Origin of the sequence: Paenibacillus sp. FSL R5-0486 (genome assembly GCF_037975155.1) — a bacterium.
Taxonomy (GTDB): Bacteria; Bacillota; Bacilli; order Paenibacillales; family Paenibacillaceae; genus Paenibacillus; species Paenibacillus amylolyticus.
Genome location: NZ_CP150237.1, coordinates 4036996 through 4094666 on the forward strand (window position 1 = coordinate 4036996; position 57671 = coordinate 4094666).

Annotated in this window: 51 protein-coding genes and 2 riboswitches (2 of these 53 only partly in view); of the genes, 15 read left to right on the plus strand and 36 right to left on the minus strand. The window is 44.9% G+C overall.

The window, feature by feature from the left end; genetic code table 11:
* From MKY01_RS17905 to MKY01_RS17920, 4 genes are all read right to left on the minus strand, one after another.
* Positions 1–1002 carry the 5' portion of a hypothetical protein gene (locus tag MKY01_RS17905; protein WP_282321126.1) on the minus strand. 78 nt of this gene lie to the left of the window's left edge, so only the first 1002 of its 1080 coding nucleotides appear in the window; the start codon lies at positions 1000–1002; the stop codon falls past the left edge of the window.
* A gap of 260 nt (positions 1003–1262) precedes the next feature.
* Complete coding sequence (locus tag MKY01_RS17910) at positions 1263–2699, minus strand: amino acid permease (protein WP_282321125.1); 1437 nt, start codon at positions 2697–2699, stop codon at positions 1263–1265.
* A 520-nt stretch (positions 2700–3219) separates the two neighbouring features.
* Entirely contained in the window at positions 3220–4599 is a 1380-nt protein-coding gene (locus tag MKY01_RS17915) for an amidohydrolase family protein (RefSeq protein ID WP_339282919.1), read from the minus strand.
* A 111-nt stretch (positions 4600–4710) separates the two neighbouring features.
* Entirely contained in the window at positions 4711–5262 is a 552-nt protein-coding gene (locus MKY01_RS17920) for a CGNR zinc finger domain-containing protein (protein ID WP_282321123.1), read from the minus strand.
* Between the two features lie 143 nt (positions 5263–5405).
* On the opposite strand from MKY01_RS17920, the gene MKY01_RS17925 reads away from it, so the two are divergent.
* The 6 genes from MKY01_RS17925 (at position 5406) to MKY01_RS17950 (ending at position 11438) form a co-directional block, all read left to right on the plus strand.
* The gene (locus MKY01_RS17925) at positions 5406–5906 is read left to right on the plus strand and encodes a DinB family protein (RefSeq protein ID WP_036673799.1); all 501 of its coding nucleotides are present in this window, start codon (positions 5406–5408) and stop codon (positions 5904–5906) included.
* Positions 5907–5989: 83 nt separating this feature from the next.
* Positions 5990–6143: riboswitch (FMN riboswitch) on the plus strand.
* A gap of 143 nt (positions 6144–6286) precedes the next feature.
* Positions 6287–7267, plus strand: coding sequence for a DMT family transporter (locus MKY01_RS17930; protein ID WP_047843351.1), 981 nt, complete (start codon positions 6287–6289; stop codon positions 7265–7267).
* A gap of 321 nt (positions 7268–7588) precedes the next feature.
* Positions 7589–9085: an amidase gene (locus MKY01_RS17935; RefSeq protein ID WP_282321122.1), complete on the plus strand. Its 1497-nt coding sequence runs from the start codon at positions 7589–7591 to the stop codon at positions 9083–9085.
* A 134-nt stretch (positions 9086–9219) separates the two neighbouring features.
* Positions 9220–9828 carry an urea carboxylase-associated family protein gene (locus tag MKY01_RS17940; RefSeq protein WP_047843353.1) on the plus strand — a complete coding sequence of 203 codons (609 nt, stop codon included), beginning with the start codon at positions 9220–9222 and terminating at the stop codon, positions 9826–9828.
* Between the two features lie 139 nt (positions 9829–9967).
* A complete protein-coding gene (locus tag MKY01_RS17945) occupies positions 9968–10594 on the plus strand; it encodes a LysE family translocator (protein WP_282321121.1) in 627 nt (208 codons plus the stop codon).
* An 82-nt stretch (positions 10595–10676) separates the two neighbouring features.
* Positions 10677–11438 carry a YqcI/YcgG family protein gene (locus tag MKY01_RS17950; RefSeq protein ID WP_047843355.1) on the plus strand — a complete coding sequence of 254 codons (762 nt, stop codon included), beginning with the start codon at positions 10677–10679 and terminating at the stop codon, positions 11436–11438.
* 56 nt (positions 11439–11494) lie between these two features.
* Here the strand turns inward: MKY01_RS17950 and MKY01_RS17955 are convergent, their stop codons facing one another.
* From MKY01_RS17955 to MKY01_RS17970, 4 genes are all read right to left on the minus strand, one after another.
* Positions 11495–12841, minus strand: coding sequence for an amino acid permease (locus MKY01_RS17955; protein ID WP_076328551.1), 1347 nt, complete (start codon positions 12839–12841; stop codon positions 11495–11497).
* A 621-nt stretch (positions 12842–13462) separates the two neighbouring features.
* Positions 13463–14356, minus strand: coding sequence for an aldo/keto reductase (locus MKY01_RS17960; RefSeq protein WP_339282923.1), 894 nt, complete (start codon positions 14354–14356; stop codon positions 13463–13465).
* Positions 14357–14490: 134 nt separating this feature from the next.
* Positions 14491–15264 (minus strand): glucose 1-dehydrogenase, encoded by a 774-nt coding sequence (locus tag MKY01_RS17965; protein WP_339282924.1) that lies wholly within the window; start codon positions 15262–15264, stop codon positions 14491–14493.
* A 78-nt stretch (positions 15265–15342) separates the two neighbouring features.
* Complete coding sequence (locus tag MKY01_RS17970; RefSeq protein ID WP_036613700.1) at positions 15343–15831, minus strand: GNAT family N-acetyltransferase; 489 nt, start codon at positions 15829–15831, stop codon at positions 15343–15345.
* Positions 15832–16009: 178 nt separating this feature from the next.
* Here MKY01_RS17970 and xerS point away from each other — a divergent pair, with 178 nt between their 5' ends.
* Positions 16010–17116 carry a tyrosine recombinase XerS gene (gene xerS, locus MKY01_RS17975; protein WP_036613698.1) on the plus strand — a complete coding sequence of 369 codons (1107 nt, stop codon included), beginning with the start codon at positions 16010–16012 and terminating at the stop codon, positions 17114–17116.
* A gap of 227 nt (positions 17117–17343) precedes the next feature.
* Here xerS and mobB read toward each other — a convergent pair whose 3' ends face one another.
* Positions 17344–17895 (minus strand): molybdopterin-guanine dinucleotide biosynthesis protein B, encoded by a 552-nt coding sequence (gene mobB, locus MKY01_RS17980; RefSeq protein ID WP_339282925.1) that lies wholly within the window; start codon positions 17893–17895, stop codon positions 17344–17346.
* A 6-nt stretch (positions 17896–17901) separates the two neighbouring features.
* Positions 17902–19170 (minus strand): gephyrin-like molybdotransferase Glp, encoded by a 1269-nt coding sequence (gene glp / locus MKY01_RS17985; protein ID WP_339287204.1) that lies wholly within the window; start codon positions 19168–19170, stop codon positions 17902–17904.
* Positions 19171–19389: 219 nt separating this feature from the next.
* Between glp and MKY01_RS17990 the strand changes: the two genes are divergently transcribed.
* Positions 19390–19680: an HNH endonuclease gene (locus tag MKY01_RS17990; RefSeq protein ID WP_155985109.1), complete on the plus strand. Its 291-nt coding sequence runs from the start codon at positions 19390–19392 to the stop codon at positions 19678–19680.
* 114 nt (positions 19681–19794) lie between these two features.
* Here MKY01_RS17990 and MKY01_RS17995 read toward each other — a convergent pair whose 3' ends face one another.
* The 5 genes from MKY01_RS17995 to MKY01_RS18015 all read right to left on the minus strand — a co-directional run bounded on the left by MKY01_RS17995 (position 19795) and on the right by MKY01_RS18015 (position 22698).
* The gene (locus MKY01_RS17995) at positions 19795–20535 is read right to left on the minus strand and encodes a DUF4247 domain-containing protein (protein ID WP_339282926.1); all 741 of its coding nucleotides are present in this window, start codon (positions 20533–20535) and stop codon (positions 19795–19797) included.
* Positions 20536–20546: 11 nt separating this feature from the next.
* Positions 20547–21053, minus strand: a complete 507-nt coding sequence (locus MKY01_RS18000) for a DUF4178 domain-containing protein (RefSeq protein ID WP_076317633.1) — start codon at positions 21051–21053, stop codon at positions 20547–20549.
* Positions 21054–21076: 23 nt separating this feature from the next.
* Complete coding sequence (locus MKY01_RS18005) at positions 21077–21478, minus strand: DUF350 domain-containing protein (RefSeq protein ID WP_215077706.1); 402 nt, start codon at positions 21476–21478, stop codon at positions 21077–21079.
* Between the two features lie 95 nt (positions 21479–21573).
* Positions 21574–22245 (minus strand): PspA/IM30 family protein, encoded by a 672-nt coding sequence (locus MKY01_RS18010; RefSeq protein ID WP_076210133.1) that lies wholly within the window; start codon positions 22243–22245, stop codon positions 21574–21576.
* 111 nt (positions 22246–22356) lie between these two features.
* The gene (locus MKY01_RS18015; protein ID WP_051447323.1) at positions 22357–22698 is read right to left on the minus strand and encodes a hypothetical protein; all 342 of its coding nucleotides are present in this window, start codon (positions 22696–22698) and stop codon (positions 22357–22359) included.
* A 153-nt stretch (positions 22699–22851) separates the two neighbouring features.
* On the opposite strand from MKY01_RS18015, the gene MKY01_RS18020 reads away from it, so the two are divergent.
* The gene (locus tag MKY01_RS18020; protein WP_076328543.1) at positions 22852–23643 is read left to right on the plus strand and encodes a polysaccharide deacetylase family protein; all 792 of its coding nucleotides are present in this window, start codon (positions 22852–22854) and stop codon (positions 23641–23643) included.
* A gap of 107 nt (positions 23644–23750) precedes the next feature.
* On the opposite strand, the gene MKY01_RS18025 is transcribed toward MKY01_RS18020, so the two are convergent.
* From MKY01_RS18025 to MKY01_RS18035, 3 genes are all read right to left on the minus strand, one after another.
* Complete coding sequence (locus MKY01_RS18025) at positions 23751–24425, minus strand: 3D domain-containing protein (RefSeq protein ID WP_339282927.1); 675 nt, start codon at positions 24423–24425, stop codon at positions 23751–23753.
* A 2-nt stretch (positions 24426–24427) separates the two neighbouring features.
* Positions 24428–24623, minus strand: a riboswitch (cyclic di-AMP (ydaO/yuaA leader).
* A 218-nt stretch (positions 24624–24841) separates the two neighbouring features.
* Positions 24842–25564 (minus strand): amino acid ABC transporter ATP-binding protein, encoded by a 723-nt coding sequence (locus tag MKY01_RS18030; protein WP_076328542.1) that lies wholly within the window; start codon positions 25562–25564, stop codon positions 24842–24844.
* A complete protein-coding gene (locus MKY01_RS18035) occupies positions 25551–27014 on the minus strand; it encodes an ABC transporter permease subunit (protein ID WP_083677436.1) in 1464 nt (487 codons plus the stop codon). The genes MKY01_RS18030 and MKY01_RS18035 overlap by 14 nt, the downstream gene beginning before the upstream one ends.
* Positions 27015–27197: 183 nt before the next feature.
* Here MKY01_RS18035 and MKY01_RS18040 point away from each other — a divergent pair, with 183 nt between their 5' ends.
* Both MKY01_RS18040 and MKY01_RS18045 read left to right on the plus strand, forming a co-directional pair.
* Positions 27198–28373 carry a M20 family metallopeptidase gene (locus tag MKY01_RS18040; RefSeq protein ID WP_339282929.1) on the plus strand — a complete coding sequence of 392 codons (1176 nt, stop codon included), beginning with the start codon at positions 27198–27200 and terminating at the stop codon, positions 28371–28373.
* Positions 28374–28683: 310 nt separating this feature from the next.
* Positions 28684–30450 (plus strand): alpha-glycosidase, encoded by a 1767-nt coding sequence (locus MKY01_RS18045; protein WP_339282931.1) that lies wholly within the window; start codon positions 28684–28686, stop codon positions 30448–30450.
* Positions 30451–30592: 142 nt separating this feature from the next.
* Here MKY01_RS18045 and glgA read toward each other — a convergent pair whose 3' ends face one another.
* Complete coding sequence (gene glgA / locus MKY01_RS18050; RefSeq protein ID WP_339282932.1) at positions 30593–32035, minus strand: glycogen synthase GlgA; 1443 nt, start codon at positions 32033–32035, stop codon at positions 30593–30595.
* Positions 32032–34038: a 1,4-alpha-glucan branching protein GlgB gene (glgB, locus tag MKY01_RS18055; RefSeq protein WP_127547716.1), complete on the minus strand. Its 2007-nt coding sequence runs from the start codon at positions 34036–34038 to the stop codon at positions 32032–32034. Before glgB ends, glgA begins: the two co-directional genes overlap by 4 nt.
* A 193-nt stretch (positions 34039–34231) precedes the next feature.
* Here glgB and MKY01_RS18060 point away from each other — a divergent pair, with 193 nt between their 5' ends.
* Complete coding sequence (locus tag MKY01_RS18060; protein WP_282321110.1) at positions 34232–35458, plus strand: glucose-1-phosphate adenylyltransferase; 1227 nt, start codon at positions 34232–34234, stop codon at positions 35456–35458.
* Between the two features lie 124 nt (positions 35459–35582).
* Here MKY01_RS18060 and MKY01_RS18065 read toward each other — a convergent pair whose 3' ends face one another.
* The 5 genes from MKY01_RS18065 to MKY01_RS18085 form a co-directional block, all read right to left on the minus strand.
* Positions 35583–37091, minus strand: coding sequence for a HAMP domain-containing sensor histidine kinase (locus MKY01_RS18065; protein WP_282321109.1), 1509 nt, complete (start codon positions 37089–37091; stop codon positions 35583–35585).
* Complete coding sequence (locus MKY01_RS18070) at positions 37088–37786, minus strand: response regulator transcription factor (protein ID WP_017688086.1); 699 nt, start codon at positions 37784–37786, stop codon at positions 37088–37090. Before MKY01_RS18070 ends, MKY01_RS18065 begins: the two co-directional genes overlap by 4 nt.
* Positions 37779–39098: a hypothetical protein gene (locus MKY01_RS18075; RefSeq protein ID WP_127547710.1), complete on the minus strand. Its 1320-nt coding sequence runs from the start codon at positions 39096–39098 to the stop codon at positions 37779–37781. The genes MKY01_RS18070 and MKY01_RS18075 overlap by 8 nt, the downstream gene beginning before the upstream one ends.
* Before the next feature lie 22 nt (positions 39099–39120).
* Positions 39121–39846: an ATP-binding cassette domain-containing protein gene (locus MKY01_RS18080; RefSeq protein WP_036613671.1), complete on the minus strand. Its 726-nt coding sequence runs from the start codon at positions 39844–39846 to the stop codon at positions 39121–39123.
* A gap of 83 nt (positions 39847–39929) precedes the next feature.
* The gene (locus MKY01_RS18085) at positions 39930–41120 is read right to left on the minus strand and encodes an MFS transporter (RefSeq protein ID WP_315372849.1); all 1191 of its coding nucleotides are present in this window, start codon (positions 41118–41120) and stop codon (positions 39930–39932) included.
* A 380-nt stretch (positions 41121–41500) separates the two neighbouring features.
* On the opposite strand from MKY01_RS18085, the gene MKY01_RS18090 reads away from it, so the two are divergent.
* Positions 41501–42421, plus strand: a complete 921-nt coding sequence (locus tag MKY01_RS18090; protein WP_036613670.1) for a helix-turn-helix domain-containing protein — start codon at positions 41501–41503, stop codon at positions 42419–42421.
* Between the two features lie 49 nt (positions 42422–42470).
* Positions 42471–43235 carry an HAD family hydrolase gene (locus MKY01_RS18095; RefSeq protein ID WP_047843374.1) on the plus strand — a complete coding sequence of 255 codons (765 nt, stop codon included), beginning with the start codon at positions 42471–42473 and terminating at the stop codon, positions 43233–43235.
* A 35-nt stretch (positions 43236–43270) separates the two neighbouring features.
* Here MKY01_RS18095 and MKY01_RS18100 read toward each other — a convergent pair whose 3' ends face one another.
* The 9 genes from MKY01_RS18100 to pdhA all read right to left on the minus strand — a co-directional run bounded on the left by MKY01_RS18100 (position 43271) and on the right by pdhA (position 55433).
* Positions 43271–45610 (minus strand): DNA topoisomerase 3, encoded by a 2340-nt coding sequence (locus MKY01_RS18100; RefSeq protein WP_339282937.1) that lies wholly within the window; start codon positions 45608–45610, stop codon positions 43271–43273.
* Positions 45611–45735: 125 nt separating this feature from the next.
* Positions 45736–46227: a Fur family transcriptional regulator gene (locus tag MKY01_RS18105; RefSeq protein ID WP_036613667.1), complete on the minus strand. Its 492-nt coding sequence runs from the start codon at positions 46225–46227 to the stop codon at positions 45736–45738.
* A gap of 230 nt (positions 46228–46457) precedes the next feature.
* Entirely contained in the window at positions 46458–47945 is a 1488-nt protein-coding gene (locus MKY01_RS18110) for a glutamate synthase subunit beta (protein WP_036673826.1), read from the minus strand.
* A gap of 616 nt (positions 47946–48561) precedes the next feature.
* Positions 48562–49050 carry a dihydrofolate reductase gene (locus tag MKY01_RS18115; protein WP_047843376.1) on the minus strand — a complete coding sequence of 163 codons (489 nt, stop codon included), beginning with the start codon at positions 49048–49050 and terminating at the stop codon, positions 48562–48564.
* A gap of 50 nt (positions 49051–49100) precedes the next feature.
* Positions 49101–49895 carry a thymidylate synthase gene (gene thyA, locus MKY01_RS18120; protein WP_036613661.1) on the minus strand — a complete coding sequence of 265 codons (795 nt, stop codon included), beginning with the start codon at positions 49893–49895 and terminating at the stop codon, positions 49101–49103.
* A gap of 476 nt (positions 49896–50371) precedes the next feature.
* On the minus strand, positions 50372–51787 hold the full coding sequence (gene lpdA / locus MKY01_RS18125) for a dihydrolipoyl dehydrogenase (RefSeq protein ID WP_036613658.1): 1416 nt from the start codon (positions 51785–51787) through the stop codon (positions 50372–50374).
* A gap of 3 nt (positions 51788–51790) precedes the next feature.
* The gene (locus MKY01_RS18130) at positions 51791–53110 is read right to left on the minus strand and encodes a dihydrolipoamide acetyltransferase family protein (protein ID WP_339282941.1); all 1320 of its coding nucleotides are present in this window, start codon (positions 53108–53110) and stop codon (positions 51791–51793) included.
* A 176-nt stretch (positions 53111–53286) separates the two neighbouring features.
* A complete protein-coding gene (locus MKY01_RS18135; RefSeq protein WP_253509102.1) occupies positions 53287–54264 on the minus strand; it encodes an alpha-ketoacid dehydrogenase subunit beta in 978 nt (325 codons plus the stop codon).
* 101 nt (positions 54265–54365) lie between these two features.
* Positions 54366–55433 carry a pyruvate dehydrogenase (acetyl-transferring) E1 component subunit alpha gene (gene pdhA, locus MKY01_RS18140; RefSeq protein ID WP_017688072.1) on the minus strand — a complete coding sequence of 356 codons (1068 nt, stop codon included), beginning with the start codon at positions 55431–55433 and terminating at the stop codon, positions 54366–54368.
* 256 nt (positions 55434–55689) lie between these two features.
* Between pdhA and MKY01_RS18145 the strand changes: the two genes are divergently transcribed.
* The gene (locus MKY01_RS18145) at positions 55690–56424 is read left to right on the plus strand and encodes an alpha/beta hydrolase-fold protein (RefSeq protein ID WP_100527393.1); all 735 of its coding nucleotides are present in this window, start codon (positions 55690–55692) and stop codon (positions 56422–56424) included.
* Between the two features lie 165 nt (positions 56425–56589).
* Here MKY01_RS18145 and MKY01_RS18150 read toward each other — a convergent pair whose 3' ends face one another.
* Both MKY01_RS18150 and MKY01_RS18155 read right to left on the minus strand, forming a co-directional pair.
* Positions 56590–57060, minus strand: a complete 471-nt coding sequence (locus MKY01_RS18150) for a low molecular weight protein-tyrosine-phosphatase (RefSeq protein WP_339282943.1) — start codon at positions 57058–57060, stop codon at positions 56590–56592.
* A 1-nt stretch (position 57061) separates the two neighbouring features.
* Positions 57062–57671: the 3' portion of a trimeric intracellular cation channel family protein gene (locus MKY01_RS18155; RefSeq protein ID WP_036613646.1), read on the minus strand. 92 nt of this gene lie beyond the right edge of the window; only the last 610 of its 702 coding nucleotides appear in the window; its start codon lies beyond the right edge, outside the window; it ends in the stop codon at positions 57062–57064.

Here is a 57671-nt window from a genome sequence, read left to right on the forward strand (position 1 = left end):
CGATGGCAATGGATTCTCGTGCAGGCCATTCACGGATTCACAGATCTGAGTATATAAATCCATGTGCAACGTCTCGCCTTCACCTGCCACATCAATGACAGGCCAATCGTTCTGAACGCAGGCAGGCCAATAAGCCAGCTCATTCGCAGGTACGATACTTAATTGTTGAATGGACGGATCAATACGGTAGATCCCTTGCCGTTCAGGTTCGTCGCCCAGCTTGTCCACGGCAAGTATTCCAGCCGACTGCTCATCTGGTGCAGAATAGAGTGAATAACACCACGGAGTCACGCCCCAGGCGATCGCCATCATCCCCTCTTCCAGCAACGTATCCGACAGTTCGCCTTCCGCAAATTGTTCGATCAGATTATGGTTACCCGGTCCCATCAGTTCCCCTACACGTTCAGCGAGTCGAGGCAGGTCAGCGAGGATAAATCCTCCTCTGCCGTAGGAGTCAAACACATGATGGTTTCTGCTCCACACAGCTTGAGATGGTGAACTCAACGACGCTGCTTCTGCCGGGAAAAGCGATATATATACGGTGATAACTTGCGCATACTTAACCATTGCAAGTTGTTCAGGTTCGAGTGTACCTTCAGCAATACGAGGTGTTTTCATATGCAGGGAGATTCGAAGTTCGTATTCCCCCTCTGTAAATACTGCCCAACCAAGATTAACAGACTGTTCAACGCCTTCAATAGATGCAATGGAGATTGAGCTATCCGGTTTCAGGTTAACAGCATACTGCACGTATGCCAGCTCCTGACCATAGATGATATTGGCATCCTGACGATTGACCGGTGAATCCAACTGTTGTGCAATGACAGATACCTTACGTCCATCCTTCAGAAGGCGCTGCGGATCAATATCCAACTGCAATCCGTCTTCACGTCCTAATTGTGAAACAATTAATTGCGCCTCTGCAAGTACGGATGAGTCAGCTAGTGCAAATCCAAAAGCTGCTTTTTGATGATCTGAATTCGTATGTAATGGTGTGTTCATGATACATCCCCTCTCTTATGTCTGATGGCATGTCACATCCTCAAATATATTTCATATTTGGCTTAGCCGCAACCCCGCCCCCGTGATTAAGTTCGTCACGTCCCTTATTACTTACCCATATATGAAGAAAATCCCAACCTTCCCCTGCTGTTATCATCCTTTATCTTTCTATATAAAAAAAATCCCCATCCCGCTTCGCCTAAGCGATACGAAATGAGGAAAAATGAAGATATTCTCGGTTAAAGATGTTCTCGACTAATCTATTTATCCTTTGCTCTGAAAGCACTCGAGATCCGGCGTTTCGGATTCAGATGACTGTAATGCCTTCCATACGCAAAGTAGATAATTAATCCGATGATCAACCAAACAAAAAACGTAACCCATGTCAGCGCTGCAAGGCGTGTCATTAAGTATACACAACCCAATGCACTCAGAATCGGAATCAGTGGCACAAGTGGAACGCGAAATCCGCGTTTGAGATCAGGGTTATTTTTACGCAACACAATAATGCCCAGACTTACAACTGCAAAAGCAAACAACGTTCCGATGTTCGTAAGCTCCGCCAAATGTCCCAACGAGATGAACCCGGAGAACAGAGCCACGATAATGCCCGCAACCCATGTCCCTACCGCTGGTGTCTGACTCTTGCCACTAACTTTGGAGAAGACAGGTGACAGCAGGCCGTCACGAGACATGGAATAGAGCAGACGTGTCTGACCATACATCATGACCAGCAATACGGTCGTAATGCCGGCAATCGCTCCAAGAGATACAATCCAGGACAATCCCTTCAATTGAACAAATTCAAATGCAAACGCAACTGGATCACTTACATTCAACATGTTATAAGGCACAATCCCTGTGAGGATCAACGATACAACGATGTAGAGAACGGTACAGATTGCCAGTGACGCAATAATTCCAATCGGCAAATCTCGTTGTGGCTGCTTAACTTCTTCTGCCGCTGTGGAGACCGCATCAAATCCGATGTAAGCAAAAAATACGGTTGCTGCTCCAGCTGTTACACCTGAGATACCAAAAGGCAAAAATGGCTGCCAGTTAGTTGGCTCTACATAGAAAACACCTACACCAATGAAGATCAGCACCACGATAATTTTAATCGCTACCATGATGCCATTCGCACGAGCAGCTTCCTTCACCCCTCGGGTAAGCAGGAAAGTGATAATTAACGTAATGACCGCCGCCGTGATGTCAAAATAGGTTCCCTTTTCCGGGCTGAACGCACTCGTTAGCGCATGAGGTAACTCCAATCCAAATCCGGACAATAACGTCTGGAAATATCCAGACCATCCACTGGCTACCGCCGCACTTGCAAAACCATACTCCAATATCAAATCCCATCCCAGAATCCAGGCAATCACTTCGCCAAAAGCCGTATAGCTATACGTGTACGCACTACCCGATGCCGGTATGCTTGAGGCAAATTCCGAGTAACACAATGCAGCGAATGCACATATAATACCTGCCAGTAAAAATGACAGTACAAGTCCCGGGCCGGCATACGTTGCGGCAGCTACACCAGTCAACACAAAAATCCCTGTGCCGATAATGGCACCTACCCCAAGTGTGGTTAAGTCCAACGGACCGAGCGCCCTTTTCAATGCACTGCTGTTATCGCCCTCCGAGGCAATTGGTTTTTTGCGAAATAATGAAGATCGTTGTTTGTTCTCACGCATAGTCATGTTCCTCTCGTCATGAATCTTGAATGTGCTATGGATGTAGCAGCGATTGGATGGCTTCCCAACTGTTCTATGAAAAAGTCATTTGTTCTATCTTATCGATCACCTATAAAAACCTATCGAATTCTACACGTTATCGCGTTGCTTGGTTAAATTTATTTTTGAAGATCACTTATTTTGTTCTTTTTCCGCGAAATTTATCATGATCTGTTGCACGTGGTTGAATATGAAAATGGATTTAAAACAAAACTGCGTATAATTTATATTATGCGCAGTTTTTATGAGCCTATTTTTTAACGAAAAACATCTTATATCTCTTGTTATCTGAAGTTAAGAAAAAGAGAGCTCTTTTCGTCTTTTTTCGCTGTCCCTTCCTCCCTTATCCTGTCTAATTCCACGATATGAAGGCATGTAAAAGAGCCACATATCATTATGCGGCCCTTTATTTCTTACTATAGGTAGAAGTGTATATAAAAATACGAACTGACTTCATTTCAGGTTTTTATGAAAAAGTAAATTATGAGAACGCAATTCTCTCCGCGTCGGACATCCTGTATTGGGTTAACAAATAATCTTTGCTCTGCATCGCCGCATGACGAATCGCATCCAGATCAACATTCAACAGCTTACCCTCTCGCTTCACGAGTCTACCTGCCACAAAGACCGTATCCACGTTGGATGGATTGGCAAATTGCACAACAGCGCCGATTGGATCATGAACGGGGAACATATTCAGATCGGTGGTACGAATCATGATCAGATCCGCTTCCTTCCCTGGGGTCAACGTACCCACCTTCTGCTCCAATCCCAACGCTTGGGCACCAGCTGAAGTTGCAAATCTCAGCACTTGGCTGGACTGCAAGTTCAACTCACCAGGCATCTCACCCTGCTGTAAAAGTTGTTCATTGGCTCTGGATCGTTCAGCCTGAAGTGCAAACTTCATCTGCGAGAACATATCTCCGCCTGTAGACGTCACTACATCTACACCAAGTGTAGGTGTTCCCCCATGTTCAAGAAAATAGCCGGTGGCCGGATATCCATGACCCATCATCATTTCAACCTCAGGTGTGACCGACAAGGAAGCGCCGCTATCTGCCAGCATTTTGTATTCATCCATGCCCATGGTGTTACCATGAACGATATTCACCCGTGGACTTAACAGTCCCGCTTCGTACAAGTGACTGATCGAGCGATCCACAGATCCCCAACTGCCAAATCCGGCATGCATGGAACAGATCGCATCCAGTTCTTGTGCTAGCTCGATCTCTTTCACGGTTGTATCCCAATGACTGAACTCCGGACCACGAATGGCAAGCCCATAAGTAAGCAATTGATCCCGTGATGAAAAATAACGTTCTTTGACTCTTCTCACATCATTATTCGGATACGTGAGTTGACTATCCCGATTCCAGTAGTCCGTCTCACCAGGTACTCCGTGAGCAAATACCGCCCGAATGCCAGCATCCTGAAGTCCACGAATCAGTTCATCCGTATGGTCAGGGGAATATGGCATGCTCCAATCCATTACTGTCGTCACTCCTGCGTTAAGCGCTTCCAAGGAACCGAGCAGATTGGCAATATAACTATCTTGTGGGCGGAGCTTGCTTCCCATCGCACCATAATAGAGATTTTGCAAATAAACTGGTAACGACCAGTTGGTTCCCGCTGTTTTGACAAGTGATTCCCACATATGCCGATGTGTGTCCACCAGCCCAGGCATAATAATCATCGATGAAGCATCAATGATCTCCGCATCCGGAATATCCAGGTCGGGCTGAATAGCCATGATCAGTGAATCCTGAATCAGAACGTCCGCCCTCTTATACTGTCCAATTTTAGCATCCATCGACAACACACAGCCATTTTTCAACAGATAACTTGTCCGCACAAGAAACATCTCCCATCTATTTTGGTTTGAAAGACGATCACATCCTGCTTACGAATCCGTACTGCTTCTGACTATTTTTTCGCTAGTATATATACATTATATAGTTATTGTTAGTATTTATCAATTTTGGGATTTACGTTTTGCTCGAAATCTTCTGACCTTCATCAGATTTCCACACATCTTATCATCACAGTACTTCTGTGTTCTGCTTCGGGTATCATCATAGAACATCCAGCGACAATCCGAATTATCACAGATCCGGATCCTGCCGCCTTCTCCCTCTACCAAAGTCAAAGCAAAGTCAGCAGCTACCTCAGCCATAACCTGACTCCAATGTGCTTCTACAGCTACCAGTTGGAGTTTCAGTTCCTGATCAATTGTAGTCAATGTTCTTCTCACATGCCCTGCTTGCATAACGCCGTTCAACCATTGTTTTTCTATATCCGTTAATGATGCTCCAGAAGATAAGCGGGCTCCAAGAGCTATCAATTCATTCCTGAAATTTCTCATCGACAACTCCTCTTCTGGAGATGCAGGGACAGAAGCGTTAAGTTGCCATCGTTCCAGAAAATCTTGCTGCCAGTTCGCCTTCCCAAGTCTGTCCTCCGATCGATCTCCCCCACGCCAGTCGTGATAATCGCTGTTTACAAAATCGGTCCATAACCTGTCCATATATACCTCCGTTTATTGTAACCATCTAATTAAACCAAGAAGGTTACAACTTATCTTTGATGTGTTATATTAAGTGTAACCTCATTAATCAGTTTTAGCTAGTTACATCACAAATCACAATTATACGCAAGGAGGAAAAGGCAATGACGAACACAACAGCACTAGATGTGTTACTTATTCAAAAGGATGATACTTGGGATCAATGTAATTGGATTGTACCTTTGTCGAAATCCTTGGAGGGTCTTACAGCAGAACAAGCAGCCTGGATTCCACCCTCAGGGGGATTAAGCATCTGGCAGTTGGTTAACCATATGTATTATTACAACCATCGCTTATTATGTCGCATGCAAGGTAAGGAGCCTACACTTCCTGCTGTAGACTCCAATGAATACACATTTGGGAATCCGGGAGATGCAACGGATGCAGCTGGTTGGAATACACTGATGCAGGGTACAACTCGATTAGCCCAGCAGTTGCGAGATCAATTAGCTGCACTACAAGAGTCTGATCTTGAAGCTGCATATATGGACTCCGAAGAGAAATGGGCACACGAACTAGCTCGCTGGGTACTCCATGATGCGTATCACGCAGGTCAGATCGTGCTTCTTCGCAGACAGCAAGGAAGCTGGAAAATCGTTTTCTAAAAAAATGCTTGAACTGCTAGCGCTTACAGGAATAAGATGAACTTATTAATGTTACAGCTTGTTCAACACACTATATAATTGAATAGGATCTTCGGGGTAGGGTGCAACTCCCAACCGGCGGTGATGTTCTTCGGAACCAGCCCGCGACTCGCTAATTGTTCTTAACGAAGGACATTCAGCGACTGACTTGGTGTGAATCCAAGGCCGACGGTACAGTCCGGATGAGAGAAGATCAACACATTGACATGCCGTTCACGGGAAGGCCTCTTTCCTGACGCATGTCCTTGGATGAGCCCCCGTTTATTTGGTTATACCAAAACGGGGGCTTTTGTCGATTTTGCCAACTGAAGATTCCGTGTTCTGACGAAGGAGTCCTGAATATGGAAAAGACATCAGCAGCATCACCTGTTTACCGCAAGGAACGAAGTAATACCGGATTCTGGCTTGTAGTTCTCGGCGCCGCCTTATGGGGTGTCGACCCACTCTTCCGAATTATTTTGCTAAACACGATGACATCCACGCAGATTGTACTGGTGGAACATATCATCGTCAGTCTTATTGCCATTCCCGTGCTGTGGAAATTTCGGGCTGATCTGAAAAACCTGCGCGCTCGCCACTGGATTGCCGTGATTTTTATCTCATGGGGAGGATCAGCACTCGCAACGGTATTGTTCACCATGGCACTAACACATAACGATCCGAATACTGTGCTTTTATTGCAAAAAATGCAGCCACTCTTCGCTATCGTGCTGGCTAAACTGTTACTAAAAGAAACGTTGCCACGTCGCTTCGGTGGATTGTTCTTCATTGCATTAGCAGGAACGTACCTGCTTACATTTGGCTTCACATTGCCATTAGGTAACTGGGACAACTGGATTCATGCTGGAAGCTTGTTATCCCTTGGGGCCGCTGCCTTATGGGGAGGTTCAACCGTTATGGGACGATTGATGCTGGGTCAGGCGCGTTACGAAACCGTCACCTCCCTTCGCTTTGTCGTTGCTCTCCCGCTCCTGATCTTTATGACGTGGAACGAAGGTGCGGCATGGACGTTTCCGTCCGGAACGGGTGAACAGACTGCTGTCATCCTCAACATTCTCGGTCAGGCATTGTTACCTGGTTTGCTCAGTCTTCTGTTGTATTACAAAGGTCTGTCGTCAACCAAAGCCTCTGTTGCAACACTCGCAGAACTTAGCTTCCCGATGGCTGGTGTGTTGGTGAACTGGATTGCTTTCCGTACACTGATTACATGGGAGCAGCTGCTTGGTTTTATCCTGATCTGGGTGGCCCTCTTCGCCATTTCCAGACAGCAGGAAAGATCATCAACTGCGGCCGATGCTGCACCGAAGCTGCGTACAGAGTAAGTGGATATATCTGAGGTTCACATATAAACAAATAGTCAAATATAAAATAAAACCATTGCACATCAAATTAGATGAGCAGTGGTTTTTTATTTCCATGACTCGATATTACTCGTTCATTTTCTCAATTAGCAATATGAGCTATTACCCCTTTGCTTTATCTCTATTTCGCAAATGCAAATCCCCCTCTTTTCCCTCCAACCTCATAACGAGTATGCATATCATCGCACTACGTCTCTTCTATCTTTTGTCTTTTGTCTAATCCGGTGGTACGATGACATATGGAATAAACAGATGAAATATATTCAGAGAGGAACGATCATAATGTCTTCATTCTCATATACCTCCTACGACGCCGTAGGTTTGGCTGAACTGATCCGATCCCGGGAAGTATCCCCGGTTGAAATGCTTGAAGCGGCGTTTGCACGCCTTGAAGAAGTGAATCCGCAACTTAATGCGGTTATTCGTACATATGAATCGCGTGCACGGGAGGAAGCCGGTTTGGTTCGACCTGGAGAACAACCTTTTGCCGGTGTTCCCCTGCTCCTGAAAGATATCTCGCAATCCATGGAAGGTGAATTTCTGACTTCAGGCTCCCGTTTGTTCAGCGAGCATCGTGCATTACGCAATTCCAATTTTGTCACTCGACTCCGTGATGCAGGCTTTATCTTCATAGGACATACCAATACGCCTGAATTTGGTTTGAAAAATATTACCGAGCCCCGTCTTCATGGTCCAACTCGCAATCCATGGAATATCAATCACTCTCCAGGTGGTTCAAGTGGGGGTGCCGCTGCCGCTGTGGCTTCAGGTATTGTTCCTCTTGCCGGAGCCAGTGACGGAGGAGGTTCGATTCGTATCCCGGCTTCCTTTAGCGGATTGTTTGGATTAAAGCCAACCCGCGGGCGCACACCTGTAGGACCGGGAGTTGGTCGTCAATGGCAAGGCGCATCGATTGATTTTGCCCTCTCTCGCTCGGTTCGGGACAGTGCTGCATTGCTTGATACGTTACAAGTCATTCAGCCCGAAGCTGCGTTCCATGCTCCACTCTTTCCAGGCAGTTACTTGGCTGATATGAGCTATCCACATCATCGCAAACTGAAAATTGCATACACAACGGATTCGCCCGTGGGAACACCTGTCAGCGCAGAAGCCAAAGAGTCTGTATACAAGCTCGTTCGCTGGTTGGAAGATCAAGGTCATCATGTTGAAGAAAAACTGAGTCCAGTCAATGGAGTTCGGTTGATGGAGAACTATTACATGATGAACAGTGGTGAGATGGCCGCGATGATCTCTTCCATGGAACGATCCATGGGCCGGGCTCTGACCTCAGATGATATGGAGATTGAATCTTGGGTTCTGGCTGAAGCAGGCAAAAAGGTGTCCGCTGCGGAATTTGTACATAGCTTAGCTGAATGGGATGTAGCTGCAGCCCAGATGTCCACTTTGTTCGAGCGTTATGACTTCTACGTCACACCTGTTAATGCTTTTCCTGCGCCTAAGATTGGTGAATTAACACCTCATGACGAACAAATCCGTAATCTGATGCGAATTAGTGAATTGGACAAGACCCAGCAGCAGCAACTCATCTATGAAATGTTTGAGCCAAGTCTTACGTATACACCGTTCACCCAGCTTGCAAATCTGACAGGTCAGCCTGCGATAAGTGTACCTCTGCATATGACACCTGAAGGGTTGCCAATGGGCGTTCAAGTGATGGCAACCAAGGGACGCGAAGATTGGTTATTACATCTGGCTGGACAGCTTGAACAATCAGACCTCTGGATCGGGATGAGAGGTAATCCACTATTTCCAGCATAAAGACGTATTATGTGGTGTGTTAAATTTACCATTGGATGTTCCTGCCTGAGTACAGAGTGCATCGCCATAACAGTGCATGAAAGCATCATCTGCTCCGCATACTGAAAGCAAACAGTAGCGGAGGAATGTAACAGATGAATACAAATCAGCGCCATAAACAGTCTTATCGTATCCCAGCCAAAACGGGATATGCCTTGAAAGTAAACAAGGGTTCTTTACTACGCATAACGGATCTGGAGGGACAGCAAGTCATTGATTTTGTGGCATATGATGCTACGGATGCTAACCATCGCTTGGATCCCGGCGTGACAATGGACGTATTGCGTACTTATCGAATTAAACCAGGACAATTTGTATATTCCAATCAGTATCAACCTTTACTCAAGATTGTCCGTGACACCGTTGGGGTACATGATTTCTTCAACTCTGCTTGTCGTCCCGAGATGTATGAGGTGTTATACGACAAAAAGAATCACGCCAGTTGTTATCACAATCTGAACACAGCACTAGAACCCTTCGGAATCTTACCGCCGGATCAACACTATCCATTTAACCTGTTTATGAAGTCCGTTGTAGACAGTGAAGGCAAGATTGATGTTGTAGCTCCCGACTCTCGTGCAGGTGATTATATCGAGATGGAGGCATTAATGGATCTCACAATTGGGCTCTCCGCTTGTCCTTGTGAAGAAAGCTCATGCAACGGATACAACTGCACCCCAATTCAATTGGATGTGGAACTTTAACAGAATAACAATGCCTTGACGCAGTATGAGATAAAAGTAGTTTGTTCTATTTCACTCCTTGCGGGAATACGATGACTTGTACCCATTTTCTGTGACAACTGGTACAATTCATCGAACCCGTTAAGGAGTGAACGTGTTTATGTCTGTACTGTTCAGTTATATCATTCTGGGAATATCATTGTCCGCTCCAATCGGTCCGATTAACGCCGCCCAACTCGACCGTGGAGCCCGCCACGGATTCATGCATGCTTGGATTCTAGGACTCGGAGCTATGTTTGCAGATTTGGTGTATATGCTGCTGATTTATTTTGGAGTTGCCCATTTTCTGGACACGCCGTTCATGCGCTCTTTTCTCTGGTCATTTGGCAGTTTTATTCTGATTTACACGGGAGTGGAAACGCTCTCGAAGCTAAAGCAAGGCATTCAAGGTACATCTACTGCGGAAGCAACTGTTCGAAAATCTTTTATTTCCGGATTTTTGATGGCCCTGTCCAATCCACTGAATATATTATTTTGGCTGGGGATCTATGGCTCTATTCTCGCGACAACTGTGAAACATACGGACACGGCTCATTTGCTGCTCTACAGTTCAGGCATATTCATTGGTATTCTGGTGTGGGATGTCATTATGGCTGGAATGGCCAGTCGATTCCACAAACATAGCAGTGAGAATGTATTGCGCTGGATCTCTATCATTTCGGGAATCTGCCTGATCGGATTTGGTTTGTATTTTGGGTACGAAGCTATACGTTCCATTTTTTTCTGACAACAAAATCAGGCTGGACAGTCACCCAACTTCCCCCACATTAATACTGTAACGGTATCATGTGGAATGGAGTTGGGAATCAATGGCGGAGCTGTATAGTGCCGACGAAATAAACACCTTGTTTGAGCGTCTTCCATCTTGGCAGCAGGACGCTTATTCGCAATTTGCAGATATGATCGCCGATGAAAATAATACGTATCCGTGTGTACCTGGACGAATGGGATTTCTGTCAGGGCATTTGAGGTACGGATTTACGTGTGACCCCCGATCTGAACATGCTGCCGAAGATATGGCCGATCTGCTTAGACAATATGGTCCTGTCTCCAGAGACACTGGTCATTACGCTTCCATGGTTGTGATCTGTGAGACGCCAAGTGATCTGAAAGATCATACAACGGTAGAGCAATATCAGACGTTATTCTGGCAAATGCTCAATCGGGTAAGTTCACACGATACCGAGCCGTGGCCAGAACATATTTCAACCGATCCTCATGATTCATCATGGGAGTTTTGCTTTGGCGGAGAGCCTTACTTTTGTTTCTGTGCAACTCCTGCACATGAACTCCGAGCCAGCCGGCATTTTCCTTATCTCATGTTTGCTTTTCAACCACGGTGGGTATTCGAATCCATTAATGACAACACCCCTCTTGGCCGCAAAATGAAAACCTTAATTCGCAAACGTCTCGCTGCGTATGATGCTGTACCTGCTCACCCTTCGCTGATGTGGTATGGTCAGCAGGATAATCTGGAATGGAAACAATATTTCCTGCCTGATGATGAGCAGACACCTTCCAAATGTCCATTCATGCGGATGAAGCAAGCCCTAGGCAAGTTGACGAAATAATCTTTAAGCACTCATTAATCCGTTGTGCGACCTCCACGAAAGTTGCTGAAAGGTACTTATGGTTTGGATGGTGCTGACTGCGATGCTTTCGAGCCACGTACCTTATGAACAACATACGTGATGATCCCAAGGAACACCAAAAGTCCCACACTTGCCAGTAGACCCGTTCTGCTGGCTTTTTCCATCGCTGTCCCAGCCACAGCAGCCACAATTAATACTATGGCAATCCACACTTTGATGCGATTCCACTTCACGGGCTTCATTTTTTTAATGTACGTGATGCAGATGAGCAGCCATGTATACATTAATACCAGACTACCTGCTGTCGTCACATATTCAAACAAACTCTTGGGCATCCATAATGCCATCAACGTAGACAGGACTAATCCAGCCGCTGTACAACACAATGCCTGAAGTGGCATGTCCTTTTTTCCCCGGGTCTTCGTGAACAACTTTGGTGCATCTCCATCTTCCGCGAGTTTCACCAACATGGACGTAATGGCATATAACGAAGCCACCATTGTCGAGAATCCGGCTATAATCAGAATTCCGTTGAGAATGTGGACCACAACAGTGAATCCAATGGTTGACATGGCTTTGACAAGCGGACTTTCATCTGGAGTTAACTGAACTGAAGGCACAAGCAACAGGATCAACGCAATTGCAATCACATAGAGTGTACTCACAGTCAATAGCATTACTCGACCTGATTTCACTGCATCTTTTGGTTCTTTCAGGTTAGCTGCCATCAAACCCATAACCTCGATCCCGGCAAAAGCAAAGAATGCATAGATGAAACCGGTCCATACGCCTTTACCTCCATGCGGGAACCATTCATTCTTCAATTGCTCGGGTGTGACTTTTACAGGTAACCAACCCAGACAAGCCGCTCCTGCTATAGCTATAAATGCAACCGTTGCAGCAAGTTTGATTACAGCAAGAATATTCTCCGTTTTGGTTAATCCCTTCGCTCCCAGTGCAGCAATGAACAGACCTATAGCGGCATAGATCGCAACAAATGCCCATAGCGGAAACTTGGGAAACCAGAATTGAGAGAACAGCCCAAGTGCCGTTAATGAGCTACCCATGATGAGCATTTCAGAGAACCAGTACATCCATCCACTACCAAAACCAGCCCAAGGTCCGAATGCTTCGCCCGCATACGTTCGAAAAGCGCCTTCCTTTGGATCTTCTGCGGTCATCTGAGCCAGCGCACCAAATACAAAGTAAGTACCTGCCGCAGCCAGCACCAACAATATAAGTACGGATATGCCGGCCCAATGAATCGCCAGACTGGTCCCTAGAAAAAATCCCGTTCCCAGTGTGCAACCCGCGCCAAACAAGGATAGGCTGACCCAACTTAGTTTTTCGTCGTCGTTTTTACGGTGTTGCTGACTTTTCATGAAGCTCCTCCTTCTGCCTTATCCCCTTACGATTTACAGGTCATGGAGGTTTTATGTCTGTATTACCAAAAGAATTATTATTAGTTTACATAATAATTAATATGTTAAAATTATTCTGATAATGAATTTAAGCTGTATGCTTTTAGAGATTATTCATAAAGATATATTTTCAATTTGATTTAAACCCGCAAAAAAGTGGTTGACTTCAATCGCTTATAATGGTTTTCCTTTAAACTTGGTGGTGCGTCAATGTGGCTATATGAGAGATGGTAACTAAGGTGAGAAAATGATCTTTCTATTGTGAATTTTTCATATGTTGAAATATTATAACTCAGTCGTTATTTCTTTTAAATTGAACGTAGATTGCCTATTTTTCGTATTTTCTCAATATCTTCGTCGTTTTTTATAAATTTAGTCGCTTATAAGAAGGGATATTTCCTGGGATTTTTCCTCTTTCATCCTTTGTCACCCGTTTTGAACTAAGCTGACGTATAGACATTATTCCCTAAAATTTTTCGCAGCCCCTGATCCGAAAGTTGTTGTGAATTTTTCATATGTTGAAAATATTTTATGCTGGTCATAAAAAAGCCGCCATATGGCGGCTTCGCTAATATTTCTGATTTAAGTCCGGCCAGTCCAATCTGCTCCGGCGATTTCTTTCCATCGTGCTCTAATTTCATCATACAATTCCTGTGGGAGTTGCCCTTTAGCCACAAGATCAGCATTTTGCTGCCAGCGATTGGGCTTGGCTGTTCCTACAATAGCTGTGTCTACACCTTCGGTACTTAGCGTAAAACGCAGTGCTGTTTCCACCGCTGCCTGGGCATCTTCACCCAGAAAACCATAGCTCAGTTCACTTAAGCGCTTCCAGTATATAAATGGATAAGCATCTTCCGAAAGTGTTTCATACGTCCAGGCCGCATTGGCAATTGGCCTTTTGGCGATGACACCCATGTTTCTTTTTCTTGCCTCAGGCAACGTAAGATCAATTGCTTCCTGATCTGCGATATTTAATGAAGTCTCCAGGCTGTCAAATACTCCGGTCTGAATCGCATATAGCGCATCTGTTGTATCACCACTATATCCGATAAATCTGGTTTTCCCTTCTTCCTTGGCACGCTGTAGTACTTCGATCACTGCTCCTTGTCGGAGTACTTCTTCGGAGCAGCTATGCAAATGGATAACATCCACATAGTCCGTTTTCAGCCTTTTCAGACTACGGTCAATCGTTTGCTCCAGTACTTTGGCATCCCAATCCGGACCTTCGATCCCGGCAGCATGTCCACATTTGGTGAACAAATAGTAGTCATCACGCCGATGTGACAACACCTCGCCGATTAATTCTTCGCTGTCACCGTAACATTCAGCCGTGTCTATCACGTTTAATCCAGCATCCAGGGCACTATTCAGCAATGTTGCTACATCCGTTTTGGATACATTTTTGCCTATTTCCGCTCCGCCAAATCCAAGTGTACTTACGTTCATGCCAGTATTACCGTACTTGCGCGTTTCCATGGTTATCTTCCTCCAAGTTCAGTGAATTGGGTACAGATAAATAGAAATACAGATTAACTTCAACTTCCCTTATGTTATTACCCATGAGTTGGTTATGCCACCCACTTTTCCAAACTACAACCAACTTCATTTACTTAGAAGCCATAAATGGACATTCCACCGTCAACCAATATCGTCTGACCCGTTATGTATCCCGCTGCATCTGATGCCAGGAATACAACCGGCCCTACCACTTCTTCCAGTTCTCCCACTCGCTGTAGCGGGGTACGACTTACAATTTCCTGCAAATAATGGGGATCATCCAGCAGCTTTTCAGTCAAAGGTGTTCGGAAATACCATGGCCCTACTGAATTGACACGGATTCCATACTTGCCCCATTCAAGTGCGAGAACTTTGGTCATATGAATTAATGCAGCTTTGGTCGCACCATATACAACCCCTGTCCGCAAAGCCGTATGCCCACCTACCGAAGAGATGTTAATGATCTTCCCAGTCCCACGTTCTTTCATATGCTGTCCCGCTAATTGCGAAGCGAAGAAAGCCGATTTTAAGTTTGTCTGCATGATGGTCTCCCACTGCTCGTCTGTTACTTCAAGTGCTGGTGTCCGTATGTTCATACCTGCGTTATTCACCAGAATGTCCAGGCTACCCATCTCCGAGATCGCCTCTTGAAACGTCTCTTCCATTTGTTCTTTTGATGTCACATCCGCAGTCAGAGCGAGCGCTTTACGCCCTGTCTGTTCATAGATGTAGGCTGCTGTCTCCTCAATTTCTTTCATCGTTCGGGATACAAGTACAACGTCACTGCCTGACTGGGCAAGTCCAATCGCAATTGCTTTTCCGATCCCTCTCCCTGCACCTGTCACCAGTGCTGTCTGTCCATCGAGATGGAATGTGGGTACGTTCATGTCACTCACTCCTTCATCAGATTCTTTATTTCAGCATTCAAGCAGAATGCTTTATATGTAGGTAAACCCCGATGGGAATCAGGTTACAAAATACTGGCTTGGATTGCCCAGTTCCGGATGGAACTTTTCTCGAAAGCGGCCTCCGGTATAATCCCCTATAATTTTTCTCCAGAACGCCTGGGCAATGACATTGTTACGAACCTGGGTCACTTTCCATCTTCCTGGAAAACGTTTGAACAGCTCGTAGGCTGCCCGAGTGCCCACCCCACTACGCCGATATTTTTGCATCACAAAAAACTCAGTCAAATAGTAGTCATTATCCTTACTACCAGGCTCCAATTTCTCCACCAGAGCAAACCCTGCAGGTGCCCCATCACTTGTAATCAAAAAAGGAAACTTGCGGTCCTTTTCTGCCCAGAATGCCTCCAGACCGGGATATTCCGGAAAAATGCCGTTACTGTCCACATCAATATTCAGGTATTTGGTAAAATCATATAGATAAAATTGCATTAAATGCCGAATCACCTGACTGCGTTCCCGGGGAACCAGTTCTATTTTCATATTCATCCGGTTCACCTCCTCTGCTCTACGTATACTAATTACTTTAAAGGTTTACGCGCCGAAGGGCAAGGAAGCATACCCTACTTACTGCCTGCTTTGGTGAACAAGCTGTGAGCATGTAAATTATGGTACACTAGAGCATAGAATACTATTAAGTTGAATATTAATCTTATATGTTTTTCACATGGAGGTGTCGAACTTGACCAACGTGCAAAAAGAGATTGATCGACGCAAGCTGGATGACAAACTACCTTCCATGCCTTGGTTCGTTCAGCAATTCATGGACTACAAGCTGCCTGACCTGTCCCCCTCTACCCTGCTTGAATATCTGAGAGATTACGAAGCTTTCTTCGGATGGTTGCGAGCAGAAGGGCTCTCCGAGGCAAGCTCTAATAAAGAAGTTACCTTGACTGAACTGGAAGTCCTTCGCATGGATTCGGTTACCGCCTATCGGTTATTTCTCACAACCAAACGAGAAGGAACCAATTCCAGAATTACCGTATCTCGCAAACTCTCTTCCCTTCGCTCCCTTTTTCATTACCTGAGCCAGATTGCGGAAGATGAAGACTTTTATCCTTTGCTGAAGCGGAACATTATGGCCAAAATCGAGATCAAGCGTACCCATAAACCCAAGGACACCGCTGCCAAACTCAAAGGTAAAATTCTGGAGGAAGAGGAACTGCTGGAATTCATCGGCTATATTCTTGAAGGTTACGCTGTCGATATGGAGAAGAATAAGCAGGCCCTATACTCCCATGAAATCAACAAAGAACGGGACGCCTGTATTGCCAGCCTGATTCTGAATTCCGGCTTACGGGTGTCGGAAGTTGTGAACCTGAACGTCGATGATCTCGATCTGAACAACAAACTCCTGTATGTTTATCGCAAAGGTAACAATGATGAGACGTACAAAACTCCCGTTTATTTCAGGGAACAGGCCAAGGACGAACTCGCAACTTATATGAACCTGCGGCAATCACGTTACCGTACACCCAAGCGGGAGAAAGGTCTGTTCATTGCTTTGCGTAACGGAGATTCAGAAGGCAGTCGAATGACCAAAAGAGCGATCCAGGCCATGATTATGAAATACGCCAAGCGCTTTGGTAAACCCTACTTGACCGTGCACAAATTACGCCATTCATTCGCAACCGACTATTATTTGCAAAATGATATTTACAAAACGAAGGAGCAGCTTGGACACGCTTCTACGGAAACGACCGAGATCTATGCTCACCTTACCGACAAAACGATGTCCGAAGCCATTGAACGACGTACCGACGAAGGGATGTAACATCCCGAACATAATAAAAGCAGCAAACCGCATCAAGGATTTCGATCCGAGAAAGGTCTGCTGCTTTTTGGTTTTTTTGCATTATTCAAGGAGAAGAGCATAATCAGAAATAATTATAGTTTACATAATAAATATTACGTTATATTTAAAAAAGAATAAATCACGCTTTCTGTACATTCAATCATATCCAGCGATCATAATATCCTACTTTTTTAACGTTTCTACGATTAGACTTCACCATTCTGCCTACCCTCGCTCTCAACCATCGCTAACAACGCTTTGGCTATATCCTCCGTTTCATGAACCGAATACCATGTATCTCTGCTTACAGTGCTTCGCTCTATAAACTGCTCTGAAGGTAGCCATGAGATTATACCTACTACCGCTTCAAGCTGATCAACCAAGGTCAGATCTTTCTCTTCTCGAACCATCACAAATTTGGGATAAGAAGCATCCTTGAATCCTTCAACAACAATCCAATCATAACCGGACAGATGAATTAACATATCCTCCAGCTTGGTTGCCTGTCGCTCCATAATCGCAGTACGTTTCTCTGACATAACAACCACCGCCGAGGCCCCAGCCTCTCCAAATCGATACGAATCCGTTCCTTCTTGATCCATCTCAAAATGGTCATGTCCATCATGCTTAATTGCTGCTACTTTAAGTCCCATAGAAGAAAAGTGCCCGATCAGCGCGGCTGTCAGGGTTGTCTTACCCGTGTTTTTGTATCCAACAATCTGTATGATATGTGGCTTTGTATCACTCATTGTAGTCATCTACTACTACCTCACATGACCTGAGGGCAGTTTGAGAATGCGTACCTGCTCACCCGCAGGAATGCCTTTTTTCTCAGGTGGAACAACAATCAGGCAATCACTGTCCTTAATGGTGATCATCACGCTAGATTCATCTACACGGGCGGCAGCCGGTATCGCGTACACCATGCCGTTGCGGATCTCTGTGCGTCCACGTACGAAACGTGTAAAATTATTAACTTTGGTGTACTCTTCTTCCAAGATCGCAGTCCATTCTTCCATATAAGGATGAGCATCCGCCTGCATGGAACGAATGGTTGGACGAACAAACAGACCAAAACCTACAAAACAAGCCCCCGGGTTACCCGAAAGTGCAAAAAGCAATTTATCTTTATATATAGCAGCTGTGGTCACACTGCCTGGTCGCATCGTCACTTTGTTAAACAACATCTCCACATGTTCTTCCAGCACAAGTTCGCCCATAATATCATAATCCCCAACGGATACACCACCTGTGGTCACTACGATATCATTATCTTGAATGGCTTCTTCCAGTTTGGCCCTTGCCGTATTCACATCGTCTGCAATAGAACCGTACATCACAGGTTCTCCACCTGCCTCTACAACCAGAGAGCGCAGCATGTAACTGTTGCTATTCCGAATCCGACCTGGTTGTAATGGCTCATCTACATCAAGCAATTCCGTGCCGGTTGCGAATATCGCTACCTTTGGACGTTTAAATACAGGAACTTCTGCTATGCCAAAAGTAGCTAACACAGACTGCTCTCCTGCCCTGATGATCGTTCCTGCTTCGAGCAGTTGCTGTCCCTCTTGGACTTCCAGTCCGATTGGGGTGATATTAGAACCCGACAATATGTGCCGTTTCAATGCAATCCATTGTTCTCCGTCCTCTACCTTGCTCTCGGTCATCTCCATCATGACTACCGCATCCGCACCTTCCGGTACCTGTGCACCCGTCATGATGCGAGCAGTTGTACCTGAAACAATGGTGTGATCCGAGGTGTAGCCGCAAGGAATTTCATCAATGACTCGAAACCAAACCTGATGATCACTCGATGCATTTATGGTATCTGTACTTATAATCGCGAATCCATCCATACCCGATCTCCGGAAAAATGGATACGGATGGGGTGCCTGAATCGTCTCTGCAAGTGTGCGGCCATGAGCAGATTCAAGATGAACTTTCTCTATGGAGCCTACAGTAACTCTTGCAGCTATTTTGGCTTGGGCATCCGGTACCTGTACAGCTGTACGATTGAATTTGGCAGTTGTCATATCATGGGAATGTGAGTTTATTTTCAAAAGTATTCTTACCTCCTAAAGACTATCATCTTTTAAGAAAGTGTAGCCCGAATACTGTAAGATAACAAGTACATCACTTATTGATCCTGTGACAAATCTTATTTCTTACAGGTGTAACATTCCTTGACCTATGTTCAACATGAAAGGCATCTTGTCTGCCCATAATATAAGTGACAAAGGGAGGCGATGATCATGAGTAATCGATGTGAATTATGCGAAAGAGAACCTGTGAACACGACCGTTCATCATCTGACACCCAAAGAAATGGGCGGAACATTTCTGCCAACGGCCAACCTGTGCATCCCCTGTCACAAACAGATTCATTCGCTATACACCAATCGCGATATTGTAACCCTTGGTCTCACGGATCTGCAATCCTTGAGACAGGATGAACGAATGATTCCATTTATCCGCTGGATTCGCAAACAGCCTGCTACAACGATTCCCCGCGTACGCAAGTCCAATCATGTTCGCAAATCGTAAACCAAAAAGAACAGTTCCAAGGTAATTGCGCGGATAGTGATAAATCCGTCATACCTTTTCCTGTTCTTTTTGGATTGTACTATATGTTGGGCAGCCAAACTTATAATTGAATCATTATCTACGCCTCTTAATTCGGCCGCCGCCCACTCTGGTTTTTGGTTTTTTGTAGGATTTCTTAGGTGAATCAAACAACCCACCACTGCTCTTGTTGCGATCAATGGTTCCCTTGCTCTGATCCTTGTTGCGGTTGAATAATCCTCCGCCAGATCCCACGCTTGAATCTTTATCGCTTCCGCGCCTTGTAATCGTACCTTTCCGTTCAACAGTAATAGGTGGAGCAAGCTTCTTGTCATTACTTGTTGGTGCACGATAAGACCCTGCACTCGGTTTATACGTATCTTTATTGGTATATCCTCTATAGTTGCCATAACCTCGCCCGCCAAAAGAATCGAACAGATTACCAATTAATGTAGCGGTGAGGTAACCTTGTAAAAAAGATGAATCGTAGTTCTGCCGAACATATTCCTTGGAGTCCACCTCAACCAAGGTATCCTCCGGCTTGTTCGGATCTTGTTGCAGGTGATAATACTCGTCCTGATACACGAGAAACATACGCTCTGTGTTCTCTGCCGAGATCTGATCCGGTTGCCGCTGGTCAGACAATTCCTGAGCCACTTCCGGAACGGTACGGTCCGAAGCCCGGTACACATAGGACGTTGAGTTACCACTGCCGTTAACCGATTCAAGCGGATATGTGTCCTGAACAGAAGGTGCTGCTCCGCACGCGGACAACAGAGACATGACAAGGCTGAGGACCAGCATTAATTTTAATCCATGTGCCAAGCGTTTTTTCATTGGAACCTCTCCTAGCTCGAACGAATCACTTTGATATCCGCAGGAAGAATGGACTCACCCTCATACAGTGTAAATCTTCTGTCTTGCCACTCCACGCGAAGAAGCATATTATCATCCGACTGATACTGCCATACCAATTGTTCTCCAGCCTGGCCATATGGAGTTCTACCTGCCGTTGATACCATGCCTCCATACTCTTCCTCCAGATGATATGCGCGTCCATCCAGATCCAGCAATGTAGGCACCTCATCAGGTGCATCAAGCCTGCCATCAATTGGTGTATATAGGGCGTAACGTGTGAGTTCCCGTTCTTCGATATGCAAATATCGAAATGCGGTACCATCCTGCAATGTGAGCACAACTGCATTTCGAGCACGATTTTGCACCCGACCAACGACTTCATAAGTGACCAGAGAAACCTCACAGATATCACCAGGTGCAAGCTGAAGCATCGTTTTCTCTGCCTGCGGTGGTTCAGGTTTCGTTAGTATTCCTTTAATTCGTTTCCATACACTCATGAGAATTACTCCTGTTCCTTATCTTATAAACAAGCTGCAATAATCAGTGCGCCCACGATATGTAAAGCGCCAGAGAACAACCCGTACCCTGTCTTCCCTTGCTGAATTCCCGTATCCAGATCCAGATTGGCCCATTTGCGAATCATAAAGTGTACAACACTCTCCAGAATCAACAAAATGATAAAGGATACAATGGAGACCAGAAGTGCTTCTCCCAGGTGACCGGCCGTAGAAATGGACGTAGCGAGTACATATCCTTGTGCAAATAATTTCATAACCATACGTGTAGTAACGGCCATATTGCCGGCCTTAACTTCAGCAAAATCCTTATATTTCGTGAACAGTGAATCAACATACATCAGGACAAACAGCAAAACCGAACCAGATCCGGTCCAGACCAGCATCGCCAAAATGTTCAAATCCATTTACACAGCCCCCACATATCAACATGAACCGCATTTAAAAGCGAAGGAGAAATACTCTTCTCCTCCGCTGGTTAACCTTGCTGACAACCAAGGTATTAGTTCTTATTATCGTATTGTTTCATCAATGCGGCGAGTTCATCTTCAACAGCCTGATCTTTACCCAACTTCTCGAACTCTTCATCCAAAGATTTTCCTTTGGAAGACATTTCGTTACTTGCTTCGGCCTGTGCTTCCATCTGCATCATTTTCTCTTCCATACGCTTCATACCAGCACTTGCAGTATCAGAGCCAAACCCATTCAACGCTTTGTTGATTTCCGTTTGGGCTTTTGCTGCATTGTAACGGGCTACCAGTGTTTCACGTTTGTTCTTCATTTGAGTCAACTGCTTACGCATTTCGTCAAGCTTGCCACGCAGGTTATCTGCAGAAGCCTTGTTTTGGTCATAGCTGGTTTTGTACTCAGCCATCTTCTCTTCAGCAGCCTTTTTCTCTTCCAGGGCACGTCGAGCCAAATCCAGATTCTGAGCACGTGCCGCCGTATGCGCCTGCTCTTCACGTTTCTTCACAAGAGCTTCCTGCTCTTCGAATAACTGCTTGAATTTCTTTTCAATGGCGATCTGTTGAGCTACTGCTTTCTCCGCATCTTCCAGATCCTCTTGCATGTCACGGATATATTGGTCCGTCATCTTGATTGGATCTTCCGCCTTGTCAATAATGGCGTTGATGTTAGACATAGTTAGATCACGCAAACGTTTGAAAATGGACATTATGTTATTCCTCCTAGTCGATATTACATCGTATATAAACATACATACGTAATAATCTACAACTCGTTTCAATTTTAGCAAATAAAATCAAAACATTCGATGGTTCTTATGTCAGGAAGATCGTTTATCTTTGTTCAGATGATCCTCCATCAACCTCTCTGCAGTCTGCACGATTTCGTCGATCTGCATCCGCGTGATGGAATCAAAATGGATACCCATGATCACCGTAACGGTTACTTTCAGCTGCAAGGCAGCCTTTCGGGCAAGCCGCTCACACAGCTCTTGTTCTTTATGCCCAGGAATATGGACTGTCGTCCCGCTTACGCGCTCATGATCCACGTAGAACGTTGCTACGGCGCCAATATGCGCCTTTCCTCCGGTAACGAGAAAAACCTTATCTTCTCCTGCTTCAATCACCTGTAAACGTATGGATTTCAAATCATATGTACTCATACCCATCCACCTATCCTTTTCTATATGTTATGTATGGAGGAATTATGGCTGTCATAAGATAAATCCGCAATGAAACTTCTCACACTACGCATATTTTATGGAACCCCCGGGCATACCAAGGAGAACGTCATTTTGGAAAAGGAGGCCGTTATTATGCGCGTACGCCTCATTATGCTGATGGTTATCGTTATTTTTCTCGGGGGATCTCATGCTCCAGTTTCATCGCGGGATGTTTCAAGCCCGCCAAGTGAATCAGTATCAGGTTCGGATTCTGCGGAAGAAGAACAACTGACATTGGGACAATTACGTCAAAAATATGCCGATACGTTCAAAACCAATGGTCCTTCAACCAAGAAGGTTGCACTGACTTTTGATGATGTACCTGATCCACGATTTACTCCACAAGTACTGGATGTATTGAAGAAATACAATGTCAGAGCTACATTCTTCATCGTGGGTAGTCGTGCTGAGAAACATCCGGATCTGGTGAAACGCATCGTTAAGGAAGGGCATATGGTTGGTAATCACAGCTACAATCATCCTGAATTCAGTAAACTGTCGATGAATGCCTTTCGCAAACAAATTTTACATACCGGGGATATTATCCAACGTTTGGCAGGATATACGCCCAAGATGATTCGGCCACCTTATGGAGACATTAATGAAGAACAGCTGAGATGGGCTGCCAAACAACACTATAGCATTGTGAACTGGAACGTAGACTCCCTGGACTGGAAAGGCCTTTCAAAGGAACAGGTGAAAGATAACATTCTTTCTGCCGTAAAACCCGGCTCCATCGTTCTGCAACATGCTGGAGGCGGTGTAGGGTCAAACCTGAACGGCACGATTGAGGCTTTGCCTGAAATTATTGAGGAACTACGTAATCGGGGATATGAACTGGTCACCTTGGACGAAATGCTGGGATTGCCCAAGGCCAAAGATTAAGATGACCGTGGTAGAAATAAATGAGAATATTAAAAGGGTGCTGTTCAATCGCGAATTAGCGACTGGCAGACACCCTGTTTGAATTCATTTTAAATGTTCTTTTCTCTCTACTTCAGAATGTACAGCTCGATATCCTGAAAACCAAATGAGCTTACAGACTGTTTGCTACCCGGGATAAAGATATCAATCCGGTGACCTTTGATTGCACCGCCCACATCCCGCGCTGTGGCTACAAAAGCTTGTTTTGGCAATCCTGGATGGCTGTGACCAGTTACCAGTACTTTGGTTCCAAGTGGAATTACACTTGGATCAACTGCAATCGTACCCAGTTCAAGGTCATTTCCGAAATAATCGACTGCACCCCAGCCTCCATTTTCAGACGGATCTGCAGAGTATGCCGTTGCTTTTACGTTCACAGCTTTGCTGTAATCGAATGTTTTACCCCAGGCTTGAACAACTTTGTTATCTGCGTTGACGTCCAAGCTTGCTGTAGCAACAGTCTTCGCTTGGGTCTTGCTCTCCGTTGCCGCAGCGGCTGCTACATTGTTTGCCTTACCGGGAATCGTAATTTTCAAACCACCATAAATGTTGTAAGCCGAAATGTCGTTGTTTGCTTTAATTAACGTGTTGAGTGCTACTCCATATTGTTTTGATAAGGTGTAGAAGGTATCCCCTTCTTTGGCCACATGAACTGAATCGGCGTGAGCCGGAACGGCTTGAATGAGCATTGCTGTTGTCATTAATGCTACTGCTGTTTTGGCTATACGTTTCTTGTTAATCATGGTCTTCCTCCCTCATTGTGCCTGCGAAGTTAGTTGTCGGATTCGGATGAGGAGCCCACCCTATAGGTTCTTCGTTACATTTGAAACGTTATGTACCCAATTCACCCCAAGCAGTGTGCTGTAGATCTTTCCCCCTGCACAATCTGCATCGTTACATCCCCCGCACTCCCTATCCGGAAGTTTCGGCAGAGTTCAATATATCACAATTTTGTAACCTGAACTTGTAGTAATTCTTACCAAATGGTTTTTAGCATGTAAGCATTTGTAAGAATACTGGTTAATTCAGAAAGTTTGGTTGACCCGATTCCTTTATATTTGGTAACAGAATAGTTACTTTTCCGAATCCATACGTCATTATTATCCATAAAAAATAGCGTTACCGACTCGAAGTCAGTAACGCTATTTGATCACATCGTTTAGAGTACTTTCGCAAGAAAATCACGTGTACGTGAATTTTTGGGTGCTCCAAACACCTCATCAGGTGTTCCCTCTTCCACAATAACCCCGCCATCCATGAACAAGATGCGGTCTCCCACTTCACGTGCGAAACCCATCTCATGGGTTACGATGACCATCGTCATTCCGCCTTCTGCAAGACGTTTCATGACATCCAGCACTTCGCCGACCATCTCAGGGTCCAGTGCCGACGTAGGCTCGTCAAACAGCATCACATGCGGCTGCATGGCCAATGCTCTAGCAATGGCGATCCGCTGTTTCTGTCCACCAGACAGCTGATTCGGGAATGTATCTTTTTTATCGTACAAGCCCACGGTGTTAAGCAGATCAGAGGCAATTTTCTCCGCTTCCTGAGTGGATTGTTTCTTCACTTTAATCGGAGCAATCGTGATGTTTTGCTGTACCGTTTTGTGTGGGAACAGGTTGAAGTGCTGGAACACCATGCCCATTTTCTCACGAGTTGCGTTAATGTTATGCTTGGGGTCCGTGATTGACACGCCTTCAAAATCAATCTCTCCTGAGGTAGGCTGTTCCAGCAGATTCAGACAACGTAAGAAAGTACTTTTACCTGAACCGGAAGGACCGATGACCACGACAACCTCACCTTTGCCAATCGTCACGTTAATGCCCTTAAGCACATCGTTATTTCCATAAGATTTGTGTAATTGTCTAACGTCTATCACTTGCACTCAACTTCCTTTCCAGTCGTCCCAGCAGCTTGGACAAAATGAACGTCATTACAAAGTAGATGGCTGCTGCAATCAAAAATGGACTCAACCCTTGGTACGTAATGTTCTTGACTACACTTGCCTGATACATAATATCCACCATACCGATAACGGAGATAATGGAGGATTCTTTGATGATAGTTATGAATTCATTACCGATCGCTGGTAATACAGCTTTGAAGGCTTGTGGCAATATGATATAACGCATCGCGGCGCCTCTTCCCATACCTAATGAACGCGCTGCCTCCAACTGACCACGATCCACACCTTGGATACCTGCACGGAAAATCTCCGCCAGATAGGCACCACTATTGATTGAAAGTGTAATGATACCTGCCTGAAGTGCAGTGAAGTTAATGCCAAAGCTCAGGGAAAAACCATAGTAAATAATCATCAACTGTACCAACATCGGTGTGCCACGGATCACTTCAACGTAAGCCGTACCGATCCAGCGCAAGATTGCAGCGTCATGCAAACGGAACAAACAGATGATCAATCCAATAATTACCCCGAAGATAACCCCAAGTGCAGACAACAGAAGTGTGTATCCTACACCTGTAGCATAGAAACTTTTGTACTCCCAGAATACTTGGAAAATATTTTGTGATTTGTTCGCTTTATCCGCCATCAAGAGGCTGGCGTCCGTCACCATCTGATTGATTTTATCTTCGCTTTTCAGTCGCTCCAGTGTTCCATTTACTGCAGCTAGCAGCTCGGTATTACCTTTACGAATCCCGATTGCCGCTTCTGCTTGCTCTTCGTCCGGAACAGCAGCAGCAAGTCCAATGATATCGTCCAGATAACCTACAGCAACGGTATCTTCAACGATTGCCGCGTCAATGCGTTTTGTTTGCAGTTGAAGCACGATATCCGAGATTTTATCCAGCGCAGTAAGCTTCGCTCCTGGAATACTCTGTCCGATCGTTTCCTGAATGGAGCCTTTCTGAACGCCAATCTTCGCATTTTCAAGTTCTGCCATGGTTGGATATTTGTCTTTATCCACATTGCGAACCATAATCACTTGTTTTGATTTATAATAGGTGTCGGAAAAATCGATACTTTTCTTCCGCTCATCCGTCGGCGTCATACCTGAAATCACCAGATCAACACGCCCGCTCTGCAATGAAGGCAGAAGACCGTCGAAGCCCATATCCTCAATCACAAGCTCAGCGCCAAGATCTTTGGCAATCTCTTTGGCGATCTCAATATCGAAACCGACGATTTCATCTTTGCCATTAATCACTTTATGGAATTCATATGGTGCAAAATCGGCACTTGTACCGAGCACCAGCTTTTTACTGCTTGAATTATCTGTAGTTCCACTTGCAAGTGCCACAGGAACGGCAGTCGTCAGCAGAATAACAAAGGTCAACAGCATCATGGTGTAACGACTTATTAATTTCAACCTTTTTCTCTCCCCTTACAATACTTTGTATGCTTCTCATGTTGATGACTGAGTCATTATAAAGTACAATGCATGATTATGCAATGCATTTTGACAATACAAATCTTGACTTGTTTCTGAAAAAATAAAGCAAACATGATATAATCAATGAATTATTTTCATTTTTGCATAAGGAGTTTACTAATGACAGCTAACAAATCACAAATTCTGACGGTTATTGATCAATATGCTTCCCGTTTTAAAGCCATTTCATCATATATCGGTGCCAACCCCGAACTGGGAAATGAAGAGTATCTCGCTTCTGCCCGTTTGAAAGAAGAACTGTTCTTCCACGGTTTCACTGTAGAGGCTCCAATCCTCGGTCTGGAGACAGCCTTTATCGGAACCTATTCAGCCGCCAAACCCGGCCCTACCATTGCTTTATTGTGCGAATATGACGCCTTGCCGGAGATCGGTCACGCTTGTGGTCACCATCTAATCTGTATGATGAGTCTTGGGGCCGCTGTTGGGCTAAAATCTATTCTGGATGAAGTAGGTGGAACCATTAAAGTGTTTGGTACCCCCGCTGAAGAGACACGTGGTGCCAAAGTTCCGATGGCTGAAGCAGGTTTGTTCGATGACTGTGACGTCGCTCTCATGGCGCATCCATATTATGCCTATGAAAAGTCAGGCAGCTCGCTGGCTATTGATGCTGTGCAATTTGAATTCCATGGCCGATCTTCACATGCCGCTGCAAGTCCGCACGAAGGTATTAATGCACTTGATGCCGTCATTCAAACGTTCAACGGGATTAATGCATTCCGTCAACAAGTGAAAAGCACCGTTCGGATTCATGGTGTGATCAACAACGGAGGTCAGGCAGCAAATATCATTCCTGACTATGCTTCTGCGCAATTTTATGTACGGGCAGCAACTCGTAAAGAACTGAATATCCTCACAGAACGTGTGATTCAGATCGCTGAAGGTTCTGCTCTCCAGACAGGATGCAAGCTGGTGACATCCAACTATGAAACGTCCTATGACGAGATGGTTACCAATGAAGCATTCTCAGCTGCGTTTAGTCAAAATCTGATGGAACTTGGAATCCCGCAAGAAGAGATTGTGAGTGGTAATGATCACGGCTCTATGGACATCGGTAACGTTTCCCTGAAATGTCCTGCAATTCATCCCTACATTCGTGTTGTAGACGAGGTGCATACACTGCACTCCATAGCCTTCCGTGACCTTGCACTTCAGGAGCGTGCGCTGGATGGCATGATTCTGGGAGCCAAGGCACTTGCAACAACAGCCTATGACGTACTGAGCCAGCCAGAGCTGCTTCAAACCATCCGCACGGAGTTCGAGCAAGCTATTCGCTAAAATTCACTTTCAACATGTTATATAGGGGTGCCCTGAACAATCTTGAATTCCAAGCTGTTCAGGGCACCCTTTTTTCTAAATTAGCTGTAAGTATATTCAGCACAAAGCTGGAAATGCTGTGAAAGAAACCTTTGAAAACGATGAAAATAATACATTTTATTACAGTAAATGTGATTCGTTTGCTGGTTAACTTGGTTAATTATAACTATAAGTGCGTGTTCTAAAGACCGGTTTTCAGTACCGAGAAGATGGGATGAAGCGGTCTTTTGAACAACCTCTATAACTTATCTTATATTCAGGAGGTGCTGTCATGCTGCTCGAAGCCATGTATCATGTTCCTCGTGACAAATGGGCTTATGCTTATAATTCGTCTACCATACATCTGCGCGTACGAACCAAACGTAATGATGTGCAATACGTGACTGCACTGACCGGAGATAAGTACGATTGGAATGGAACGTACAAGGAAATTCAATTGGAGAAGGCTGCTTCGGATAACATGTTTGATTATTGGGAGGCTGCCGTCAAGCCACAATTCAAACGTCTCACTTATATATTTCGGATAACTGCCGGTTCAGAAGATGTGTTTCTTGCGGATAATGGAATTCATTATGAGACCCCCTATCCAACTGGAGGATATTATGAGTTCTCGTATATACATGAAATTGATCTGTTTAAGGTGCCCGAGTGGGCCAAAGAAGCCGTCTTTTATCAGATCATGACGGAACGGTTTGCTAATGGAGATCCCAAGCTGAATCCAAAAGAAACCCATGACTGGGGTGGCAAACCTGAGTTGGACAATTATTTTGGTGGAGATCTGCAAGGTGTGCTGGATCATCTGTATGACTTAACTGAACTTGGCGTGAACGCCATTTACTTTACCCCGTTATTCCAGGCCAATTCCTACCACAAATACGACACGATTGATTATAAAAAAGTCGACCCCCATTTCGGTGATAATGCCCTGCTTAAACAATTGACAGAAGAATGTCATCGCCTGGGTATACGTGTCATGCTTGACGCGGTGTTTAACCATTGCAGCGAAGACTTCCCTCCTTTTCAAGACGTTCTCCAGAATGGCAAAAACTCTAAGTATGCCGATTGGTTCCACATCAATGAATATCCGGTTCAGATCAAGGATGGTATACCAACCTACGATACATTTGGGTTCTATGGCAACATGCCCAAGTTCAATACAGCCAACCCTGAGGTTAAGGCATATCTACTTGATGTAGCTGAGTACTGGATCAAAGAAATTAAGCTGGATGGGTGGCGTCTGGATGTAGCAAATGAGGTGGACAACCATTTCTGGCGTGATTTTCGCAAGGTTGTTAAGGCAGCGAACCCTGAAGCCTATATTGTTGGAGAAGTATGGAGCGACTCCTTGACCTGGCTTATGGGAGATCAATTCGATTCCGTCATGAATTATCCATTTGCCGACAAAGTGCTTCAGTTCTTCTGTGGTTCAATGGACGGTTATCATTTTGCCAACGAGATGGGTTCACTGATTATGCGCTATCCGCAACAAACCAACGAAGTGATCTTTAATATGCTGTGCAGCCACGATACCCCACGACTGCTCACCCGGTTAGGAGAAGACAAACGACGATTAAAATTGTCGGTTGTATTTCTTTTCACCTATATCGGTACACCTTGTATCTTCTATGGCGACGAAGTTGGGATTAGTGGTGATGCTGACCCGGATTGTCGAAAATGTATGGAATGGGACCCAGCCAAGCAAGACAGAGAATTGTATGATTTCTATCGTCTGATGATCGATCTACGCAAAAGCAATGAAGCCCTTCGCAAAGGACGCTTCCGATTCCTCAAGGCTGATCACAATGATCCCTGTATCGTGTACGAGCGTGTGGATGACAACCTTCACTTTACCGTATGGATGAACAATACACCTCAAGATCGAACGCTTTCTCATCCCATGGAAACAAAAGACTGGAAAGATGCATTAACTGAAGAGCCTGTGTTTCCAGCCGATGGAATGATGAACATTAAGCTTGACCCCTATGGGTATCGCATTTTGTACAGACAGCTTGATCCGGCAACTATCCAACACAACTGAGGTTTAAATTCTAAACAGTCATATAAAAGAAAAGAAAAACACTTCCACCGTCTCAGATGATACTTCATTCTGAACTTTGGAAGTGTTTTTTTGGATGAGAAAAAGCCACAGCATCATGTGCTGTGACTCATTCAAGACTACATCAATTTACAAGGTCAAGTGTGATCCGACGATAAATATCCATATATTCTTCAGCTGAGACATTCCAGCTGTATTCTCCGCCCATTGCATTTTTCACAATTTTCTTCCAGTGTTCTGGCTGTTTGTAGATCTCCTCAGCACGCCGAATGGTATTCATCATGTCATGTGCATTAAAGCTCGAGAATGAGAAACCATTCCCTTCTCCAGTAAACTCATTGTATGCCTGCACAGTGTCGTTCAGACCGCCTGTTTCCCTTACGAGAGGCACACTACCGTACCGCAGAGCCAGTAACTGACTAATACCACACGGTTCGAATCTGGATGGCATCAGGAAGATATCACTGCCTGCATAAAACCGACGGGATAACCCGTCGTTGAACTTGATCTGTGCAGACATTTTAAGTGGATAACGATTTGCGGCTTCACGGAACCAGTGTTCATAGGACTGCTCCCCTGTTCCAAGTACAGCGAATTGAATATCATCATAATACAACAATTCATCCAGGATACGGCAGACCAGATCAAGTCCTTTGGAATCCACAAGCCTTGTGACCATGACCATAAGAGGTACATCAGGACGAACAGGAAGTCCAAGTTCCTTTTGCAGCTCAATTTTGTTTTCCGTTTTCTTGGACAGACTTGTTCTGTATTTCACCGGGATCTTGGTGTCTGTAGCCGGGTTGTAGCTCTTGGTATCAATGCCATTTACAATCCCGCTGAATCGATCTCCAAGTGAACTAAGCAGTCCGTCCAGACCGTATCCGTAATAAGATGTTTTCACTTCCTGTGCGTAAGTTGGACTAACGGTTGTTACATGGTCAGCGTAGACAATTCCAGCCTTCAGGAAGTTGACATTACCGTAATACTCGGCTCCATCCACGGTGAAATATCGATCGTCCAGCTCAAGGATATCACTGAATAACTGATGCGGGAATACCCCTTGATACAACAAGTTATGTATGGTGAATACCGTACGAATATCACTGTAGAATGGATCGTGTCTGTAGTGTGCTTCAAGCACCAAAGGAATCATTCCTGCATGCCAGTCATGACTGTGCAACACGTCAGGCTTGAACTCAATCTGTGGCAACACTTCGAGAACTGCACGGTTGAAGAAGGCGAAACGCTCACCATCATCCATATAACCGTACACTCCATCACGCCCAAAATAATACTCATTATCCACAAAATAGACTGGAATTCCATCATGAACCAGCATTTCTATTCCACAATAGGGCCTGCGCCAGCCAAGAGGCACATCCGTTGTAATTACGGGCTGTAACGCGTCTTTATACTCATCGGGAATCCCCTTGTACTTAGGCATAATCACCCGCACATCTGCCCCGCTCTTCTTCAATGCAAACGGGAGAGCACCGATTACGTCAGCAAGGCCTCCTGTTTTGATAAATGGATGTACTTCAGCAGCAGCAAATAGAATATTCATGCCTTTGTCCTCCTCTTCGGTTTGAGCGTGTTGCTTTCATTTTTATTCTTCGTTTTTGAACTGACGGAAGTTATACTCGCAGGTGATTCATCCGTTTTCCGACGTGTGTTCTTTTTTAGAATCACGATGCTAAGCGGAGGTAATACCAATTCGAGACTATGCGGATGCCCATGAAAAGGAATCTTTTCGGTAGGCAGTTGCATATCATTAGTAATGCCTGAACCGCCGTAAACGGAATGGTCACTGTTCAGAACTTCGGTATACATACCGGGACGCATGACACCAATCCGGTAACGCTCCCGCTTGACCGGCTGAAAGTTAATGAGCACAAGGAGTGTATCCGCAGGTTTTTTTCCTTTGCGTACGTATGAAATGACACTCTGGTCCTGATCATCCGGAGTGATCCATTCATAACCGTCTAGGGAATGATCAAGCTCCCACAAAGCTTTTTCACTCAAGTACAGGTTAGACAGCTCACGCTCAAACTTATGCAAATTGCGGTGACTGTCATAATCCAGTAAGAACCAATCCAGTTGATCCTCATCTTTCCATTCGATGAACTGGCCAAAGTCTCCACCCATAAACAACAGCTTTTTCCCTGGGAAAGTCATAAAATAGCCCAGAAAAGCACGCATGCCGGCAAATTTCTGCTCATAAGTTCCTGGCATCTTGTCGAGGAGCGACTTTTTGCCATGAACAACCTCGTCATGTGACAGAGGTAGCACATAATTTTCAGCAAAGGAGTATACGACCGGGAAAGTCAGCAAATGATGTTTGGAAGGACGCTCATGAAAATCAGATTCCATGTAATCAAGCGTATCGTTCATCCAGCCCATGTTCCATTTGTAGTTGAAACCCAGACCACCTTCATCTACAGGTAAAGTCACCATTGGCCATGCACTGGATTCTTCAGCCATCATCAATGCATAAGGGAAATACTTGAACACCGTCTCATTCAGTTGCTGCAAAAAGGCTACAGCTTCCTTGTTCTCAAGACCACCTTCATCATTGGTACGATATTGTCCTGGCTGCTTCTCAAAATCAAGCCGTAGCATACTCGTAACCGCATCAACACGGAGTCCGTCAAAATGATACATCTCCATCCAATATAATGCATTGGAGATCAGAAATGAACGAATCTCAGGTTTCGAGTAGTCAAAGCTAAGTGTGCCCCAGCCCGGCTTCTCTGCTAACATCGGATCTGCATACTCATACAAAGGCGTACCATCAAACATACGCAACCCATGAGCGTCTTTGGCAAAATGTGCAGGTACCCAATCCAGCAATACGCCAATCCCTGCCTGATGTAGTGTATCCACTAGATACATCAGATCTTTTGGATGCCCATAACGACTGGTTGGCGCATAAAACCCTGTGTTTTGGTAGCCCCACGAAAGGTCATATGGATGCTCACTGAGGGGCATCATTTCAACATGTGTATATTTCATTTCTAATAAGTAAGGAACAAGCAAATCAGCCATCTCGCGATAACTATAGAGGCTTCCGTCTTCTTTGCGCTTCCAGGTTCCCATGTGCATTTCGTAAATATGTAGAGGTTTGTTATACATGGCACGTTGTTTGCGTCTCCAGGCCCCATCATTCCATTTGTACCCTTCGATTGAACTGGTGACAGAGGCTGTCTGAGGTCGAACCTCTGCTTGAAACGCATATGGGTCCGCTTTGAGCAATTCTGTTCCATCTTCCGTTAATATACGGAACTTGTATAAAGTTCCTTCGCTAATTTCCGGAAAAAAACGACTCCAAAATCCTGATTCGGGTATCTTATATAAAGGTTCCTTTTCGCCTTTCCATTCATTGCGGTCCATAGCCAGTCCTACTTCTACGGCGTTTGGTGCCCACACGGTAAAGCGATACCCCTGAAGGCCATCGCAAGTCTCAGGTTGCGCGCCCAACATTCGATAACTGTGATGAAGGTTACCTTCATGAAATAAATAAATATGCTCCGGCAATATGTCCGGGTGTGCTAACGGTTGAATGGCCAAGAGATCACCTTCTTCTCAAGAAAATAGATATAACAGTAACCATTACCCCAGTCTAGCCAAGTTGAAAAGAAAAATGCGGTGAATTAGAAAATGTTGTTCATTTTCAGAATTTTTACAGTAACAATCGTTTCATCTGCTCTACTTTGCGTTAATGATGTACTACAATGCACAATATTTTGGGAGGGAAACGATTATGTTTAATAAAGATTGCATCGCTATGCTGTTGGCGGGAGGAGAAGGGAAGCGATTAGCCCCTTTAACCTCAAGTCTCGCAAAACCCGCTGTACCGTTTGGCGGGCACTACCGGATCATCGATTTTCCTCTCAGTAACTGCGTAAACTCAGGGATCGATACTGTAGGAGTATTGACGCAGTACCAAGCGGAATCTTTACACGATCACATCGGTGGAGGAGAACCATGGGGACATGGTAACTCAAGTGAGGCAGGAATATCCTTGCTTCCATCTTATCATACAGGAAATGACGAATACTTGGGAACGGCGGATGCTATTTATAAAAATATCGACTATATTGATCAACAAAACCCCGAAAATGTTCTAATTTTGTCGGGTGACCATATTTATCATATGAATTATCGCGATATGTTGGAGGCTCATCAAGCCAATAATGCCGCTGCAACGATTTCAGTTATGGAAGTGCCATGGGATGAAGCACATCGCTTTGGGATTATGGCTGCCGATGCTGATTTGCGTGTAACCGAGTTTGCCGAGAAACCGGCTGAACCAAAAAGTAATCTGGCTTCAATGGGCATTTACATGTTCAAATGGGATTATCTGAAACGCCATCTGTTGGAAGATGCCGCTAATCCTGAATCCAGCCATGACTTCGGTAAAGATGTGATTCCTCAAATGTTGAACGAAAATAATCCCCTCTTTGTCTATAACTTTAATGGTTATTGGAAAGACGTAGGTACGGTTAAGAGCCTTTGGGATGCACATATGGATCTGTTACACAACGAGGAAGACTGGAGTCTGCAAAAAGAAAACTGGCCGATGTTTACTCGCGACTGGCGCTCCAAACCAAGTGCTTACAAAGCAAGACATACAAAGATCGAACATGTTACTTCCATGATTCACGACTCTTGTGCAATCGAAGGTCGTTCAGAACGTTCCGTTATCTTCTGCGGTGCAGAAGTGGGTAAAGGCTCTGAGGTTAAAGACAGTGTTGTTATGCCTAACGCACGCATAGGCCGTGGGGTTCACATCGAACGCGCCATCATCGGTGAAGGTGCAATAATCAAGGACGGTGCAATCGTTAAAGGTACAGCAGATGAAATTGTGGTCGTTGGACCTAACGAGATCGTCTCTGCCAAACCGGCTGTCCGTACGCAACCTGTTCGTATGTTGAAAGAAGTATATGAGAAAAGTGGACGCCTGCGCACTGGCGAACTTTCTTCATAATGAAATAAACATAAGATGAAAAAGGCGAGCCTCAGATGGCTCGCCTTTTTTTGGTGTTGATATGGATATTATAAAACGTACATGCTCGATCATCAGGTAGAAAAATCTCTTATCTTTTAAAACCTTAAGACTTTTCTAGATCTGATTTTGTATCACTTGCATCTCTAGCTGTTCGCTCATCTGTGACTTCAGCATCACCAGACGCGGTTACAGACTCTTCTGGACCCATCTCCTCAGCCACAGCCGGTAACGTAACCGTAACGGTTGTCCCCGATCCGAGTTCACTTTGCATCGTGATCGTTCCCTCATGCAGTTCTACCAGTTCCTGCGTAATCGCAAGACCTAGTCCCGTTCCCCCATTTTGATGGTTCACCTGGAAGAAACGGTCCCGTACTTTAATTAAATGTTCTTCACTAATTCCGATACCGGTGTCCTGAACAGCTGCAATGATCTGACCATTCTCCTCTTTGACCGACAAGAAGATCCAGGAATTCTCATGTGAAAATTTGATCGCATTGTCCACAACATTCAGGAAGACTTGTTTCAGTCTGTTACCGTCTCCATGGACATTATAAGCACGAGTCTCGTCCGTTTCCAACTTGAGATGGACCTGTTTTTGTTCCGCTTTGGCCCAGACATTCAACATCGTTTCCTGTACAATTTCACGAATGTTGACCGTTCCTTTGACCAGCTTCATCTGATTCTGTTGCAATTTGGAGAAATCCAGCATCTCTTCAACAAGTCCAATCAGTCGTTCGGTTTCCTTGGAGATAATACCCATACCGATACGGGTTTCTTCCGGATCATAACCGCCTGAATCCAGTGTCTCGCTCCAGCCTTTGATACTGGTCAAAGGTGTTCTTAATTCATGTGAGATCGAAGAGATAAAATCATCCTTGATCTGATTACTCCGCACAATCTCATGTGCCATGAAGTTAAGTGTTGATGCCAATTCGCCCAGTTCGTGCTTATAATTCCCCTTAACCCTGACATCCAGCCGTCCTCTAGCCATTTGGGCAGATACTGCGGTGATGTTGTTAATTGGACGTACAATGGAATTTGCCATACCAATACTGATGATCAACACTATAGCAAGCACTCCAACACCAACGGCAGCTGCGAGTAGTCCCATATTCAACAGCTTTGAATTCACATCTTCAAGTGATGTCAGATATCGAATAACATAAGTATTTTCGCCGCCCAGATCAAACTTGTGTGAAACGGCCATGACAGATTCTCCAGTACCCGGTTGTCTTCCAATCCAGCGTCCCATATCCCCATTCAGAGCCTGCATAATATCACTGGTTTGCAGCACAGCACGGTCAGATTCAAAAGCAGTAGAACTCGCCAATACGCGCCCGTTCAGATCCAAAATTTCCAATTCAGTATTGGACAATGCCAAGTTCACAAGGAGTCTAGACAGATTATTGCCATCCTCCGTAGTATTCTCACGAGCGATCGGCTCGAAAAAGTCCTTTGAATTAGAAATGTGGGTACTAATCGTATTGTAGATACTCTCATAATAATACCTTTGAACTGCCAACATAAATACGAATTCGACCAACAGCAGAGCGAGAAAAACTACAAAGAAATAATGTAGTACGATCTGCCGAGTAATGCCTTTTTTAATCATTGCTCCCGGCCCTTCCATTTGTACCCGTGACCCCATACAGTCTGCAGGTATTCGGGCTCGGAAGGATTGTTCTCAATTTTTTGACGCAAACGACGAATGTTGACATCCACAATTTTGGGATCACCCATGTACTCTTTTCCCCATACGTGATCTAACAATACATCGCGGCTGAGCGGTGTATTTTCTTTTTCCAGGAAAAACTGAATCAAGGAAAACTCCGTTGGAGTCAACTCAATGGCTTCATTCTGTTTTTTGAATTGCTTCGAGATCAGGTCCAGTGAAAATGGCCCGGACTGGAACGTAACCTTTGCCGCAGTTTCCCGATGCACATTCACGCGGCGTAACAATGACTGAATACGTGCAATCAACTCTGTTGGGCTGAAAGGCTTGCTGACGTGATCATCTGCACCAACGGAGAGTGCGTACACTTTATCCTGTTCCTGAACTTTGGCGGTCAGAAAGATGATGCCCAGACGTTCATTGGTTTCACGGATCCGTCGACACACCTCGAATCCATCAATACCTGGTACCATGACATCCAGCAGAGCCAGATCAATATCCGGTACTGTCTGCAGTATGCGAAGCGCTTCATGACCGTCACCCGCTTCAAGCACTTCGAATCCGTTTCTCTTTAAATTAATCACTATAAAACTGCGGATGGATTCTTCATCCTCAAGAATAAGTACTTTACTCATTAAGTTCTCCCTTTCTATTCAGCTGAGAAGTATTGCTCAGTGCATCTTTACCCGCCTCTGATTGTGCTACCCGTGAAGCAATAACCCGATCTTTGGTACGCGTAATTTCCTTCCAGCTTTTACCCTTCTCCTGTTCCCACTTGGAAAGGGTGAAATATTTGATCTCTGCTACGGTTTCGTCCGTATCAATCATTTTAAATCGAATATATTTTTCCTTCTCCGATTTGGTGTCAATAGTGATCTTACCGTACCACTCTGGCTTGAGATTTAGATGGAATAAATCAGCATCATCTCGGAATTGGAATGAGACAAATTTCTTGCTATCTTTGCCATCCCACTGATAATAGGTGTAAAACCACAACCGAGAGTCAAATACGTAATGCTCCCAACCTTTTGGAGTCTCTTTAAGTCCAAACTCAATAATACCATCATTATCAACATCACCGCTTAAAATTTTGTCATCTCTATACGTTTGATCCGGTGATTTGAAAGCATTGACTAACTTGTTATCTTTAACATACATAATTTGCGAGAAGGAACTCCGATCATCCAGCTCGGCATCCAGTACAATGCCCATCTGTCCTTTGGCAATCTCTCCGCCCAGAGCATTATAAACTTCTTTAACGGTATAATCGGTCTGCACCCGATCAACTTCCTTGAAGCTGCCATCTTCGTACTGGTATAACGCAATCGTTGCAAAACCGCTGTTGTTCAGCGAAATGATAACAAAATCACTTTTACTATCTCCGCTCAAATCCAGCGTGTTCCCCTGCGCATCATCAATGATATATTGATTATATGGAACTCCACCCAAGACCTGCTCCAGTGCCCCGCCCTTGTAGGAATATGCAGTCAGGGCTTTCTGCTCCTGCAGGCTTACACCAAGAATAATATCCGGATTTCCGTCATTCGTAATATCCAATACTTTAAAGGATTGCAACTCATTTCCCGGCACATCAAATGTAAGTTTTTTAACCCATGTGCCTCCCTGCTCTTCCAAAATCATGCCATGGATTCGCACATTCTCATTAGGTGTCTCATAAAAAACAATCGCTTCCCGAGTTCCATCCCCGTTCAGGTCTTCCACCCGAATCATGCTGGTATTATTCATATCCTTGGGACGAATCAATGTACTCTCTGGCGGCAGTTTAACCTGAACCACGTTGTACAGTTTCTCCTTATCGGTGGACATCATTGGTTTTCTCATCAAACCCTTGGGGTCACTTATGACTGTGCATCCGCTTAGAACAGAACCAAGCATAATCGCCATAGTTCCTGCTGCTACAAAGCGTCCCCACCGTGAATTAAACAATCTCATCACTCTTTTCAATAGTTTAAATCTGGTTTTTTTCTTGCTGTGTCAGTCTTCGTCCACGAATATCAAAAGCAATCTTGCCTTCTGCCAATCCCCAGATCCGTGTGGCATGTTTCTCAGCAAGCTCAATAGGCAGTACTGCAATGACTGTTGCACGTTCTTCTTCACATAATTTGCGCAGCGTTTCCAGCACCGAATCTGCTGTGTGAGGGTCAAGACCAATGACTGGTTCATCCGCCAAAACGACTTTGGCACCGTGAGCAAGTGCTCTTGCAATAGCAACACGCTGCTTCTCGCCACCACTGAGCTTCTCTGCTATTTGATGTGCTTTATCAAGTAATCCCAACCCTTCGAGATAATCCATAGCACCCATATAGTCATCGGAACGTACCATACCGGTTACCATTCTCCATACAGGAGTCTGACCCGATCGTCCGATTAATACATTTTTAAGAGCCGTACGTCTAGGAAATAATTCTGGATTTTGTTCCAAGTATGCCCATTCCCGTTTGATTTTCCGTTTTCCAGACCAGCCTTCTTTCAAAATCTCGGCGCCATCCACCGTAAACCGGCCGGAATCCCATTTTTCCATCATGGCCAAACATTTAAGCAACATGCTTTTACCGCTACCGCTTGAGCCAACTACAGCTATCATTTCACCCTGTTGCATATCAAATCGAATATCCCGTAGAACGGGAACGCGGTCCACGCCAACGGATTTACTCAAGTTCTCTACTCTGATCATCGCGATGTCTCCTCTTGTCCATGTTTTTCCCTACCACTAGTGTACTCGGAAATGGACATCAATTTCCATGCGAACACCAGCTTCTATTTTAACACAGATTCGAACTCAGGTTTACGACGAAATAATATACCTGCTGCGCCGAAAAGAAGGTACATGAATCCCAGCAACGTGAACATGCTTCCGGGTGAAATCCAGTTGATCATCTGACCACCCAGATTCGGCCCAATAATACTTCCAATCGTGAAATGAAAGGAAGCAACGACGTTGGCTGCAGGCAGCAACACCTTAGGCAAAATGTCTGCGGCATAGGCCAGGCCCAGTGAGAAAAAGGAACCGACCAGGCCGCCTGCGATTGTTAACAATACAAGCGTCCACCAGAAATGCGTACCTGCGACTGGAACCAGCATGAAGATGATTCCCCCGCTGATGCCCGCAAACATCAATATCTTCTTCCGCCCATATCGGTCACTCAACATTCCGAGAGGTAATTGAAGGAACAAACCTCCAATCCCGATAAAAGGAAGCAACGACGAAATCTGATTGGTATCGAATCCAATACGCAGCCCATACACGGGGAAGTTACTATTCATACCCGCTTCCATATATCCGTATAAGAGTGCTGGTAAAAGTGCATACCAGGCCCATGCCAGACTACGACGGAAGCGACGTTCAGGTAGTTGGCCATGCTCTGCTTTTTCCGGTTTTGTATCCGGAAGCTTCATTAATACCAGTATAAGCACTGCTGCTATACAGATGAACAAGACCCAGAAAGGGACAGCATCACCGAAGCCAAGCAGCTTAATTCCCAGCGGACCAATACTGAATCCCAGCCCGTAGGACATGCCATATAGTGATATGTAGCGTCCACGCTTTTCAGGAGCGGTAACAAGTAGCACCCAGAGCTGAGCCGCATAATGAAGTGCGCTGTCTCCTATTCCAACGATCAGACGCAATATGAACCATATTTTAATATCTGGTAAATACGGAAATAGTATTAAAGGGACCATGACTAATATCAGGCCACCTACAATCAACTTTTTGAAACCGAATGCACCCAGTAGTCTCTCCGCAACGAGAGTCATGGCAAAAGAGCCAATGTACAACGCGGCGGCATTTAATCCGTTTAAACCTGGTGAAACCCCTTTTTGCTCCAAAAAAATCGAAAGCACAGGCAGCAAAAGCCCCTGACTTATTCCCGCCACCACAATAACCGTAATCAAAATGAGATAGTTCGCTGTCGAGTGTGATAGTTTGGGACGAGTAATCGATGACACGAATTCATTCCTCCTGCGAGCACACAAAGAAAAATCGCCATCGCTGACGACTTTTGTATGTTATACATATGGTTTTAAACTGCTATTCAAAGATCAGGGCTTTGCCCCGGACTTGAACATTATAGTGGACAACGCCCTGCAAAACAAGCCATAATAGAGGTTGTTCAAAAAGTTCACTTTTGATTACGAATCATGCCTAGTGGCATCATCAGCTTCGAAGATGAATTTCAGCCGAAATGTCCGTTGCTCACGTAGTTTTCCTACGCTCCGCTACTCCATTTCCATCTTCTTGGTACTGAAAACCAGACTTTTTGAACACGCACTAATCGTACTTAAGTCGCTGCGTACATTTAGATGTGACGGGAGGATTCTGCAACAATATGGCTTATCATGTGAAAATTGATGTTTCACCGATATATGAAATGCTCAACAGCTTTCTGGTTTATGTCACGAAAAAATGGATTCAGCATCTGGATATTGGTCCTGAATGGATTCTGGAAGTGGAAGGCAAACTAAGTTCCAATGTACGAGCTGCGCTCGCACCTGCTGCCACTTGGCCTTTTGATGATTTTGATGTTTTGTTTGCATGGGCAGCCTATCAAAATGATACATCGGAGAATCGTGATTTCCTGGACATGCTTGCCGGAATGACAGCGGAAGACCTGTTTGCACGTGTGTCTCCTCTTCTGCCGGCTCTTACAATAGAAGAATCTACGCGCATTCGGAACAGTTATGTCCCATTATTGCGACTATGGGATGAACACTACTGTCAGAATATGAGCGAAGATCAGCGTGTGTGGCTGGAAGAAGATGCCGAAGAAAAACGCATTTTGCTTGATAAAATGGGCTCTGAACTGCTTATTGAATATGCTACAGCGGGCGTTCTTGTTGAACCGATGCCGGGACTGAACGAAGTCATCCTGTTTCCAACGGTGCACAATCGTCCTATTAATATGTACTGTTTTTATGAGGGTATGATGATCATGCAGTATCCCGTAGATGCACCTGAAGAGAACGAAGACCAGCCACCAACATGTCTTTTACGTTTTACCCATGCGCTGGCTGATCCCGAAAGACTTCGCCTGCTTCGTTACGTATCGGATGAACCCAAATCCCTCGCTGAGATGTGTGAAGAATTAGGTAAAGACGAAGACACGGTCAAAGACCAGGTTATGGCGCTACGCATCGCAGGTCTGCTACGGACCCATCTGCTCGGAAGTAACCGTAAAGAGAAATACAGTATTCGGCCGGATGGCGTATCTGAATTGAATATGTTCCTGGAATCCTATATTCGCATTTAATTTAGTTGAACCATTGTGGATTTACTGGCTACAAGGAGTGAGTTAGATCATGAAAATAATGAAACAACATATTTTGTTTGACCTTGATGATACACTCGTATATTGCAACAAATACTTCAACCTGATTTTGGGAGAATTCTTTGAGAATATGCAAGAGTGGTTTGATGGACATTCTCTGACAACACAAGAGATTCGGGAAAAACAGCTGGAGATCGATGTAACCGGAGTGAACAAGCTTGGTTTTGCGAGTCATCATTTCCCGCAATCCCTGATTGATACCTATCGTTATTTCTCCAGCAAGTTCGCCAGATTAACCTCTCCCAGAGAAGAGTCTTATCTGAGCAAGTTGGGCATGAGTGTATACGACCAGGAGGTTGAACCCTACCCTCATATGGTTGAAACGCTTGAAAACCTTAAAGGTGCTGGACATTCCCTCTACTTATATACCGGCGGCGAAACCGTGATTCAGCAGCGCAAGATTGATCAGATGAAACTCTCGGCTTATTTTGATGATCGGATCTATATCCGACAACACAAAAACGTCGAGGCACTGGAAGGCATTCTGTCTAATGGTCCGTTTGATCGTCGTGCAACATGGATGATTGGCAACTCACTACGCACAGATATTATGCCTGCGGTAAAAGCCGGAATTCACAGCATTTATATCAAACAACCGAATGAATGGCAATACAACATCGTAGAACTTCAGCCTAATCCGGAAACGTCGATGTATACCATCACTGCACTGGAAGAGGTACCAAAAGTCATACACGAAAATATACAACAGCAGCAACAGAAAAGGACCCTTGGATAAGGGTCCTTTTGCTGTATGTTAACTGTTAACTAAGATCAAGCATCCTGCTTCTCACCAGATAATTTGCCTGTTACTACGTCCTGCAAAATAATACGTGCTTTCACCGTACTCCCGTCTTTTCTTTTAAACGACAGTACTTGTGTACTCCCCTTCTCAATCAGCGATTTTAACATCGTACTGGTAATTTTTTTGCCTGCATACTCTTTCCAGACCACAAATGAACAGCCTTCCTTGAAACGTGAGCATCCATAACCCTTCTTGCCCTCTATAATCTGACCCGTGCAGCCAGGAGAGGGGCAAGGTGCCAGTAACTCTCTCACTCCCGATGGGCTCGCACTTGAGGACGGCGCCTTGGTGGTCACATTTTTCCCACTGCCGGCTCTCGATGAAGATGCCGAAGTCTGACGGGACGTTTTTACAGTTGAACCGCCACTAGCCGTCTTGGCTGATGTCCTTGTATTGCCTGCCTGGGTTCTGGCTCCCTTGCCTTTCCCCCTGCCTGCCCGTGAATCTTCTCCAAAAGCATCTGCTGGAGCAGGAGCTTGTACACGCACTTTCTCAATGATGGACAAGGTGAATTTCTTGACGTTCTCCATGAACTTGTCCTGACCCGCCTCACCTTTGGAAATCTGATATAATCTTCTTTCCCATTGCCCGGTCATCTCAGGTGAAGTTAACAGATCTACACCCGCGCGACGAATCAACTCAATAGCTGTTCTGCCTTTGAGCGTTAACTGCATTTTCTTCCCTTGCAGCGTAATGTAACCTACGTTTTTGAGGCGTTCAATTGTAGCCGCACGTGTAGCCGGAGTACCCAGACCACTATCTTTCATCGCGTCTCGCAGCTCTTCATTCTCGATCTGCTTGCCTGCACTCTCCATCGCTTTCAGCAATGTTCCCTCGGTATAACTCTTGGGAGGCTGGGTCGCCTTCTCCTTGAACTCACTCTTCGTGCATTGAACAGGCAATTCAGGTTGCACACTAAAAGCCTTGTCCGTCCACTCTTCAGCTTCCTCTTCCTCATTGCCGTTTTTCTTGGTCTTCTTCTTGCCTGCACCGCCCTGTTCCTGATCTCCAGAACCGAGAACCACTTTCCATCCGAGGGACAACAGCTCTTTGACAGATGTCTTAAACTGATGTTTCTCCACTTCGGTGAGCACGGTATGTTGCTTATACTCTGCCGGAGGATAAAAATGAGACAAGAAACGTCTGACAATCAAATCATAGATGTTCTGCTCATCCTTGGATAAGGTACCTGGTCGCTTCAAAGTAGGTAGGATCGCATGGTGATCCTCAACCCTGCTCGGATTACATACCCCTTTATTATTCTTATGAACAAGCTCCGGCTTGGCCCCCTGCGCAAGCTCACTATAGGTACCATTTTTAAGCAGGTTTAGTGTTTTGTGCATACCTTCAATATTCTGTTCTGTAACATAGTTGGAGTTTGTCCGCGGATACGAAATCACCTTGTGTTTTTCATACAAGGCCTGTGCGATATCCAGTGTTTTTTTGGCACCATATCCAAACTTGGCATTGGCTTCACGCTGTAAAAGGGTCAGGTCATACAAACGATACGGATACTCCTTCGTCTGCTTCGCTTCGTATTTGGTAATCTGCCCTGTCTTGCCCTTCACACTGGCTGCAATGGCCTCTGCTGCCTCCGCATCGGTCAACTTATCTCCCTGACGCAGTCCCCGGTACTCAACACCTTCCTGCCGAAACCAGGCGGCTACTTCATAAAAGGTCTGTGACTGGAACGCTTCAATCTCGATTTCACGATCGTAGATTAGCGCGAGTACCGGCGTCTGCACACGGCCTACAGACAACAATGCATTATGGCGGGTTGTAAACGCCCGTGAGGCATTCATCCCGATCAGCCAATCGGCTTCACTTCTGGCGCGAGCAGCATGGGTCAGATTTTCAAATTCAGAGGCATCCTTCAGACCATCAAAACCACGTCTAATGCTCTCTGCCGTCAAATCCGATATCCATAAACGCTTTACAGGCTGACGCAGCTTCAATTGCTGTTGTATGAGGGCGAAAATGTACTGACCTTCTCTCCCTGCATCGCACGCATTAACGATCGCTGAAGCCCGTTTTGCCAGTTCTCCAATCATTTTAAGCTGATCTTTAGTCCTCGGATTGGGTACAATCTTGAACTGATCGGGTATGATCGGGAGGTCCGCTATATTCCAGCGTTTGTACTTTGTATCATAGGCATCCGGTTCAGCCAGTCCAAGCAAATGCCCTATCGCCCAAGTGATGATGTAATGTTCACCCTCCAGATACGTGCGATTGTTCTTGGCCTTTGGTTCTATGACGGCGGCAATGGTTCGACCCATGTCGGGTTTTTCCGCTATAACCAGTGTCTTCATCCGTCCATCTCTCCTCCTTCACCGTCCGCATGACGGCAAAAAGGGGCATTCCGCCGACGGAAGCCCCTTGCTTCTGAAACTCATTATATCAGATTTTGGATTCGGGAGCACCTTCCCGAAATGAATTATCCTGCTGCCTGTTCCTTTAATACATGCTTTTGTCTGCACTCTTTGCATACTCCTTGGAAATCCAGACGATGATCCGTAACAGCAAAGCCATACTGACGCTCGATTTGTTGTTCCAAACGAAGCAGACCATCTTCCATAATCTCTTCCACTTTACCACATTCTGTACAGATCAAATGATGGTGGTGATGGGAACCGTCTGTACTTCGCAGATCAAAGCGCGCAGCGCCGTCACCAAAGTTAATCTTTTCAACGACCTGAAGGTCACTCAGCAGTTCGAGAGTGCGGTATACGGTAGCCAATCCAATCTCAGGGAACTGCTCCTTAACCAGCAGAAATACTTCCTCTGCGCTAAAATGATCCTTTTCATGTTCAAGCAATACACGTACAGTAACTTCCCGTTGTTGTGTTAACTTATATCCTTTTTCAACCAATTGATTTTTAATGTGAAAGATCTGTTCTGAAATGGACTTGTCCCGGTTACTTGCCATAGCAGGTCGCACCTCCGATTTATATTCATTGAAATTTACTTTTATCGTACAGATTCATGGTTTCAGTTAATCCTTATTTATAATCATTATAATATAATAATAAATCTTTATCACTTAAAAAGCAATGATATTGCTCACACTTACATGAAATATGTAGTCAAATTGGTTAAAATAACAGCAAACAACCCTCGCTGATCGCGAAGGTTGTCATTGATATCTTATTCTATACTTTACACCAGAACCGAAGCACCCATCAAGTATTTGTCCACTTCACGAGCAGCCTCACGGCCTTCATTAATCGCCCATACAACCAAGCTTTGACCACGACGCATGTCACCTGCTGCAAATACTTTATCCACATTGGTGTTGTATTTGCCGTAACGTGCCTTAACGTTTGTGCGACGATCTGTTGCAAGCCCCAGTTGCTCTACCAACGTTTGTTCCGGTCCATCAAAACCAATGGCAATCATGGCCATCTGAGCCGGGAATACACGCTCTGTACCTGGAATCGGCTGATAAATCTTGCGACCAGTCTCATCCACAATACGCTCGATCTGTACTGTATGCAATTCTTTGAGGTTCCCCTCATCATCTCCGACAAATTTCGTTGTCATGATGGAGAATTCACGCGGATCTTGACCAAACAACGCTTTGGCTTCCTCTTGCGCATAATCAAGTGTGTATACGTTCGGGAATTGTGGCCAAGGATTATTAATGCGATCACGTTCCATAGGCGCTTGTGTATGCGTACCGAATTGAGTGATCGTACGACAACCATGGCGCAAAGATGTAGCCACACAGTCAGATCCTGTATCACCGCCACCAATGACGATAATATCTTTATCTTTAGCGGACAGATATTGACCATCTTCCAGATTGGAGTCCAGATAACTCTTAATACTGCCATTCAGGAAATCCATTGCGTAATGAACGCCTTTTAAGTCGCTGCCTTCAATATTGAATTCACGCGGCTTCGTTGCACCACCGCACAATACAACAGCGTCATATTCATCCACCAGTTGTTGTGCTGCAATATCTTTACCAATCTCGGTGTTCGTAATGAATTGAATGCCTTCTGCTTCGAGCAGATCAACACGACGTTGAACTACGTTTTTATCCAATTTCATCGTTGGGATACCGTACATCAGCAATCCGCCGACACGGTCCGAACGCTCATATACGGTTACCGAGTGTCCTGCTTTATTCAACTGAGCCGCAGTAGCTAATCCCGCTGGACCTGAACCTACCACAGCTACACGTTTACCCGTGCGTTTTTCAGGAGGTTGGGGAACCACCCATCCTTCTTCGAAACCTTTTTCAATAATTGCTTCTTCAATCGTTTTGATGGTTACAGGCTGACCAATTAAGCCAACTGTACATGATCCTTCGCAAGGAGCTGGACAGACGCGACCTGTAAACTCTGGGAAATTATTCGTTTTGTGAAGGCGCTCAAGTGCTTCTCTCCACAGTCCGCGATATACAAGATTATTCCATTCTGGAATCAGGTTATGCACGGGGCAACCTGACGTGCCGCCAATCATATCTATACCTGTATGGCAATACGGGGTACCACAATCCATGCATCGTGCACCTTGTGTTCTGAGCTCTTCTTCAGCCATGTGTTTATGAAACTCTTCCCAATCCTTAATCCGCTCCGCTGGCTCACGATCTGTTGGCAGTTGACGTTTGTATTCCATAAATCCAGTAGGTGTAGACATCTTACGTTTTCCCCCATCCGTTCTTGTCTTAATCCCTTCATGTGCATGGTTCTATATGAAATGGATTACTCATTACTTGAGTTTTTGTCTATTGTATCACAAAATCTTCTCGAAGATATTTCAATTATAGTAGCATTTACTGTGCTGAATATTAAATGGATTATCCGCATAATTATTTGTATTTTATACATCATATCTTTCAAGTCTACCCATGGTCAATACCCTTATTTTGGTGTTAAATGTGGTTTTGAACTGCGAAATCTGGCTTGTGTTAAAGAAATAAAAGGTCGAAACGTTAAGTGAATGTCAGATAATTTGTCATCAAATTCAACATATTTTGCTATAAATCGTTCTCAATTCCGAATATCAGACCTATTTTAGGGCTTCACAACGTTAAAACCTCAAAACTTTTACACTTTTTTACTGTTTAATGCTTGGCCGTATGTATAATATACATAAATACCAATTACTCGTGTTATATTAATGTTATATGTATTCCAGTTTAAACAAGTGACTCATTTTTTTTATAAAGAAAAGACGCTGTTCACGAATATTTCGCAATCAGCGCCTCTCATCATACAAATACGACCGAAGTCAGGAATTTCTTATGCCACATTTACCGTTTACGTTCGTAAAATTCAAAAGTATAAGCATGAACATTTTTCTCATCCTGTTCGCCTTCAATCTGTTCAATCAGTTCCCATTCGGACCAATCCACTTCAGGGAAAAACGTATCTCCCTCAAAATTCTCATGAATTTTGGTCACCACAAGACGATCTGCAAGCGGCAGGAACTCACGATACACTTGGGAACCCCCAATTACGCACAGTTCCTCACCTTTGGTTAGACTCAGACCCTCCTCAATCGTATGTACGATTTCAGCCTGTTCCACCTTGTAGTTCAGATCTCTTGTCACTACGATATTACGACGCTGAGGAAGCGGCTTACCACCAAAAGATTCCCACGTATTACGTCCCATGATAATGGTTTTGTTCAGCGTACGTTGTTTGAAAAAGGCCATATCCTTGGGTAAACGCCATGGAATCGAATTATTTAATCCAATCACACCGTTCTCCCCCATTGCCCATACCAATTCAATACTCAAGGGTAATACACTCCTTCAATCCAAGTTTCTTGTCGAGATTGAACACATAATTAGACTGCAATTGGAGCTTTAATGCCCGGATGATGCTGATAGTTCTCAAACTCAAAATCTTCAAACTTATAATCAAAAATAGAATCCGGCTTACGCTTGATTACCAGCTTAGGTAAAGCATAAGGTTCACGCTCCAACTGAGTCTTAACCTGATCAACATGGTTAGAGTAGATATGAACATCCCCTCCAGACCAGATGAAATCACCTACCTCAAGATCACATTGCTGGGCGATCATATGAGTCAAGAGCGCATAACTCGCGATGTTAAACGGCAATCCGAGGAACGTATCTACGGAACGCATCGTAAGCATACAAGATAATTTACCCTCTGCAACGTAAAACTGAAACGCAAAATGACAAGGTGGAAGCTTCATATTATTGATCTCAGCCACATTCCATGCACTGACAAGGTGACGCCGTGAATCCGGATTATTTTTGATCGAATCAATGACTGCGGCGATCTGATCAATTTTTTCTCCGTTTGGGGCTTCCCATGTACGCCACTGCGAGCCGTATACCGGACCGAGATCCCCATTTTCGTCCGCCCAGTCGTCCCAGATCTTCACACCGTTTTCTTTCAAATAAGATATATTGGTATCGCCACTCAAAAACCATAACAGTTCATGAATAACCGATTTGAGATGAATTCGTTTGGTTGTTACCAGCGGAAATCCTTCGGAGAGATCATAACGGAGTTGTCTGCCAAATACAGATTGTGTTCCTGTTCCTGTACGGTCTCCTTTATGCACGCCGTTGTTCAGAATATCCTGCAATAAATCGAGATAGTTTTTCATGTTGAAATCCCCTCACTAAAGAATATTTACACTTACCACTCCGATAACAGAACAACCTTCCGATCGCTGTTATCCCCAGATTTTTTTAATCTCCTTTTCCAAAGGTAAAATCCGGGGATAAAGGCGAAGCGTATGCTTCCGATGCAGCTTTCCTTCAGAAAGCTTTTAGCTCCGCTTCTTCAGGTTTTTCCTGTTCTCTACGTTCTCGTGTAAAAGGTTAGTTTAACTAAATATATAGACCGTGATTGGCTTGGAGCCACATCATGACTGATCATTACTACAGTGTACCACAATTGAGTTGTTGATAAAATCAATTCACTGAAACTTACGAGCGTGTAAATTTTCATCATATCACATACAAGAGCATCTTAAATTCCTCGGCTCTTGCTCAGAAAAAAGAGACGAATAACGCGTTAACGTCATTCGTCTCTTCTGATATACGTATAATGCCGGACAGATCCGAAGCTTAGATGATCTTAACGGGAGATGATGTGGATCGGGTGACCCATAACCAATTCCGCAGCTTCCATCACGATTTCGCCCAAAGTTGGGTGAGCGTGAATTGTGAGAGCCAGATCTTCCAAAGTAGCGCCCATCTCAATTGCCAAACCAAGCTCAGCAATCAGGTTGGAAGCTTCCAGACCTACGATTTGGCAACCCAATACAAGGCCGCTTTCTTCGTCAGCTACGATTTTCACGAAGCCTTCAGCGTGGTTCAAAGATACAGCACGGCCATTACCCGCATAAGGGAACTTGCCTGCTTTTACTTTGTAACCTTTTTCTTTAGCTTCTTTTTCAGTGTAACCTACGCTGGAACACTCTGGATCTGTGAACACAACAGCTGGCATACATTTGTAGTCAACTACAGATGGTTGTCCTGCGATTGCTTCAGCAGCCACTTTACCTTCATAAGAAGCTTTGTGTGCCAGAGCCAAGCCAGATACGATATCACCGATTGCGAAGATGTGAGGAATGCTAGTGCGACCTTGGTGGTCAACTTTGACAAATCCACGCTCGTCAACGTCAACACCAATCATGTCGAGACCCAGTTCTCCATCTGTGTTTGGACGACGTCCAACAGTTACCAGCAGGTAATCCGCAGTTACTTCTTTGGACTCACCATTTACAGAGTACTTAACAGTTACATCTTTATCCGTTTGCTCAGCACTTTCAGCTTTTGCACCCGTTACGATTTCGATGCCTGTTTTCTTCATGTTTTTAGCCACGAGGCTAGTCATGTCTTTATCGAAACCTGGCAGTACTGTATCCAAACCTTCGATGATTGTTACTTTCGCACCGAATTTGGAGTACATTTGACCAAGCTCAGCACCGATATATCCGCCACCGATAACGATCATGCTTTTTGGTACTTCAGGCAAGTTCAGAGCTTCTGTCGAAGACAGAATGCGTCCGCCGAACGGGAAAGGTTTCAGTTCGATTGGACGGGAACCTGTTGCAATAATTGCATTTTTAAATTTGTAACGTGGAGACTCGTGGTCATTGAATACACGAGCTTCGTTTTCGTTGATGAACATGCACTCACCGTTGAAAACTTCAACTTTGTTGCCTTTGAGCAAACCAGCTACGCCGCCAGTCATTTTCTTAACAACGCCGTTTTTGAACTCTTGAGTTTTGCTGAAGTCCACTTTTACGTTCTCAGCAGAGATACCAAAAGCTTCACCGTGAAGTGCAGACTCATATTGGTGTGCAGCAGAGATCAGGGCTTTGGATGGAATACATCCACGGTTCAAACAAACACCGCCCAGTTCGGATTTGTCTACGATCAATACGCTTTGGCCCAGTTGAGCAGCGCGGATGGCAGCTACATAGCCGCCAGGACCCGCACCAATTACTAATGTGTCGATATTGAGAGAAGCGTCGCCTACTACCATATCTTACACCTCCATAACAAGCAGCTCAGGGTTAGCGAGCAGCTGTTTAATGTAATTCATAAAGTTTTGTGCTGTTGCGCCATCGATGATACGGTGGTCAAAGCTCAGGGAAAGAGCCATTACAGGTGCTGCAACTACTTCGCCGTTTTTGATCACTGCTTTTTCGCTGATGCGTCCTGTTCCGAGAATAGCAACTTCAGGGAAGTTGATGATTGGAGTGAAGAACATACCGCCAGCAGAACCGATGTTACTGATGGAGATTGTGCTTCCTCTCATTTCATTCGCGCTCAATTTGCCCTCACGACCACGAGCAGCCAGATCACGGATAGAATCAGCAATCATCCAGATGGATTTACGATCAGCATCTTTGATAACAGGAACGATCAAGCCGTTGTCTGTATCTGTAGCGATACCGATGTTGTAGTATTTTTTGTAAACAATTTCGTTAGCTTCTTCATCAATCATAGCGTTCAGAGCCGGGAATTGGCGGGAAGCCGCAACCAGTGCTTTAACGATGAATGGCAGATAAGTAACTTTTGTTCCTTTTTTCTCTGCAATTGGTTTCATGCGAGTACGGAAAGCAACCAATTCAGTTACGTCCACTTCGTCCATGATTGTAACGTGAGGTGCTGTGTAAGCCGATTTAACCATTGCATTAGAGATCGCTTTACGGATACCTTTGAATGGTACGCGCTCTTCTTCAATGTGTTGATCAGCTGCAGCTGCTGGTGCTGCGGATTTTTTCTCTTCTTGAGCCGGAGCTTCGGAAGATGCCGCTGCGGAAGAACCGCCACCGTTTTTGAAGGATTCAACATCTTCTTTGGTTACTTTACCGTTGTTGCCAGTGCCGTTAACCTGAGCGATGTCTACACCTTGTTCGCGAGCAAATTTACGCACGCTTGGTGTTGCCAGAACGTCTTTGGCAGGTACTGCCGGAACGCTGTTGTTGCCGCCTTCTTTAGCTGCATCCGAGCTGGAAGTTGCTGCAGAAGAACCGCTTGTGTCAGCTCCGCCTTGAGCTGCATCTTTCTCTTGCTCGCCTTGATCGCCAGCAGGAGCGTCGTCTTGCTCAGGAAGTTCGCCTTCTGCATCGATGATCGCTACAACTTCACCAACGTGGCAGACTTGACCGTCTTTAGCGAATACTTCTGTAACTGTTCCGTTAACCGGACAAGGTACTTCTACAACCGCTTTGTCGTTCTGTACTTCCATGATGATGTCGTCGTCAGTTACTTTGTCACCGACTTTGATGTGCATCTTGATGATTTCGCCTTCGTGCAGGCCTTCGCCCAATTCAGGGAATTTATATTCAAATTTAGCCAACTGAAAAACCTCCTTGATTATGTGCTCAATCCTGAAAACAACCCTTAACTCCAAGAAACAACTGTTACTGCTAATGCAAATAACTGTTACTCAAGGGGCTAATGGCTGTTTACAGTGCAGCTTGCGCTGCGGTGTGAATCACCATACTGCGCCTTGCGGCATGTCAGATGATTAAATTAGAAATTTACGACTTTGTTAACCGCAGCAATGATACGCGCCGGGTTAGGCAGCCATGTATCTTCGATTTGTGCAAATGGATATACAGTGTCCGGACCAGCTACACGCAGAACCGGAGCTTCCAAGTGCAGGATTGCTTTTTCATTGATTTGGGCAATGACTTCAGCTGCAACACCTGCGCTCTTTTGAGCTTCCTGTACAACAATTGCACGGTTTGTTTTCTTAACGGAAGCAACGATAGTATCGATGTCGATCGGGCTAACCGTACGAAGGTCGATAACTTCAACTTTGATTCCTTGTTTTTCGAGTTCATCTGCTGCTTTCACAGAAGTGTGAACCATCATACCGTAAGTAATGATCGTTGCATCGGAACCTTCACGAACAACGTTCGCTTTGCCCAATTCAACAACGTAATCTTCTTCAGGCACTTCTGCACGGAAAGCATGGTACAAGTTCAAGTGCTCCATGAAGAATACAGGATCGTTATCGCGAATAGAAGCGATCATCAGACCTTTTGCATCGTAAGGGTTAGAAGGAATTACGACTTTGATACCTGGTGTTTGCGTGAGCAGACCTTCCAGGGAATCTGTATGCAATTCTGCCGCTTTTACGCCGCCACCGAATGGTGTACGGAATACGATTGGAGAATTGTATTTTCCACCGGAGCGGAAACGCATACGAGCAGCTTGCACTACCATTTGGTCAAGGGCTTCAAAGATAAAACCAACGAATTGGATCTCAGCAACCGGACGGAAGCCTTGTACACCCAGACCTACAGCCAGACCACCAATAGCGGACTCAGCCAGTGGTGTATCAAATACACGCTCTTCGCCAAACTCTTTTTGCAGACCTTCCGTTACACGGAAAACGCCGCCTACATTACCTACGTCTTCACCGAAAAGCAGAACGTTAGGATCACGTTTCAACTCCACGCGAAGCGCATCACGGATTGCTTCTTTCATGTTCATTTGTGCCATTTGCTTCATTTCCTCCTTAAACATTGACAGTTCACATTTGAATTCGTACATGTATACCGGGACATTAAAGTCGCGGATGTTTATGCTTTATCGGAAAAAACTTATTGGAAATCAGCTTTTTGCTCTTCCAAGTGCTTAGGCGTTTGTTCGAACATGCTGTCGATCAAGCCTGAAATCGTCATTTTCTCGGTTTTTTCCGCTTTTTTGATCTCTTCGTTTACTTTAGCTTTTGCTTCTTCTTTCACACGTGCTGTATCTTCTTCAGTCCAAAGACCTTTTTTCTCCAGATATTTAGCGAAACGTGCGATAGGATCTTTAGCAGACCATTCAGCCTCTTCTTCTTTTGTACGATACTTGGAAGCATCATCCGAAAGGGAGTGAGGACGGAAACGATAAGTTACTGCTTCGATCAATGTTGCGCCTTCTCCGTTACGTCCGCGCTCAGCAGCTTCCTGAACAGCTTTGATAACAGCGAAGATGTCCATACCGTCAACTTTAACACCTTTGATACCTGCTGCTACCGCTTTGTGAGCGATGGACAGAGCTGCAGTTTGTTTAGCAAAAGGAGTTGTGATGGCATAACCATTGTTTTGTACAAAGAAGATAACAGGCAGTTTGTATACACCAGCGTAGTTCAGACCTTCATAGAAGTCACCTTCAGAAGAACCGCCATCACCTGTGTACGTGATAACAACTTGTTTTTGTTTCTTCAATTTGTAACCCATAGCGATACCCATTGCATGCAGAATTTGTGCACCAATGATGATTTGTGGCATCAATACATTAACGCCATCTGGAATTTGTCCACCATGTTGGTGTCCACGGGAGTACAAGAATGCTTGATAAAGAGGAAGTCCATGCCATACGAGTTGCGGAATGTCACGATAGCCAGGACATACAAAGTCTTCTTTTTCAATTGCAAATTCACTACCAACCATTGTAGCTTCTTGACCAGATACTGGAGCATAGAAACCAAGACGACCTTGACGGCCCAGGTTTACTGCACGGTCATCCCAAGTACGGGTAAATACCATGCGGTACATAATTTCTTTTAATTGATCATCGGAAAGTGTAGGCATCATGTCTTTGTTAACAATTTCGCCGTCAGGAGACAGCACGGACAGAGCTTCTACATCCTCTGTATACACTTCATAAGGAACCTTGCTCATTTTTTTCTTCACCTCAACAAAAAATTTGAATATCAAGTTCCGCTGTTATAATATTATTATACACCTGTTTCACTCCATACGTCAAAGAAATCCGTAATTTTTTTATGTTTCCTGCCGGATTGTATGTATAACAGGGGCTTAATATTGGTATAACAGCATAATACATGACTGCGTGTTTGACCTAACCCCGCACAAGGGTAATCTTACCGTATTGCGCGGTCGAATGCAAAAAATTAACCGAGAAAGGTGACGTTTTATGACGGATTCCCGCTATTTGAAACGCACGATTGTGAAGGAAGAGATTGAAAGTCGCTATCTTGGAGAGAAGCGAACGCTCCGTATTTACCTTCCTCCGGGCTATAACGAATTGCTTAGCTACCCTGTCGTATATTGTCAGGATGGCGAAGAATTTTTTAATTTCGGACGAATTGCTACAACAGCTAACCAAATTATTCTGGACGAAGGAGCCGAACCTTTCATTATTGTAGGGGTTCAGGTCGATGTGTCCGTGAGAACGAAGGAATATGCTCCATTTGGAGATCGGTTCAAGGCATATACCGCTTGCTTCGCTGAAGAGATTATTCCCTATATAGAAGAGAAATATCCTGTGCGCCGTTCTCCGCAGGAACGCATTCTTGCCGGAGACTCGCTCGGTGGCAGTGTTTCGCTTCATCTTGCTCTGTTATATCCGGATCTGTTCACACGTGTGATCAGCCTGTCTGGCGCCTTCTACTCTGCTTCTCAGGAAATCTATGCCGCAGCTGAAGATCTTTCTTGGCTCTCGATCTGGATGATTGTTGGTTTGCAGGAGACTGATTTCGAAGCAGACACAGGTACGTATGATTTCGTTCAATTAAACCGGGATACTCGAGAATTGCTGGAAAAACGTGGTGCCCTCGTCTCCTACCAGGAGAAAGACGGAAAACACCAATGGGGTTTTTGGCAGAAGGAATTGCCCGAAGCATTACTTTATTTTCTCCAGGAAAGATAAAAGGACCACTTTAACAGGCGGCTGAAATGCCGCTATTGTTTTTCATTTTAATGATACCGCTTACAATTGTAACCTGAAAAAGAAGCAGGATATCCTGCTTACTTTAAGTCCTCTAATCCTGCTTCTTTGTCGAATTACAAATTAAGCATGAATTTCGTTTGCTTTTTAGGCTAAGGAATGTTCCGCTTCAATCTTACTCAACAGAACATCGCAGCCTGAGTTAACCAGCTCGTACACCTCTTCAAAATTGCCTGTGTAATATGGGTCAGGTACTTCTCTGAGTTTTTCCTCGGGAAGCATGTCCATGAACTTGATGATGTCCGCCTCAGCTCCGCCTGGAACGTTGCGCACATTATCTGCATTGGAATTATCCATACACACAATGTAATCAAATTGAGTAAAGTCTTCGCTGGCGAACTGTCTTGCTGCCATGTTGGCATAAGAAATCCGGTACGAATCCAGCAATTTTCGAGTCCCTTCATGCGGAGGTTTACCAACATGCCAGTCCCCTGTACCCGCTGAGTCCACACGAATCTGGTGTTCAAGCCCCTTCTCCAGGACTTTGTGACGCAAAACGGCTTCAGCCATTGGTGATCTACATATATTGCCCAGACATACAAACAAAACATTAATCATATTAATCCCCCTTACTTAACGTACCTTGAAGTACCGACGATGTTGGCTGTGTCACAATATTCTCCGGCTGAGGACTGACGTTTCCGGTCTCAGATGGTACGAGCGAACGACGTGGCAGTTTCCATTTATAATGTACAGAGCACATCCGGAAGAACACAACGGCCGCGAAACAAAATAATAATCCAGCATTCGTTGTTAACCAACCCATACCTATAACAAAACCGGCTGTCATTGCCCATACAGCATAGATTTCGTCACGCAATACAAGCGGTTTACGTCCAGCAAGCACATCACGAATAACGCCTCCACCAATACCGGTCATCACTGCTGCAACGATAACTGCGCTAATGGGATGTCCCATGTTCGCCGCGTACAGCGCCCCTTGAATTGCAAATGCTGCGAGTCCGATTGCATCAAACAACGCCTCTGTTCGCTTCCAGTGACTAATCCACTTGAGAGGCAATATAAACGCAATTGCTACAGATACTAAGGCTAACATAATAAGTGATCCCTGACTCCATAGTGTCGTTACAGGTATACCTATAAGTACATTCCGGATAATCCCGCCTCCGAATGCCGTGACAAGTCCAAGCACTAGTACACCCAGAATG

What these genes read in the sequence shown, in the direction of transcription:
- MKY01_RS17910 (WP_282321125.1), bottom strand. Translation starts at nt 2,699, where the DNA reads ATGCGTGAGAACAAACAACGATCTTCATTATTTCGCAAAAAACCAATT.
- MKY01_RS17915 (WP_339282919.1), bottom strand. Translation starts at nt 4,599, where the DNA reads ATGTTTCTTGTGCGGACAAGTTATCTGTTGAAAAATGGCTGTGTGTTG.
- MKY01_RS17920 (WP_282321123.1), bottom strand. Translation starts at nt 5,262, where the DNA reads ATGGACAGGTTATGGACCGATTTTGTAAACAGCGATTATCACGACTGG.
- MKY01_RS17925 (WP_036673799.1), top strand. Translation starts at nt 5,406, where the DNA reads ATGACGAACACAACAGCACTAGATGTGTTACTTATTCAAAAGGATGAT.
- MKY01_RS17930 (WP_047843351.1), top strand. Translation starts at nt 6,287, where the DNA reads ATGGAAAAGACATCAGCAGCATCACCTGTTTACCGCAAGGAACGAAGT.
- MKY01_RS17935 (WP_282321122.1), top strand. Translation starts at nt 7,589, where the DNA reads ATGTCTTCATTCTCATATACCTCCTACGACGCCGTAGGTTTGGCTGAA.
- MKY01_RS17940 (WP_047843353.1), top strand. Translation starts at nt 9,220, where the DNA reads ATGAATACAAATCAGCGCCATAAACAGTCTTATCGTATCCCAGCCAAA.
- MKY01_RS17945 (WP_282321121.1), top strand. Translation starts at nt 9,968, where the DNA reads ATGTCTGTACTGTTCAGTTATATCATTCTGGGAATATCATTGTCCGCT.
- MKY01_RS17950 (WP_047843355.1), top strand. Translation starts at nt 10,677, where the DNA reads ATGGCGGAGCTGTATAGTGCCGACGAAATAAACACCTTGTTTGAGCGT.
- MKY01_RS17955 (WP_076328551.1), bottom strand. Translation starts at nt 12,841, where the DNA reads ATGAAAAGTCAGCAACACCGTAAAAACGACGACGAAAAACTAAGTTGG.
- MKY01_RS17960 (WP_339282923.1), bottom strand. Translation starts at nt 14,356, where the DNA reads ATGGAAACGCGCAAGTACGGTAATACTGGCATGAACGTAAGTACACTT.
- MKY01_RS17965 (WP_339282924.1), bottom strand. Translation starts at nt 15,264, where the DNA reads ATGAACGTACCCACATTCCATCTCGATGGACAGACAGCACTGGTGACA.
- MKY01_RS17970 (WP_036613700.1), bottom strand. Translation starts at nt 15,831, where the DNA reads ATGAATATGAAAATAGAACTGGTTCCCCGGGAACGCAGTCAGGTGATT.
- xerS (WP_036613698.1), top strand. Translation starts at nt 16,010, where the DNA reads ATGGAGGTGTCGAACTTGACCAACGTGCAAAAAGAGATTGATCGACGC.
- mobB (WP_339282925.1), bottom strand. Translation starts at nt 17,895, where the DNA reads ATGACTACAATGAGTGATACAAAGCCACATATCATACAGATTGTTGGA.
- glp (WP_339287204.1), bottom strand. Translation starts at nt 19,170, where the DNA reads ATGACAACTGCCAAATTCAATCGTACAGCTGTACAGGTACCGGATGCC.
- MKY01_RS17990 (WP_155985109.1), top strand. Translation starts at nt 19,390, where the DNA reads ATGAGTAATCGATGTGAATTATGCGAAAGAGAACCTGTGAACACGACC.
- MKY01_RS17995 (WP_339282926.1), bottom strand. Translation starts at nt 20,535, where the DNA reads ATGAAAAAACGCTTGGCACATGGATTAAAATTAATGCTGGTCCTCAGC.
- MKY01_RS18000 (WP_076317633.1), bottom strand. Translation starts at nt 21,053, where the DNA reads ATGAGTGTATGGAAACGAATTAAAGGAATACTAACGAAACCTGAACCA.
- MKY01_RS18005 (WP_215077706.1), bottom strand. Translation starts at nt 21,478, where the DNA reads ATGGATTTGAACATTTTGGCGATGCTGGTCTGGACCGGATCTGGTTCG.
- MKY01_RS18010 (WP_076210133.1), bottom strand. Translation starts at nt 22,245, where the DNA reads ATGTCCATTTTCAAACGTTTGCGTGATCTAACTATGTCTAACATCAAC.
- MKY01_RS18015 (WP_051447323.1), bottom strand. Translation starts at nt 22,698, where the DNA reads ATGAGTACATATGATTTGAAATCCATACGTTTACAGGTGATTGAAGCA.
- MKY01_RS18020 (WP_076328543.1), top strand. Translation starts at nt 22,852, where the DNA reads ATGCGCGTACGCCTCATTATGCTGATGGTTATCGTTATTTTTCTCGGG.
- MKY01_RS18025 (WP_339282927.1), bottom strand. Translation starts at nt 24,425, where the DNA reads ATGATTAACAAGAAACGTATAGCCAAAACAGCAGTAGCATTAATGACA.
- MKY01_RS18040 (WP_339282929.1), top strand. Translation starts at nt 27,198, where the DNA reads ATGACAGCTAACAAATCACAAATTCTGACGGTTATTGATCAATATGCT.
- MKY01_RS18045 (WP_339282931.1), top strand. Translation starts at nt 28,684, where the DNA reads ATGCTGCTCGAAGCCATGTATCATGTTCCTCGTGACAAATGGGCTTAT.
- glgA (WP_339282932.1), bottom strand. Translation starts at nt 32,035, where the DNA reads ATGAATATTCTATTTGCTGCTGCTGAAGTACATCCATTTATCAAAACA.
- MKY01_RS18060 (WP_282321110.1), top strand. Translation starts at nt 34,232, where the DNA reads ATGTTTAATAAAGATTGCATCGCTATGCTGTTGGCGGGAGGAGAAGGG.
- MKY01_RS18065 (WP_282321109.1), bottom strand. Translation starts at nt 37,091, where the DNA reads ATGATTAAAAAAGGCATTACTCGGCAGATCGTACTACATTATTTCTTT.
- MKY01_RS18070 (WP_017688086.1), bottom strand. Translation starts at nt 37,786, where the DNA reads ATGAGTAAAGTACTTATTCTTGAGGATGAAGAATCCATCCGCAGTTTT.
- MKY01_RS18080 (WP_036613671.1), bottom strand. Translation starts at nt 39,846, where the DNA reads ATGATCAGAGTAGAGAACTTGAGTAAATCCGTTGGCGTGGACCGCGTT.
- MKY01_RS18090 (WP_036613670.1), top strand. Translation starts at nt 41,501, where the DNA reads ATGGCTTATCATGTGAAAATTGATGTTTCACCGATATATGAAATGCTC.
- MKY01_RS18095 (WP_047843374.1), top strand. Translation starts at nt 42,471, where the DNA reads ATGAAAATAATGAAACAACATATTTTGTTTGACCTTGATGATACACTC.
- MKY01_RS18100 (WP_339282937.1), bottom strand. Translation starts at nt 45,610, where the DNA reads ATGAAGACACTGGTTATAGCGGAAAAACCCGACATGGGTCGAACCATT.
- MKY01_RS18105 (WP_036613667.1), bottom strand. Translation starts at nt 46,227, where the DNA reads ATGGCAAGTAACCGGGACAAGTCCATTTCAGAACAGATCTTTCACATT.
- MKY01_RS18110 (WP_036673826.1), bottom strand. Translation starts at nt 47,945, where the DNA reads ATGTCTACACCTACTGGATTTATGGAATACAAACGTCAACTGCCAACA.
- thyA (WP_036613661.1), bottom strand. Translation starts at nt 49,895, where the DNA reads ATGAAAAACTATCTCGATTTATTGCAGGATATTCTGAACAACGGCGTG.
- lpdA (WP_036613658.1), bottom strand. Translation starts at nt 51,787, where the DNA reads ATGGTAGTAGGCGACGCTTCTCTCAATATCGACACATTAGTAATTGGT.
- MKY01_RS18135 (WP_253509102.1), bottom strand. Translation starts at nt 54,264, where the DNA reads ATGGCACAAATGAACATGAAAGAAGCAATCCGTGATGCGCTTCGCGTG.
- pdhA (WP_017688072.1), bottom strand. Translation starts at nt 55,433, where the DNA reads ATGAGCAAGGTTCCTTATGAAGTGTATACAGAGGATGTAGAAGCTCTG.
- MKY01_RS18145 (WP_100527393.1), top strand. Translation starts at nt 55,690, where the DNA reads ATGACGGATTCCCGCTATTTGAAACGCACGATTGTGAAGGAAGAGATT.
- MKY01_RS18150 (WP_339282943.1), bottom strand. Translation starts at nt 57,060, where the DNA reads ATGATTAATGTTTTGTTTGTATGTCTGGGCAATATATGTAGATCACCA.